The 57,281-nt window shown below is 64.8% G+C and carries 49 protein-coding genes and 1 other RNA gene (1 of these 50 running past the window's edge); 20 read left to right on the top strand and 30 right to left on the bottom strand.

What is annotated here, in order from left to right; genetic code table 11:
- Positions 1-88: 88 nt before the first annotated feature.
- Positions 89-1,039: a glycosyltransferase family 2 protein gene (locus HF854_RS03715; protein ID WP_168935092.1), complete on the top strand. Its 951-nt coding sequence runs from the start codon at positions 89-91 to the stop codon at positions 1,037-1,039.
- Positions 1,040-1,256: 217 nt separating this feature from the next.
- Here HF854_RS03715 and HF854_RS03720 read toward each other — a convergent pair whose 3' ends face one another.
- The 4 genes from HF854_RS03720 to HF854_RS03735 are packed head-to-tail and all read right to left on the bottom strand — an operon-like array spanning position 1,257 to position 5,176.
- Positions 1,257-1,940 (bottom strand): phosphate signaling complex PhoU family protein, encoded by a 684-nt coding sequence (locus tag HF854_RS03720; RefSeq protein WP_168935094.1) that lies wholly within the window; start codon positions 1,938-1,940, stop codon positions 1,257-1,259.
- Entirely contained in the window at positions 1,940-2,695 is a 756-nt protein-coding gene (pstB, locus tag HF854_RS03725) for a phosphate ABC transporter ATP-binding protein PstB (RefSeq protein ID WP_006009177.1), read from the bottom strand. The genes HF854_RS03720 and pstB overlap by 1 nt, the downstream gene beginning before the upstream one ends.
- 2 nt (positions 2,696-2,697) lie before the next feature.
- On the bottom strand, positions 2,698-4,491 hold the full coding sequence (locus HF854_RS03730; protein ID WP_240937653.1) for an ATP-binding protein: 1,794 nt from the start codon (positions 4,489-4,491) through the stop codon (positions 2,698-2,700).
- Between the two features lie 10 nt (positions 4,492-4,501).
- Positions 4,502-5,176: a response regulator gene (locus tag HF854_RS03735; protein ID WP_168935098.1), complete on the bottom strand. Its 675-nt coding sequence runs from the start codon at positions 5,174-5,176 to the stop codon at positions 4,502-4,504.
- Between the two features lie 220 nt (positions 5,177-5,396).
- Between HF854_RS03735 and HF854_RS03740 the strand changes: the two genes are divergently transcribed.
- The 3 genes from HF854_RS03740 to pstA all read left to right on the top strand — a co-directional run bounded on the left by HF854_RS03740 (position 5,397) and on the right by pstA (position 8,174).
- Entirely contained in the window at positions 5,397-6,212 is an 816-nt protein-coding gene (locus HF854_RS03740) for a PstS family phosphate ABC transporter substrate-binding protein (RefSeq protein ID WP_168935101.1), read from the top strand.
- Positions 6,213-6,399: 187 nt separating this feature from the next.
- Positions 6,400-7,287 (top strand): phosphate ABC transporter permease subunit PstC, encoded by an 888-nt coding sequence (gene pstC / locus HF854_RS03745; RefSeq protein WP_168935103.1) that lies wholly within the window; start codon positions 6,400-6,402, stop codon positions 7,285-7,287.
- Between the two features lie 11 nt (positions 7,288-7,298).
- Positions 7,299-8,174 carry a phosphate ABC transporter permease PstA gene (pstA, locus tag HF854_RS03750; RefSeq protein WP_430392464.1) on the top strand — a complete coding sequence of 292 codons (876 nt, stop codon included), beginning with the start codon at positions 7,299-7,301 and terminating at the stop codon, positions 8,172-8,174.
- A 363-nt stretch (positions 8,175-8,537) separates the two neighbouring features.
- Here pstA and cmk read toward each other — a convergent pair whose 3' ends face one another.
- The 14 genes from cmk to HF854_RS03820 form a co-directional block, all read right to left on the bottom strand.
- Positions 8,538-9,230 (bottom strand): (d)CMP kinase, encoded by a 693-nt coding sequence (cmk, locus tag HF854_RS03755; protein WP_168935105.1) that lies wholly within the window; start codon positions 9,228-9,230, stop codon positions 8,538-8,540.
- Positions 9,227-10,366 carry a histidinol-phosphate transaminase gene (hisC, locus tag HF854_RS03760; RefSeq protein ID WP_168935107.1) on the bottom strand — a complete coding sequence of 380 codons (1,140 nt, stop codon included), beginning with the start codon at positions 10,364-10,366 and terminating at the stop codon, positions 9,227-9,229. The genes cmk and hisC overlap by 4 nt, the downstream gene beginning before the upstream one ends.
- An 84-nt stretch (positions 10,367-10,450) precedes the next feature.
- A complete protein-coding gene (locus tag HF854_RS03765) occupies positions 10,451-10,894 on the bottom strand; it encodes a universal stress protein (RefSeq protein WP_168935108.1) in 444 nt (147 codons plus the stop codon).
- 200 nt (positions 10,895-11,094) lie between these two features.
- Entirely contained in the window at positions 11,095-11,574 is a 480-nt protein-coding gene (locus HF854_RS03770) for a pyridoxamine 5'-phosphate oxidase family protein (RefSeq protein WP_168935109.1), read from the bottom strand.
- A gap of 41 nt (positions 11,575-11,615) precedes the next feature.
- Positions 11,616-12,263, bottom strand: coding sequence for a flavodoxin family protein (locus tag HF854_RS03775; protein WP_240937655.1), 648 nt, complete (start codon positions 12,261-12,263; stop codon positions 11,616-11,618).
- A 146-nt stretch (positions 12,264-12,409) separates the two neighbouring features.
- Positions 12,410-13,120, bottom strand: coding sequence for a Crp/Fnr family transcriptional regulator (locus HF854_RS03780; RefSeq protein WP_168935111.1), 711 nt, complete (start codon positions 13,118-13,120; stop codon positions 12,410-12,412).
- A 129-nt stretch (positions 13,121-13,249) separates the two neighbouring features.
- The gene (hcp, locus tag HF854_RS03785; RefSeq protein WP_168935113.1) at positions 13,250-14,836 is read right to left on the bottom strand and encodes a hydroxylamine reductase; all 1,587 of its coding nucleotides are present in this window, start codon (positions 14,834-14,836) and stop codon (positions 13,250-13,252) included.
- Positions 14,837-14,990: 154 nt separating this feature from the next.
- Entirely contained in the window at positions 14,991-16,805 is a 1,815-nt protein-coding gene (locus HF854_RS03790; protein WP_168935115.1) for a DUF697 domain-containing protein, read from the bottom strand.
- Positions 16,806-17,102: 297 nt separating this feature from the next.
- Positions 17,103-18,200 carry a lytic murein transglycosylase gene (locus HF854_RS03795; RefSeq protein WP_168935117.1) on the bottom strand — a complete coding sequence of 366 codons (1,098 nt, stop codon included), beginning with the start codon at positions 18,198-18,200 and terminating at the stop codon, positions 17,103-17,105.
- 1 nt (position 18,201) lies between these two features.
- On the bottom strand, positions 18,202-18,891 hold the full coding sequence (locus tag HF854_RS03800) for a LexA family transcriptional regulator (protein ID WP_168935119.1): 690 nt from the start codon (positions 18,889-18,891) through the stop codon (positions 18,202-18,204).
- A gap of 7 nt (positions 18,892-18,898) precedes the next feature.
- A complete protein-coding gene (hflC, locus tag HF854_RS03805; RefSeq protein ID WP_168935121.1) occupies positions 18,899-19,747 on the bottom strand; it encodes a protease modulator HflC in 849 nt (282 codons plus the stop codon).
- Positions 19,747-20,904: an FtsH protease activity modulator HflK gene (gene hflK / locus HF854_RS03810; protein ID WP_168935123.1), complete on the bottom strand. Its 1,158-nt coding sequence runs from the start codon at positions 20,902-20,904 to the stop codon at positions 19,747-19,749. The genes hflC and hflK overlap by 1 nt, the downstream gene beginning before the upstream one ends.
- 355 nt (positions 20,905-21,259) lie before the next feature.
- A complete protein-coding gene (locus HF854_RS03815) occupies positions 21,260-22,924 on the bottom strand; it encodes a ribonuclease J (RefSeq protein WP_168935125.1) in 1,665 nt (554 codons plus the stop codon).
- A gap of 10 nt (positions 22,925-22,934) precedes the next feature.
- Positions 22,935-24,416 (bottom strand): TolC family protein, encoded by a 1,482-nt coding sequence (locus tag HF854_RS03820; protein WP_240937654.1) that lies wholly within the window; start codon positions 24,414-24,416, stop codon positions 22,935-22,937.
- 243 nt (positions 24,417-24,659) lie between these two features.
- On the opposite strand from HF854_RS03820, the gene HF854_RS03825 reads away from it, so the two are divergent.
- The 13 genes from HF854_RS03825 (at position 24,660) to ffs (ending at position 38,095) form a co-directional block, all read left to right on the top strand.
- The gene (locus tag HF854_RS03825) at positions 24,660-25,409 is read left to right on the top strand and encodes a sulfite exporter TauE/SafE family protein (RefSeq protein WP_168935127.1); all 750 of its coding nucleotides are present in this window, start codon (positions 24,660-24,662) and stop codon (positions 25,407-25,409) included.
- 47 nt (positions 25,410-25,456) lie between these two features.
- Positions 25,457-26,611 carry a sulfotransferase family protein gene (locus HF854_RS03830; RefSeq protein ID WP_168935129.1) on the top strand — a complete coding sequence of 385 codons (1,155 nt, stop codon included), beginning with the start codon at positions 25,457-25,459 and terminating at the stop codon, positions 26,609-26,611.
- A 97-nt stretch (positions 26,612-26,708) separates the two neighbouring features.
- Positions 26,709-28,187: an SLC13 family permease gene (locus HF854_RS03835; RefSeq protein WP_168935131.1), complete on the top strand. Its 1,479-nt coding sequence runs from the start codon at positions 26,709-26,711 to the stop codon at positions 28,185-28,187.
- Positions 28,188-28,540: 353 nt separating this feature from the next.
- Entirely contained in the window at positions 28,541-30,454 is a 1,914-nt protein-coding gene (locus HF854_RS03840; protein ID WP_168935133.1) for a sigma 54-interacting transcriptional regulator, read from the top strand.
- A 240-nt stretch (positions 30,455-30,694) separates the two neighbouring features.
- Positions 30,695-31,390 carry a MotA/TolQ/ExbB proton channel family protein gene (locus HF854_RS03845; protein ID WP_168935135.1) on the top strand — a complete coding sequence of 232 codons (696 nt, stop codon included), beginning with the start codon at positions 30,695-30,697 and terminating at the stop codon, positions 31,388-31,390.
- Position 31,391: 1 nt separating this feature from the next.
- Positions 31,392-31,847, top strand: coding sequence for an ExbD/TolR family protein (locus tag HF854_RS03850; protein ID WP_006009120.1), 456 nt, complete (start codon positions 31,392-31,394; stop codon positions 31,845-31,847).
- 6 nt (positions 31,848-31,853) lie between these two features.
- Entirely contained in the window at positions 31,854-32,849 is a 996-nt protein-coding gene (gene tolA / locus HF854_RS03855; protein ID WP_168935137.1) for a cell envelope integrity protein TolA, read from the top strand.
- A 165-nt stretch (positions 32,850-33,014) separates the two neighbouring features.
- A complete protein-coding gene (locus HF854_RS03860; protein WP_168935139.1) occupies positions 33,015-33,821 on the top strand; it encodes a TonB family protein in 807 nt (268 codons plus the stop codon).
- Between the two features lie 25 nt (positions 33,822-33,846).
- On the top strand, positions 33,847-35,160 hold the full coding sequence (locus HF854_RS03865) for a PD40 domain-containing protein (RefSeq protein ID WP_168935141.1): 1,314 nt from the start codon (positions 33,847-33,849) through the stop codon (positions 35,158-35,160).
- A gap of 214 nt (positions 35,161-35,374) precedes the next feature.
- A complete protein-coding gene (gene pal / locus HF854_RS03870) occupies positions 35,375-35,842 on the top strand; it encodes a peptidoglycan-associated lipoprotein Pal (RefSeq protein ID WP_006009112.1) in 468 nt (155 codons plus the stop codon).
- Positions 35,843-36,054: 212 nt separating this feature from the next.
- Positions 36,055-37,017, top strand: coding sequence for a D-2-hydroxyacid dehydrogenase (locus HF854_RS03875; RefSeq protein WP_168935143.1), 963 nt, complete (start codon positions 36,055-36,057; stop codon positions 37,015-37,017).
- Positions 37,018-37,180: 163 nt separating this feature from the next.
- A complete protein-coding gene (locus HF854_RS03880; RefSeq protein WP_168935145.1) occupies positions 37,181-37,978 on the top strand; it encodes an amidohydrolase family protein in 798 nt (265 codons plus the stop codon).
- Positions 37,979-38,009: 31 nt separating this feature from the next.
- An RNA gene (gene ffs / locus HF854_RS03885) (signal recognition particle sRNA small type) lies at positions 38,010-38,095 on the top strand.
- 602 nt (positions 38,096-38,697) lie between these two features.
- Here the strand turns inward: ffs and HF854_RS03890 are convergent.
- The 10 genes from HF854_RS03890 to HF854_RS03935 all read right to left on the bottom strand — a co-directional run bounded on the left by HF854_RS03890 (position 38,698) and on the right by HF854_RS03935 (position 47,919).
- Positions 38,698-40,077, bottom strand: a complete 1,380-nt coding sequence (locus HF854_RS03890) for a sigma-54-dependent transcriptional regulator (protein WP_072334933.1) — start codon at positions 40,075-40,077, stop codon at positions 38,698-38,700.
- A 176-nt stretch (positions 40,078-40,253) separates the two neighbouring features.
- The gene (locus HF854_RS03895) at positions 40,254-41,837 is read right to left on the bottom strand and encodes a sensor histidine kinase (RefSeq protein WP_168935146.1); all 1,584 of its coding nucleotides are present in this window, start codon (positions 41,835-41,837) and stop codon (positions 40,254-40,256) included.
- Positions 41,838-41,909: 72 nt separating this feature from the next.
- Positions 41,910-43,250 carry a glucose-6-phosphate isomerase gene (locus HF854_RS03900; protein WP_168935147.1) on the bottom strand — a complete coding sequence of 447 codons (1,341 nt, stop codon included), beginning with the start codon at positions 43,248-43,250 and terminating at the stop codon, positions 41,910-41,912.
- Positions 43,251-43,355: 105 nt separating this feature from the next.
- On the bottom strand, positions 43,356-43,709 hold the full coding sequence (locus tag HF854_RS03905; protein WP_168935149.1) for a hypothetical protein: 354 nt from the start codon (positions 43,707-43,709) through the stop codon (positions 43,356-43,358).
- 12 nt (positions 43,710-43,721) lie between these two features.
- The gene (locus HF854_RS03910; RefSeq protein WP_168935150.1) at positions 43,722-44,234 is read right to left on the bottom strand and encodes a YchJ family protein; all 513 of its coding nucleotides are present in this window, start codon (positions 44,232-44,234) and stop codon (positions 43,722-43,724) included.
- A 304-nt stretch (positions 44,235-44,538) separates the two neighbouring features.
- Entirely contained in the window at positions 44,539-45,381 is an 843-nt protein-coding gene (locus HF854_RS03915) for a hypothetical protein (protein WP_168935151.1), read from the bottom strand.
- 110 nt (positions 45,382-45,491) lie between these two features.
- Positions 45,492-45,806: a hypothetical protein gene (locus tag HF854_RS03920; protein WP_168935152.1), complete on the bottom strand. Its 315-nt coding sequence runs from the start codon at positions 45,804-45,806 to the stop codon at positions 45,492-45,494.
- Between the two features lie 131 nt (positions 45,807-45,937).
- Positions 45,938-46,528 carry a DUF4881 domain-containing protein gene (locus HF854_RS03925; RefSeq protein WP_168935153.1) on the bottom strand — a complete coding sequence of 197 codons (591 nt, stop codon included), beginning with the start codon at positions 46,526-46,528 and terminating at the stop codon, positions 45,938-45,940.
- An 11-nt stretch (positions 46,529-46,539) separates the two neighbouring features.
- Entirely contained in the window at positions 46,540-47,595 is a 1,056-nt protein-coding gene (locus tag HF854_RS03930; protein WP_168935154.1) for a sulfite exporter TauE/SafE family protein, read from the bottom strand.
- A gap of 18 nt (positions 47,596-47,613) precedes the next feature.
- Positions 47,614-47,919: a DVU0150 family protein gene (locus HF854_RS03935; protein ID WP_168935155.1), complete on the bottom strand. Its 306-nt coding sequence runs from the start codon at positions 47,917-47,919 to the stop codon at positions 47,614-47,616.
- Between the two features lie 230 nt (positions 47,920-48,149).
- Here HF854_RS03935 and HF854_RS03940 point away from each other — a divergent pair, with 230 nt between their 5' ends.
- The 3 genes from HF854_RS03940 to HF854_RS03950 all read left to right on the top strand — a co-directional run bounded on the left by HF854_RS03940 (position 48,150) and on the right by HF854_RS03950 (position 54,845).
- A complete protein-coding gene (locus HF854_RS03940) occupies positions 48,150-50,717 on the top strand; it encodes a sigma 54-interacting transcriptional regulator (protein WP_168935156.1) in 2,568 nt (855 codons plus the stop codon).
- Positions 50,718-50,869: 152 nt separating this feature from the next.
- Positions 50,870-53,440 carry a PEP/pyruvate-binding domain-containing protein gene (locus HF854_RS03945; RefSeq protein WP_168935157.1) on the top strand — a complete coding sequence of 857 codons (2,571 nt, stop codon included), beginning with the start codon at positions 50,870-50,872 and terminating at the stop codon, positions 53,438-53,440.
- A gap of 172 nt (positions 53,441-53,612) precedes the next feature.
- The gene (locus HF854_RS03950) at positions 53,613-54,845 is read left to right on the top strand and encodes an MFS transporter (RefSeq protein ID WP_168935158.1); all 1,233 of its coding nucleotides are present in this window, start codon (positions 53,613-53,615) and stop codon (positions 54,843-54,845) included.
- A gap of 249 nt (positions 54,846-55,094) precedes the next feature.
- On the opposite strand, the gene HF854_RS03955 is transcribed toward HF854_RS03950, so the two are convergent.
- Positions 55,095-55,769 carry a hypothetical protein gene (locus HF854_RS03955; protein ID WP_168935159.1) on the bottom strand — a complete coding sequence of 225 codons (675 nt, stop codon included), beginning with the start codon at positions 55,767-55,769 and terminating at the stop codon, positions 55,095-55,097.
- A 296-nt stretch (positions 55,770-56,065) separates the two neighbouring features.
- A protein-coding gene (locus tag HF854_RS03960) for a hypothetical protein (protein ID WP_168935160.1) crosses the window boundary here: on the bottom strand, positions 56,066-57,281 show its 3' portion. Its footprint extends 335 nt past the window's final position; the window shows 1,216 of its 1,551 coding nt (coding positions 336-1,551); its start codon lies off the right edge, out of view — the gene reads right to left on this strand; it ends in the stop codon at positions 56,066-56,068.

Here is a 57,281-nt window from a genome sequence, read left to right on the forward strand (position 1 = left end):
ACTCGCTACTGTTGTTACCTCGTCAATTTTATGGGACTACTTTACCTTGCTTTGGCCTGTATCCTTTGGAGAAAACTAGTATAGCAATATGTATGCCGGACATTCTCTTATTCTGGTCGTTCCCTGCTACAATGAAGAGGCTACGCTGCCGAGTACCCAGGATGCCCTGGCTGATCTCCTGAAGGAGTGCAAACAAAAAGGTCTTATCCAGGAAAGCAGCCTTATCCTGTATGTCAATGATGGCAGCCGTGATGCCACATGGGATATTATTGAGCGCCGTCATCAACAGGATGCTTGCTGCTGTGGCATCAGTTTTGCCGGTAATGCCGGCCATCAAAATGCTGTCTGGGCAGGGATGGAGACTGCCTACCGCCGGGGAGCAGATTGCATCATCAGCCTGGATGCTGACTTGCAGGATGATATTTCCGTCATCCCGCAAATGCTGGAGCACTATGGGCAAGGGTGTGATATTGTGTATGGTGTGCGCAATGACCGCAGCTCGGATACCGGCTTCAAACGGGGGACAGCCCATCTTTTCTATCGGATCATGGGCTGGATGGGCATCAGCATGATCCCTGACCATGCTGACTACCGCCTCGTGGCCCGCCCTGTTCTGGAGGCGCTCCAGCACTACCACGAGCAGGACCTTTTTTTGCGGGGGTTGTTCCCTACCATGGGCTTCCGCACAGCCCAGGTAGGGTACAAACGTCTAGCTCGTACGGCTGGCGAGACGAAATACCCATTATGCAAAATGCTGTCCTTCGCCTGGAAAGGCATTACCTCCTGCAGCGTGGCACCGCTGCGTCTTGCCGGTATCATGAGCCTGGGCTGCATGCTTATCGCCCTGAGTTACAGTTTGCTCTCCTTGTGGAAGTACGCATGCGGCGAGACCGTCCCTGGCTGGACATCCCTGATCATCATCGTTCTTTTCCTCGGTTCGGTCCAACTGCTGTGCCTGTCACTTATGGGAGAATATCTTGCAAAAATATTTACTGAGGTCCGCCACCGCCCCCGGTATATCATAGAAAAGGAGCTTTAGCTGTCCCTGGAGGCCCTCTTTTTCTTGGCTCTTCCTGGAGATGATCTATTCCCTCACCGGAACATTCCCCATTACATGTCCCTCTGCTGGGTTGCTGAGCTTCTGCAGCCCTTCTGCATTCAAAGCATGCCGGAAAACCTGCATTTTCGAGGCACCAAAAAAGCGGGGCAGTCACCTGCACCCGCTTTTACCGGAAAAACAAAGGAACGTGGATGTGTTACTTCTTTTCGCCGCTATGCTTGAGGCTCTGGCCGTGCTGCATGAAGTAGACCTGTTCGGCCAGATTGACGGAACGCCGCCAGATGCGGGTCAGGGCTCGCACCACCAGCAAGGTATGCATGACAAGCTGGGGATCGGGACGCTTGCCTTCTTCCTGACGCAGCAGCTCCAGCAGGCGCTGCACGATGCGCATCTCGTTCTGCAGGGCCTCGTCCTCGCAGTTGCGCAGGGCCAGGGCTTCCTCTCCGTTGCCTTCGCGGAAGCAGTCCATGGCGCGCATGAAGGCCTCGCGGGCACGCTGCATCATGCCGCAGACCTCGTCCGCTAGGATACGCCGCCCGGGCACGTCTTCCATGAGCACGGTCTGCTCGGCCACGGTCACGGCCTCGTCACCGATGCGCTCCAGATCCACCACCATGCGCAGGGCGGCCACCACGAAGCGCAGATCACCGGCCACGGGCTTGATGCGGGCCATGAGGCGCAGGCACAGCTCGTCGATCTCGTTTTCCAGGGCGTCGATGGCCGTATCACCGTCACAGACGGCGATGGCGCGCACGGCCTCGCCTTTTTCATAGGAACGCGCAGCCTCTTCCAAAGCGATGTCCACTTGCGCATACATGACCAGCAGGCGCGTGCGCAGCGTGGCCAGCATGTGCTGGGGCGTGTAATCCTGAAGAACCATTAACCGAACCTGCCTGTGATGTAGTCTTCCGTCTCTTTCTGGGACGGACGGGTGAATATGACGTCCGTGCTGTCGCTTTCCACCAGACGGCCCATGTAGAAGAAGGCCGTCCGGTCGGAGATGCGGGCCGCCTGCTGCATGCTGTGGGTCACGATGATGATGGTCAGGCCTTCCTTGAGCTCCACGATGCTCTCTTCCACCTTGCGGGTGGCGATGGGGTCCAGGGCGCTGGCGGGCTCGTCCATGAGCAGCACCTGCGGTTCCACGGCCAGGGCACGGGCGATGCACAGGCGCTGCTGCTGGCCGCCGGAAAGGCCCAGGGCCGAGGAGGAAAGGCGGTCCTCCACTTCGTTCCAGAGGGCGGCGCGGCGCAAGGCCAGCTCCACCTTCTCGGTGATGAGGTTCTCGTCCTTGACGCCGTTGACGCGCAGGCCGTAGGCCACGTTCTCGAAGATGCTCTTGGGGAAGGGGTTGGGCTTCTGGAAGACCATGCCCACCTTCTGCCGCAGGCGCACCACGTTGGTGCGGGGCTGGTTGACGTCCTCGCCGTCCAGCATGATGCGGCCTTCCACCCGGCAGCCGGGGATCAGGTCGTTCATGCGGTTGAGACAACGCAGGAAGGTGGATTTGCCGCAGCCGGAAGGGCCGATGAGGGCCGTGACGCCGCCGGCCTCGAAATCCAGGCTGACATCCTGCAGGGCGTGGGAAGCGCCGTAATAGACGTTGATCTTCTGCGCCGAAAGTGCTGTTGCCATAACTACTCCTGCACGGGCGTCCGGGGGGCGTCCGCGCGCCTCAAGGTAAAGATGATGGCCGTGCTGCCGTCTTCCGCCGGGCTTTCCGCCCAGATGCGGCCGCCGTGCCGTTCGATCACATGTTTGCAAATGGCCAGGCCCAGGCCCGTGGAATTCTGCCCGCGGTGGCGCTCCACCTGATAGAAGCGCTCGAAGATGCGCGGCAGATCGTCCGCCGGGATGAGCACGCCGTCGTCCACCACACGGATGACCACGTCGTCGCCTTCCACCCGGCCCGTGACGCGGATGGCCGTTTCTTCTTCGGCATAACGGCAGGCGTTCTCCAGCAGGTTGCGGAACACCAGCGTCAGCAGACGGTCGTCGGCCAGTACGGGGGGCAGTTTTTCCAGATGGCCTTCCAGACGCAGCTTGCGTTCCTGCAGGCGGGTCTGGCACAGGCTGCCCGCCTCATCGAGGGTGGCGGCGCATTCCGTGGGGCAGAGCTCCAGGGCGCCTCCCTGCCCTTCCAGACGGGCCAGCACCAGCAGATCCTCCAGCATGCGGGCCAGGGAACAGCTGTGACGGTAGATGATGGCTGCAAAGTGCTGCGCCTGTTCCGAGGAATCCATGCTGAGCAGGGTCTCGGCATAGCCCTGGATGGCGGTCAGCGGCGTACGCAGCTCATGGGAGACATTGGCCACGAAATCGCTGCGGATGCGCTCCAGCTGCATCAGGTCGCTGATGTCGCGGAAGACCAGCACCGCGCCCAGACGGGCATCGGCCAGTACGGGCAGGGAGATGAGCACCGAGAAGACCCGGCCGCCCAGATGCAGCTGCACCTGGCGCAGGGAACGGGGCACATCCAGATCCTCGTCACCGTTGCCGGAGGACGAGCGGGCCACCTGGGCGGAGCGCAGCATGGCATCCACGGCATCCTGCAGTTCGGGCGAGGGGATCACCTCGATGACCGGGCTGCCCGCCATGTCGGTCACCTGGGGGAAGAGGCGGGCAAAGGCACCGTTGCAGCGGCGGATGCGGCCCTGCGGCCCCAGCACCAGCACGCCGTCGCTCATGGTGTTGAGCACGCTCTCCAGCTGGGCGGTCTTGTCCGAGGCGATGCGCACCTGCTCGCCGATGCTGTCGGCCATGCGGTTCACGGCCTCGGCCAGGGGGGCGAACTCCGTGCCCGGCAGACGGCGCAGGCGGCGTTGCAGGCGGCCGCGGGAAATGGCCGAGACCACGTCCACCATCTGGCCCAGGGACCGCCGCATGGCGCCGGAGATGAAGGCGGCCAGCACCACGGCCAGCACCACGGCCAGCAGGATCATGGGCGCGAAGACGTGCAGGCGCTTCTGGATGAGCAGGTTGACGCTGTCCAGCGGCAGGGCCAGACGCAGGATGCGCCCGTCAGGCAGGTTGCGGGCCGCGTAGGCAAAATTCTTGTGCAAGGTGCCGCTGGCGCGCAGGGAGTAGCCCTGCCCCTCGCTGCGGGCCTGCACCACTTCGGGCCGGTCGCCGTGGTTGTCCATGCCTTCGGGCGAAACGCCGCCGGTCTCCGCCAGCACTTTGCCGTCGGCATCCAGCAGTGAAAGCCGCAGGTCGGGCAGGTCGAGCACCCGGGCCAGGACCTCCAGATCGTTTTCGCCACGCAGCAGCAGTTCGCCCGCCACGCGCGCCTCGCGCAGCAGACCGGTACGAGCTTCATCGAGCTGGCGCTCTTCCAGCCATTCGCGCGTCAGCCACAGGGAAAGCCCCGCAGCCACCGCGGCCACCAGCAGGATGGCCCAGAAGATCCGGGCCCTAAAAGAACGGAACATCCCCGTCATCTCAGCCTCTCAAACGGTAACCGACGCCGCGCACGGTCTCGAGCGCGGCGGCTTCTTCACCCAGTTTGGCCCGCAGACGCCGGACATGCGTGTCCACCGTACGGGCATAGCCTTCGAACGAATATCCCCAGACCGCGTTGAGCAGCTGTTCGCGGGTGCGCACGGCGCCCGCATGCCGCATGAGGTCTTCCAGCAGACGGAACTCCGTGGCCGTCAGGGCCACTTCCTGCCCGTCCAGGGTCACGCGGTGGGCCTCCACATCCAGCAGCAGGGCCCCGCGGCACAGGGCCGTGCCCATGCCGGGGCGGTTGCCGCGGCGCAGGATGGCCCGGATGCGCAGCACCAGTTCCCGGACGCTGAAGGGTTTGACCACATAATCATCGGCCCCCAGGGTCAGGCCCACAATGCGGTCCACTTCTTCGCCGCGGGCCGTGAGCATGAGCACGGGGATGGCCGCCGTGACCGGCTGGGCCTTGAGCCTGCGGCAGACATCGCAGCCGTCCATGCCGGGCAGCATGAGGTCCAGCACCACCAGGTCGGGCAGCTCGGAGGTCGCCATGTGCAGCCCCCCCAGCCCGTCGGCCGCTTCCAGTACCGCAAAGCCTTCGCGCTCAAGGTTGAAGCGCAGCAACTGGCGGATATCGTTTTCGTCTTCAATAACAAGTATGCGTTGCATGGAGTCTTCCTTTGCCTTGGAGAAGTAGTGCCTTTCCCATGCGCCAGCAATGCGCCTGAAAGGTTACAATTGTGTGACAGGCCCGTAAAAACCACGGTTTTCAAAGTGTCTCCACATCTTCGCCGAGGCGTCACATTTCTGTAACAATGCCTGAGGAAAAGGGAGGTGCTTCGGGATCGAGCCGAAGCAAAGACTTTTTTCCTTTTAAAGGAGCACTATCATGAATTTCGCCAAAACTCTGGTCCTTACCTGTGCCGCCCTGGGTCTGAGCGTGGCCGCCCACGCCCAGGATATCGTCGTCAACGGCTCCACCACCGTGCTGCCCGTCATGCAGAAGGCCGCCGAATCCTTCATGGCCGCCAACCCCGACATCAAGCTGGTGATCTCCGGCGGCGGTTCCGGCAACGGCATCAAGGCCCTGGGCGAAAAGCAGTGCGACGTGGCCATGAGCTCCCGCGACATCAAGGACAAGGAACGCGCCGCCGCTGAAAAGAAGGGCGTGAAGCCCGTGCGCATCGCCGTGGCCGTGGACGCCATCGTGCCCGTGGTCAACCCCGAGAACCTCGTGAAGGACCTGCCCCTGGAACAGCTGTCCTCCATCTACGCCGGCAAGGTGCGCAACTGGAAGGAACTGGGCGGCCAGGATGCCCCCATCGTGGTCATCTCCCGCGATACCTCTTCCGGTACCTTTGAATCCTGGCAGGAACTGGTCATGAAGAAGGAACGCGTCACCCCCGCCGCCCTGATGCAGGCCTCCAACGGCACCGTGGTGCAGGCCGTGGCCAAGAACAAGAACGCCATCGGCTACATCGGCCTGGGCTATCTTGACAAGAGCGTCAAGGGCCTGACCGTGAGCAAGGTGGCCGCCAGCGCCAAGACCGCTCTGGACGGCGAATGGCCCATCGCCCGCGAACTCTACATCTTCACCAACGGCGATCCCAAGGGCGGCGTGAAGAAGCTGGTGGACTACCTGCTGGCCGCCGACAAGGGCCAGAAGGACGTCCTGGCCGTGGGTTACGTTCCCCTGCAGCATTAAGCCCGCAGCACCGGGCAGACGCTCCCCCTCTCCTTCCGGGGGCCTCTGCCCGGTCCCCCGCAAGGGGAAAGGGCCCGTGCCGGTCTGAGGGATCATACCGGCGTACGTCCCCCTTTCCCCCGTTTTTCCGCTTTTTTCCCGCTTCCTCCAGCGGGCGCGTCCCGCAAGGAAACCTTCGGAGAAAACCATGTTCAGCTCTTCCCACGAGCGGGCCATCCGCATCTGCCTCACCGCCATCGCGGCCTCGTCCCTGCTGGCGCTGGCAGGTATCGTCATCTTCCTGTTCACCGAAGGCCTGCCCCTGTTCCGGCATGTGAGCCCGCTGGACTTTTTGCTGGGCGACCTCTGGTACCCCACGGAAGATCCCGGCCTGTTCGGCATTTTCCCGTTGCTGGTGGGTTCCGTGGCCGTCACCGTGCTCTCCTCGCTGCTGGCCGTGCCTCTGGGCGTCATGACGGCCGTGTACCTGGCCGAGATCGCCCCGCCCTTCGCCCGCCGCGTCATCAAGCCCTTCGTGGAACTGCTGGCGGCCCTGCCTTCGGTGGTGCTGGGCTTTCTGGGCATGGTGGTGCTGGCGCCCATCCTCCAGGACGTGCTGGGCGCCGCCACGGGCCTCAACCTGCTCAATGCCTCGCTGGTGCTGGCCATCATGAGCCTGCCCACCATCTGCTCCGTCTCCGAGGACGCCCTGCGCGCCGTGCCCCGCTCCCTGCGTGAGGCCTCCCTGGCGCTGGGCGCCACCCGCTGGGAGACCATCGTGCGCGTGGTGGTGCCCGCGGCCCTGTCCGGCATCGGCACGGCCATCATGCTGGGCATGTCCCGCGCCATGGGCGAGACCATGGTGGTGCTCATGGCGGCCGGCGGCGCGGCCATGCTGCCCCAGTCCCTGCTGGATCCCGTGCGGCCCATGCCCGCCTCCATCGCCGCCGAAATGGCTGAAGCCCCCTTCCGCAGCGACCATTATTACGCCCTGTTCGCCACAGGTATCGTCCTGTTCCTGATGACGCTGGCATTCAACATGATCGCTTCCCGCATCGCCGAAAAACACCGCCAGGTGGGCTCGGCCAGCCTTTAAGGAGCCCTTCCATGCCTCTTGCCACACCCGATCCGCGCCGCCGTCTTTTCGTCCAGGGCGCCATGCTCGGCACCCTGCGGCTGGTGGCCGCCTTCAACGTCATCCTGCTGGTGGCCATCTGCCTTTTCCTGCTGGTGCAGGGCCTGCCCGCCCTCAGCTGGGAATTCCTCTCCACGCCGCCCCGCGAGATGATGACCGCCGGCGGCATCCTGCCCTGTATCGTGGGCACGGCCATCCTGGCCCTGGGCTCCCTGATGCTGGCCTTCCCCCTGGGGGTGGCCACGGCCGTCTACCTGCATGAATACGCGGGCAACACTCCCTTCGCCCGCATGGTGCGCCTGGGGGTCAACAACCTGGCCGGGGTGCCCTCGGTGGTCTTCGGCCTGTTCGGGCTTTCGTTCTTCGTGACCTTCTGCGGCATGGGCGTCAGCATCCTGTCCGGCATCCTGACCCTGGCGGTGCTGACCCTGCCCGTGATCATCAGCACCGCCGAGGAGAGCCTGCGCTCCGTGCCCGACACCTACCGCCAGGCCTCCCTGGCCCTGGGCGCCGGCAAGGCCCAGACCATCACCCGCGTGGTCCTGCCCTGCGCCATGCCGGGCATGCTCACCGGCGCCATCCTGGGCGTGGCCCGCGCCGCCGGTGAAACGGCCGCCATCATGTTCACCGCCGCCGTCTTCTATACGCCCAAGAACCCGGACTCCATCTTCAGCTCAGTCATGGCCCTGCCCTATCACATGTACGTGCTGGCCACCGCCGGCACGGACATCGAGAAGACCCGCCCGCTCCAGTACGGCACGGGCCTGGTCCTCATCCTGCTGGTGCTGGGCATGAACCTGCTGGCCATCATCCTGCGCGACCACCTGCAGCGCCGCCACCACGCCTAGACGCCATCCGCCACAGGCTGATTTTTGGGGGACTTCCTGCTCCGGCAGAGAGGTCCCCTTTTCCGTTTCCCCCCTGCCACAACACACGTCTTCCGCAGGCCGCGGAGCCGCGCAGGGGGCCTTTCCCGGCACACCGCCTCACCAGATGCTCCGACGGCGATAAGAAAGATCGGAAGTCTGCCCAGCCTCCCCCGGTCCCTGCCGTGCGGCCCCCTCTTGCACCCCGGCCTGAGCGATCCCCATCCGGGAAGATGTCCTCTTCCGCCTCCCGCGTTCTCTCCGGTCACACCAAAAACGCAAACGGGCCGGAAGGGAGATCCCTTCCGGCCCGTCATCTTGCCATATGATGTTTACCGTCCCCGGCTACGGCAACAGGGTCACGCTGCCTTCATGCACGCTGATGCGATGCACCAGCACGCCCAGCACACCGGCGATGTCCAGTTCCGAGGTATCCACGATGACGGCATCGGCAGCGGGGCGCAGAGGCGCCACGGCCCGGTTGCGGTCCAGGGAGTCACGCTGGCGGATCTGCTCGGTCAGCGTCACCAGATCGGCTTCCCCCCCGCGGGCGGCCAGGTCGCGCAGACGGCGCAGGGCGCGCACTTCGGGCGATGCATCCAGGAAGAATTTGAAGCGGGCGTCAGGAAAGACCACCGTACCCATGTCACGGCCTTCCACCACCAGCGGCGTGGCTTCGCCCATGGCCCGCTGGGCCTCGCGCAGCACCTCGCGCACCACGGGCACCGTGGCGATGCGGGCGGCCAGCATGCCCACCTGCTCGGTGCGCACTTCGCCGCGGATGGGCACGCCGTTGCAGCACACCGTGGAGGCCCGTCCCTTGCCGGACAGGCTGAAGGTCCACTGGCGGCACTTTTCGCGCAATTCCTCTTCGGGCAGGGTCTCCGCACCGGGCCCCAGCTTGAGGGCCAGGCAACGGAACATGGCGCCGGTATCCAGATAGGCCACGTGCAGGCTTTCGGCCAGCTGCTGGGCCAGCGTGGTCTTGCCCACACCGGCGGGGCCGTCCAGGGTCACCACAGGCAGGGTCGTCTTCATCCCCGCACCTCCTGCATCCACTGTTTCATGGCCTCAAGGAAGGCCGTGTTCTCTTCGTCGCTGCCCACGCTCACGCGCAGGTGATCGGGCAGGCTGTAGCTTTTGAGCGGCCGGATGATGATACCGCGCTGCAGCAGGGCCTCAAAGCAGGCCGCCGCCGTACCGCAGCCTTCGGGCAGCTGCATCATGATGAAGTTGGCGGCGCTGGGCCACACCGTGCATCCCAGGGCGCGCAGGCCTTCGGTCAGGCGACGGCGACCGGCGCGCACGCATTCCAGCGTGGCGGCCCGGAAGGTGCTGTCCTGCAGCACGGCGATACCGGCTTCTTCGGCCAGGATGTTGACCGAGAACGGCAGGCGGGCCCGCCAGTAATACTGGGCCAGCTCGGCCGGCAGGATGCCGTAGCCCAGGCGCAGCCCGGCCAGACCGTAGCTTTTGGAGAAGGTGCGCATGATGGCCACGTTGTCCGGGATGTCACCGGAGGCCAGCAGGGAGAAGCGGGCCTCGTCCTCGGGGCTGTCGCCCGCAAAGTCCATGTAGGCCTCGTCCACCACCAGCAGGCAGTGGGGGAAGCGCTCGCCAAGGCGCTGCGCCAGGCGGCGCACGTCGGCCAGCGGCGGGCAGTAGCCGGAGGGATTGTCCGGCGTGGTCACGAAGACCAGACGGGTGTCATCGTCCACCAGGGCGAAGAGCGCGTCGAGATCGAAGCTGAAATCCGGGTTGAGGGGGTGGCGGCGCACTTCCACGCCGCAGACCTGCGCCTGGATGGGATAGATGCTGAAGCAGGGCTCGAAACAGACCACGGAATGCTTGCCCGGCACCAGGAGCATACGGATCAGCATGTCGATGATCTCGTCCGAGCCGTTGCCCACCACCACCTGATCGGGGCTGACGCCGTGCGTGCGGGCCAGGGCCGCCACCAGGCGGGGGTTGCCGCCCTGGGGATAGCGGAAGGCTGTCCCGGCGTGCAGGCCCAGGGCCTCCTTCACCAGGGGCGAAACGCCCAGGGGGTTCTCGTTGCTGGCCATTTTGACGACCTTGGACAGGCCGTATTTCTCCTGAATTTCGGCAATGGACATGCCGGGAACATAGGCGCTCAGGGCGGCTATTTCCGGGCGCACGGCGCAGGTGTACATACAGACTCCAGATGCAAAGAAAAAAGGGCCGCCGCAAGTGCGGCGGCCCGAGGAACCGTTGTCAGTTCCCGGTCCGGCCGGGACTTACTTGTTGGGGCGAACGGTCAGCACAGGCATGGACGCGTTCTTGACGACCTTTTCAGCCACGGAGCCGAAGAGGATGCGGTCGATGCCCTTGCGGCCGTGAGTACCCATGACGATGAGGTCGACGCCTTCGTCATTGGCACGGGCCAGGATCTCTTCAGCGGCGTAGCCGATGAGCACCTGGCCCTTGGCTTCCACGCCGGGGAAGTTCTCGGCCACGAAAGCGTCCATGGACTTTTCAGCGCCGGAGACAATCTCGCCCACGAAGTTTTCGATGGTGTTGGGCGGCACATGGAAGCCCACATACTGGCTCAGCGAGGGAGCCGTGTAGACGACGATGATGCTGGCCCCCAGGCCCTTGGCCAGCATGGTGGCGTACTCTGCCACGGCCGCGCTGTGTTCGGAAAGGTCAACCGCGCAAAGAATCTTCTTGATTTCCTTCATGGTACGCTCCATTACCGCCCAGACGGACAGAAGTAAAATGTTGAAAATCCGGTTCCATCAGGAAAGGGGGGATGGCCCTTTCCTCGTCGGCTCCAGAGCCGGCGCAGCCTTTTTTTCCCTTACAACCTTAATGTAAGGACTTTCCCCGCACAAGACAAGGCCTTTTCTCCAATTTGTGCCAAAAAGCACAAACTTTCTTCCTATTCCTTGTCCTTGCGGCGCGGCCCGTTCTTGTGGCGGCAGGTCAGGCTCTCCACATCGATGCGCAGGATATTCACGCGGGCCAGGGCGGCATCGGGCGTGGGGCGCGGGCAGCGCGCGTCAAAGCGCAGGCTGATGGCGTCCAGGGCACGGCGCTTCTCTTCCGTATCGGTCACTTCGCTCACCCGGCCGGTACCGCAAAGGCTGCGGAAGTGGGTGGTGGATTTTTCGCGGATGATGCACACGTCCACCGCCGTGGAAAAGCCCACCCGGCCATCCCGGCGCAACACGTCGATCTTGCGTCCTTCCAGGGCGCAATGGATGTAGATGCGCCCGTCCAGCCAGACATGGTTGAAGGGCAGCACATAGGGGAAATCCCCGGTCTGAAAAGCCACGAACAGCGATTCCGCCTTGTTGAGGATCTCGCCGGGCAGGGCCGGATCCTCGCTCAGTTCCACGCGGCTGACGATCTTTTCCATGATGTTCTCTCCTCCCCTTGCAGGATAACGGGCCCGCGGGCTCAGGACAAGCGTCCCGTCCCGGCGGACCAGGCAAAAAAGTGGCCGCCGTCCAGTTCTCCGGCGGCATCGGCCCCGGGCAGGGGCAGGCCCTGACGGCAGCGGTCCCAGCAGCGCACCAGCGCCTGACGGTCCGCCCCGTCGGGATGGCGGGCGGCCTCGGCCAGACGGGCCGCACGGGCAGGCGTCATGGGATGGTGGCCCGGTTTGCCCGCCAGCGCCACCAGACGCGGATTGACCCGCCCCTGGCAAAAAAAGCCGCCCAGCACCTCGTTGCCGTTGTCCTGCAACAGGCGGCGGGCCGCCGCAAGACACTGGCGGGAATGGTCCGAACCGGGGCGCGTGCCGTGGGTACCGAAAAAAAAGACGCGCTTGCCGCGTATGCCCTGCCACAGGCGCAGGCTGCGGCTGTCGGGCAGGCCCCGGCGCACCCAGAAACCCAGAAGCAGCGTCCCGGCATGGTCGAGCAGGGGCGGATGCCCCGTGGGGAATACGGGGGCCCCGGTGGCTCCGGCCAGGGCATCGGCCAGAAAACGCGTATTGCCGGTGATGCTGGAGCAAAGGATGCACGGCGGCAGGGAAAGCTGAGGGATGATGTCTGTCATGGCTGTCATGATGGTGTGGGCTGCCGCCCGCCGCCAGGCCAGCATCACGGTATCAGCGGAGCGCGGCGCACAGAGGCGGGAGCGACATGCAAAAAAATACGACCGGCGCCGGGGCCTGCCTGCGGCCATCATCCGGCCGCACGGTGACGGGCCTTGCAAGGCCGGAGCGGAAAAATACGTCCGAAAGCCCGTTAGTCCTGGGCCCGGCGTTCCAGGACCGCCATGTCCAGCAGCTCCACCCGCCGCCGCTCCAGGCGGATGGCGCCTTCCCGGGCCAGCTCGTTGAGTTCCCGGCTCAGGCTCTCGCGGCTCAGGCCCAGCAGACGGGCCATGAGCTCCCGGGTACCGGGCAGTTCCAGCTGACGGCGCCCTTCCTCCATGCGGGAGCGGTGCAGCAGCCATCCGGCCACCCGCCGGGAGACCGAAATCATCCCCTGCGAGCCGGCCACCTTGTTGACGAACAAACGCTGCCGCGCCGCCAGCACCTGCAAAAGCCAGCGGGCCAGCCGGGGATTCCCGTCCAGCAGCCTGTCCATGGTGGCCCGCTCCAGCCAGAGCAGGCGCCCCGGCCCCAGGGCCACGGCCGTAGCAGGCAGAGGGGCCTCGTAGAACAGGGCCCCCGGATCGGGGAAGGCCCCGCCGCGGGTCAGGTGCAGGACGTACTCCCTGCCCTGCGGGCCCATTTTGACCAGTTTCACCTCGCCGGACAAGACGAAGGGCACATGACGTATCTCGTCCCCTTCACGGAACAGGACATCGCCCGCCCGCATCTCGGCCAGACGGCCCGTGCCCAGCACAAGACCGGTCTCCCTCTCGTCCAGCCAGCGGCCCAGCGGGCTGTGGCGCAGGGCATCCCGCAGGCTCTGGGGATCGGGGGGGCGGTTCCCTTTTTTCTGGTCCATGCGCGACCTCCATGAAAGCTTTGCCCCCGCGGACACAGGGGCAGGAAAAAAAGCCGGACGGGAAAGCAGCCCCGCCGGCCAAAAACACAGGGGAAGACCGCGGTCACGGCCTTCCCCTGCAAAAGAATCTTAGCCCAGGATCGCCTTGAGGTCTTCGTCGGGCGTGGTCACGGGCATGATGTTCCACTGTTCCACCAGCACCTTGAGGATGTTGGGGGACACGAAGGCAGGCAGCGTGGGTCCGAGGCGGATGTTCTTCACGCCCAGGGCCAGCAGGGTCAGCAGGATGCTCACGGCCTTCTGCTCGTACCACGAAAGCACCAGCGACAGCGGCAGGTCATTGACGCCGCACTTCAGGGCATCGGCCAGGGCCAGGGCCACACGCACGGCGGCGTAGGCGTCGTTGCACTGGCCCACGTCCAGCAGGCGAGGGATGTCGCCCAGGCTGCCCAGCTCCTTGTCGAAGAAGCGGAACTTGCCGCAGGCCAGGGTCAGGATCAGGCAGTCGGCCGGGATCTTCTCCACCAGTTCGGTGTAGTAGTTGCGGCCGGGACGGGCGCCGTCGCAACCGCCCACCAAAAAGATGTGGCGCAGCTTGCCCTGGGCCACGGCATCCAGCACGGCGGGCGCGGCACCCAGCAGGGTCTCGCGGCCAAAGCCGGTCAGCACTTCCTTTCCGGGCACGTCTTCGGCGAAGCCGGGCAGTTCCAGAGCCTTCCGGATGACGGCCGAGAAGTCACGCCCCTTGCAATGGACCAGGCCGGGCCAGGACACGTTGCCGGAGGTGAAGACCTTGTCGGCGTAGTCTTTGGGGTCCTGGATGCAGTTGGTGGTGAAGAGCACCGCGCCGGGAAAGGCGGGCAGCTCCTTCTGCTGGTTCTGCCAGGCCGTGCCGTAATGCCCGGCCAGATGCGGGAAGGCATGCAGCAGCGGATAGGCGTGGGCGGGCAGCATCTCGCCGTGGGTGTACACGTTGATGCCCGTGTCGCGAGTCTGCTCCAGCAGGGCCAGCAGGTCGGGCAGGTCGTGGCCGGAGATGAGGATGGCCTTGCCCTTGCGCCGGCCCAGGGAGACGGGCGTGGGCACGGGCGTGCCGAACGTACCGGTATTGCCCGCTTCCAGCAGCTCCATGGCGCGCAGGTTGGCCTTGCCGCATTCCAGCACCAGCCCCAGCCAGCCGTTGAGGTCGTGGCTCTCGGGATCCAGTTCGGTGCCGGCACGCAGGCCGCGATACAGGAAGGCGGCCACGTCGGGATCACGCTGGCCCAGCTCGGCGGCATGGTCGGCATAGGCGGCCACGCCCTTGAGGCCGTAGAGCAGGATCTGCATGGCGGAGCGCACGTCCTCGTCGTCGGACAGGCGGTCGATGGCGGTTTCCCGCAGATCCAGGGCAGCCAGAGGCGTGGGGGCCGGGGCACCGGGCACACGGGCGGCCAGGGCCGTGGTGCGCTTCAGGCATTCTTCCTGCACGGCGCGCAGGGAGACGGGATCGAAATTCACATTGGTCAGGGTGGAGAACAGGGCCTTGAAAGCGAAGTCGTCGGTGGCGGTGTCCACGATGCCGGCGTCACGGGCCATCAGGGCCACGGCCGCCAGTTCGCGCAGCTGCCAGACCAGCTTGTCCTGCTGGATGGCCACGGCCTCGTTCTTGCCGCAGATGCCAAGGCGGGTACAGGCCTTGCCCTTGGAGGTCTGTTCACACTGGTTGCAAAACATGGGGGGCTCCTTGTGCTGAGGGGGATGGGTGTCTGTCCATGACACTAGAACACATCTCCCCGGCTACAACTGTGACCATCGTCACAAAACAAGGAATCTTTTCACAGATCCGCCGGACTGCCGGACGATGTGCGGGAGCTCCCGCCCCGTGCGCTCACTTCCAGAAGCGTTTCCAGCCGGAGGCGGGCTCCTCACGGCCGCTCTGCAAACTGCCGCCCAGCCCCAGCCGGTGATCCAGTTCCGCCAGCCACGCCGCGGCCGCCGCGCCGTGTTCCAGCTCCAGGGAGCGGTGGCAGGACAGCACGTCCTCCACTCTGCCCCGCCAGAACGACAGCTGCGGCTCCAGCAGGTCGAGGTCGGGATGCCTGTCCACCAGCGTACGCAGCCCGGCGCTCACACCTTCCGCATCGCACAGCCGGGCCAGCTGGCGACGGCGCTTCCAGCCCGGACGCCCCTGCGACCAGACCAGGGCCAGATGCAGGACGAAACGCTCGTCCGCCGTGGCCTCCCGCCGCCGGTTGCCGGGCAGTATGCCCCGCACGGCGCCCAGGACGGCAGTGGTGCCGCTGCTGACGGCTCCGGCCACGGCCTGTCCCGCACCGATAACGGCACCGGCACCAGAACTCACGGCCCCCACGACGGCCGTACCGCCGCGCGCCACGGCCTGCCCGGCAGTGGCAGCACCATCGCTTACTACACCGATGACCGCGCTGGTCCCGCTACTCACCATGTCCGCCACAGCCCCCGCTCCGCTGCCGACACTTTCCATAACCGCGCTGCCGCCGCGCAGCACGACTTTTTCCGCACTGGTGGCACAGTCGCCCACGGCATGGATGACGGCGCTGGTCCCGTTGCCCAAGGCATCCGCCACAGCACCGGCTCCCGTACTGACAGCCCCGGCCACGGCCTGCCCGGCACCAATGACGGCACCGGCACCAGAACTCACAGCCTCGGCCACGGCCGTACCGCCGCGCGCCACGCTCTGGGCGGCGCCCCGGGTCTTTTCCAGGGCGCTGTCGGCCACGGTGCCCACGGTCTCCGAGATCTTCTGCCCCATGGAGGCAGGCAAGTTCACCAGCTGCTTGCGGAAGGCCTCCACGATGGCCCCCACGGTCTCCCGGGAGATCTCCGCCAGCATGGTGCCCGCCTCCCGGACGCAGGCCTGCTGCCGGGCCTCTTCCCTGCCCAGGGCAGCAAAACGGAAGGCACTGCGCGTCACCACACCGGCCCGGATGGCCAGCAGGCAGTTGGCCGCCCCGTCGATGACGGCGGTCGTACACTGCTGCATCATGGGCCCCATGAGCGGCACGCTGGAGGCCGCCATGGCGGGCGTGACCGCGGGCAGCAGCTCGTTCATGCTCTCGGTGATGGTCCGGGGGATGTCCAGGGCCTCGATGGAAAAGGAAATGAACGTGGCCGAGGAGACCGTGCTGTAGACGCTCCACAGCTCCGCCGGGGTGGGACGCTGGTTGTAGATGCCGGAGACCCGCCAGACCATGCGAGCCAGCGAGACGAACATGATGAGCGCATCCAGACGGCCGTTCTGGGACAGGGCCGTGCCCAGGAACACCCGTTTGGCACTGTTGCGGATCTCTTCCCCGGCACGGGCGTCCAGCACGTCGAGGGCCTTTTCCAGAAAATGCTCATCCGTGGCGCGGAGGCCTGCGGCACGGACATGGGGATTCTTCTTCAGACGACGTTCCAGTTCACGGGCAAAGGCCTGACGTTCCGCCTCCGTGGGATCGTCACGCAAGACCAGGCGGGGCGCACGGGCAAACCAGGCCAGGCCCAGCCAGAGCACGGCGCCTGTCTCCAGCGCCAGCAGGGACACGAAGGCCAGCCAGCCCCAGCCGGGAGCCAGCACTTCCACCGTCTGGAAGGCCGTCAGGTCCAGCTGGACCAGCAACATCAGGATAACGAGCATGAAAAGGGCCGCAGCCGCTTTCAGCAAAGTCGAGATAAACGTCATGTCAGCTCCCTGTACGAAGGAAGGATGAGGGGCCCCGCCCGCGAAGAACAGTCACGAGAGCAGGCACGGGCCTGCCGGAGCGGCTCTGCCGCGCGACGGAACCGTTCACAACTCAACACGGGGCGCGTCAGCAGGATGTCAGGAACGGGGGATAGGGATCTGCGGAGCACCGAAGGCCCCGGAAAGGAGGAAGGAAGGCGCAGACGCGTGCACTCCCGGCAGGGCCGCCGGAACGATCCGTGGCCAGGGGCGCGACCTGTCAAAAAAGGACGGCAGGCGGACCTGCCGTCCCGTGACTCACTTCAGAGCGGCGACACGGTCAGCCAGAGCCATGATGGTGTTGGCGTAGACCGTGGAGTGGTTGTAGCGCATCAGCAGGGCATGCTGGCGCTCGCGGGAAAGCCCGGCCTTCCAGCCGTGCCGGGCAAGATAGTGGGAAAGGCTGGCCACGGCATCGGGCACGGTGAACAGGTCCACACGGCCGTCGCCGTCGCCGTCCGCACCGTAGGTGGCGATATTGGACGGCATGAACTGGCACAGGCCCACGGCGCCGTAGATGGAACCGGGCAGATGTTCCGGCGGCACGCGGTCGCGCAGCATGTGCTCCACCAGGGCCCTGGTCTCCTTGTAGGCCCAGTCCGCACGCTTGGGCATGGTCTCGGCGATCCAGTCCATGTGCCGCTCATGGTCGCGCAGCTGCGGCAGCCAGTCGCTGATGCTCTCCGGCGTCCGGCTCACGGCCATGCTGGCCAGGGTGTAGAAGGCGTTCTCCGAGGTATCGCCCAGCACCTTGCCGAGGCGGGTCTCCACAAACAACAGGGCCGCCGCGATGGACGAAGGCACGCCGTAACGCTGCTCCGCCTGGCGGAAGGTCTTGCTGTTGGCCGAGATGAACTGGCGGCACAAACGCGCGTTGGCGTCCGTGACCACGCCCTTGTAATACTGCGCCTGCGGCTTGTCCGAAGGCGGCGCGGGAAAGAACTTGCGATTGTACAGAGCCTTGATCTTGCGGCCCATGGGCGACTGGGTGGGCGTGGCAGGCAGGCCCGCCAGCAAGGCGTCCACCTTGGGCCCGGAGATGCCGTCGGCAGCCAGACGGCGCGACAAATCCTTCCAGGCAGAGGCCACGGCCGGAGAGGACGGGCGTACGGTCTTGGGCGCGGGGGACGCCACAGGCGTCACCACAGCCGGGGCCGCGGGAGAAGGCCCGAGGGAGCGTTCCTTGATGCCGTCATCGCTGCCGCCCGACGCGGACGGCGGCTCCAGGATCACGGTGCCGCTGGCCACTACGTCATCCACGGGTTCTTTGCCGCCGCAAGCGGCCAGCAGCAGACAACACAGGGCACACAGGACGAGACGCAGGGCTCTGCGTCCGCCCCTGGTGGAGATGCTCATGCTATACCTCCTGGAAAGTCCAGACCACACGCCCCAGCATACGGCGCTGCAACAGGGCGGCATCCAGGGATGTTTCGGGATAATCCGGGGACTGGGCCCTCAGAACATAGCCCTGCTGCGGGCCGTCCAGAAACACCTGGCGGACAACCACCCCTTCCAGCGGGGCGAACAGGGCGTAGGTCCTGCCGGAGACAGGGGCCAGATCCTCGACGTCTACCCCGATGTAGGCCCCTTCGCGCAGCAAAGGCTCCATGGCCTGGCCGCGCAGGCGCAGCACTTGCAGCGAGGGCCGCAAGAAGGCCTGCGGCAGGGGGACCCTGCCGGAAACAGACAGAGCGGGCCTGGGGACCTCGTCCGTATAGACACAGGCCATATCGTAGACGTCCACCACAGTAGACCGGGTGAAGTCGTCCCCGTAGCAGGCCACGGTCTCGGCCAGGGCCTGGGGGGCCTCCTGGGGACAGTAGCCTTTTTCCGTACGCAGATAGAGGGGGCCCACCCCGTACTTGAGCCAGTCGGGGTTGAGGCCGAAACGCTCGAAGAGCTTCATGTACCAGTCGCCCGGCACAGAATCACGGCGCTTGGCGTCCGAGATGCTGGACTGGCGGATATTGAGCAACTCCGCCAGCTCCACCTGGGTACGACAATTGGCGGCCAGCTTGATGCGTTCGTAGATTTCCGTAAAGCCCATGGTCCACCTACTTCTGCAAATCCAGCAAGGGCACCTGACTGCCCAGCACCATCTTGCTGTTCTCCTTAAAGGACTTGCGCAGGGCGTCGAGCCAGCGCTGATAGGAATAGAATTCCGGCGACTTGCCGTAGGCCGCGGCGTAGACGGCGGCCGCCTGGGCATCGCCCTGACCATAGAGCACCTGGGCCTCGCGGTTGGCCTCGGCAAGGATGAGGGCCTTCTGCCGGTCAGCATCGGAACGGATGCGCGTGGCCTCTTCCTGGCCTTCGGAACGGTACTGCTTGGCCTGGCGTTCACGCTCGGCCCGCATGCGGTCGAAGATGGAGCGCTGGTTTTCCGTGGGCAGGTCGGTGCGCTTGATGCGCACATCCAGCACCTCCACCCCGTAGGGCTTCATGAGGTCGGAGACCTTTTCCGTCACGCGGGTCATAATGGTGGCGCGCTCCTTGGAGACCACCTCGGTCAGGGTGTAGGCGCCCACCAGGGCCCGCAGCTGCGAATAGACCACGTCGTCCAGACGGGCCTGCGCACCGGGGATGGTACGCATGGTGCGGTAGAACTGTAGGGGATCACTGATGCGCCAGCGGGCGTAGTTGTCCAGCACGATGGTCTTTTTGTCCACGGTGAAGGCCTCGCGCGAGCTGGCGGCGTAATCGAGCACGCGGGCATCAAAATAAACGACCTTCTGGATGAAGGGCAGCTTGAAGTGCAGGCCGGGCCGGTAGATCTCGGGCAGGGGGTCACCCAGCTGGAGCACCAAGGCCTGCTGGGTCTGGTGCACGGTGAAGCAGCACTGGGTTACAAAAACGGCCAGTACCAGCAGCAACACACCGTAAAGAAGGGGATTCTTGGTCATTATTTCTTCTCCGAGGGCAGGACGCCGAAAGCGGGCGTACCCGGAAGAGGCATATGCGGCAGCACCTTGCCGGAGACGCCGCTGTCCAGCAGGGTCTTATCCTTGGAAGCGGCCAGGATCTCTTCCATGGCCTCATAATACAGGCGCTGGCGGGTCACGTCGGGAGCCTTTTCGTATTCCTGACGCAGGGCATCGAAACGGCGGGACTCACCTTCGGCCTGCTGTAGGCGCGCCACCCGGTAGGCCTCGGCCTTGTTGAGGATGGCCGCGGCCTCACCGCGAGCCTGCGGCAGCAGTGCGTTGCGGTAGGCCTCCGCCTCGTTGATGATGCGGCTCTTGTCTTCGCGGGCACTGGCCACGTCCTTGAAGGCATCGCTCACTTCCTGCGGCGGATGCACGTCCTGCATCTGTACGGCCAGCACCTGGATACCGGCCTCGTAGCGGTCCAGGACCTCCTGGAGCAGCACCGTGGCGTCGCTCTGGATCTTCAGCTTGCCGTCGGTGATGGCCGAATCGATGAGGCTGTTGCCGATGACCTCGCGCATGGCGGCCTCGGCGGCGTTACGCACCAGGTTGGTGGGGTCGCTGATGTTGAACAGGTACTTGACCGCGTCGCTGATCTTGTACTGCACGCTGAACTGGACGTTGACGATGTTCTCGTCACCGGTGAGCATGGAGGCTTCCTTGGGCACGCTGCGCAGCTCGCCCTGACGGAAGGTGGTGGCCTGCCCGGTGGAGCGGAAGCCCACCTCGCAGCGCAGCACCTGGGTCACCTGGGGCTTGTAGACGGTCTCGATGGGAGCGGGCAGCGCGTAATGGGGGCCGGGGCCTTCGGTGCGGTCGTACTTGCCGAAGCGCAGCACCACGCCCTCCTCGTCAGGGTTGACGATATAGATGCCCGACAAGAGCCACAGGCCCACCAGGCCCAGCACCAGCCAGATCACCATGCCGCCCGGCATCTTCATGCCGGAAAGCTTTTTCAGGGCATTCCTGCCGTCGAAGCCGTTACCGTCGCCCCCGTTGCCGGAAGGCGAACGCCGGGCGCGCCGGGGCTGTTCGTCCTGAGTGTCGTTATCATCACCGAAGAGCGGACGGGAGGGGCGCTGCCCCTGCTGCCGTTGCCGTTTTTCCTGCAATTTATCCCAATCCCAAGTCATGTGGAGGACATCCCTTTTGCTGAATGGGGTTAAAGAACGCCTTAGGACCGGCGATCACAGCCGGAGTGCCCGGCCCGTACGCCGTTGCCCGTGGCAGGAACCATCCTGCCGGAAGCCCGCTCATCCTGCGGGACATGCCTGACGAGCAAGATAAAGACTACAAATATTAAGTTGATACGTCACTGTGGTCAAGGCGAACGGTCTTTCCTGACGACCGGACACAAAATACGAGCATTATAGTAAGAAATACCTGTCCTCTGTCAACGTGCCCGCCTTTCCGCATCATGTAAAAAAAAGTAAAACAGGGCCGCGGCGGCACCACGACCCTGTTCATTCCTGTAAAGATACAAAAGAGTTACACCTCGCTGACGATGGGGACGACCACCGGATCCCGTTCCAGGACCCGGCGGAAAAAGCTTCGCAACGAGGCCCGGATGCCTTCCTGCAGACGGGTGAGCTGCCCGGGGCGGACGGATTCGATCTCGTCCAGCACCAGGCATTTGGCATCTTCCAGCACATGGCTGTAGTGCTGCTCGAACACGAAGCCCTTGGAGAACATCTCCGGCCCGTGCAGCACGCTGCCGGTCTCGGCATCCAGCACCAGCACCACGATGACCATGCCCTCGTCGCCGAGGATGCGGCGCTCGCGCAGCACGGCCGAGCCCACGTCGCCCACGCCCTTGCCGTCCACCAGCGTGCATTCCACCGGCACGGGCGGCTCCAGACGGATGCCGTCCGGCAGCAGGGTCAGGGGACAGCCGTCCTCCAGCAGGACCACGTTGTCGGGCTTGACGCCGCACTCGCGCGCCAGCTGCCCGTGCTTGAACAGATGGCGGTACTCCCCGTGCACGGGCACGAAATATTCAGGCCGCACCGCGCCCAGCAGTTCGCGCAACTCGTCACGGTGGGCGTGGCCCGAGGCATGGATGGCCCGCACGCTCTCGTACAGGACCGTGGCCCCCAGGCGATACATCTCGTTGATGAGGCGCGACACGGCCTTGACGTTGCCGGGGATCATGCGCGAGCTCATGACCACGGTGTCGCCCTTGCGGATGCTGAGCTGGCGGTGGCCGCCCAGCACCATGCGCGACAGCGCGGACAACGGTTCGCCCTGGGCGCCGGTCACCACCAGCACCAGCTGCTCGTCGGGCAGGTCGGGCACGCCGTTATGGGCGTTGAAAAAGCTGGGCGGCAGCTTGGCGATGCCCAGATCGCGGGCCATCTCGATATTGTTGGCCAGGGACTTGCCGCTGATGACCACGGTGCGCCCGCGCTCGCGCGCCAGGTCGAAGACTTCCTGGATGCGCTGGATGTGGCTGGAGAACAGCGTCACCACGATGCGGCCCGGGGCCTCGTCGAAGACCTTGCCCAGGGACTCCATGACGGCCCGTTCGGTGAGGGAACGGCCGTCGCGCTCCACATTGGTGGAATCGGAGAACAGCAGGCGCGCGCCCTCCGGCCCGGCGAAGTCGCGAAAGGTCGCCAGATCCGTGCCGCTGCCGGCCAGGGGCTGGGGATCGATCTTGAAGTCCCCGCTGTGGACGATGCGGCCCACGGGCGTCTCCACGCCCAGGCCGAAACCTTCGGGGATGGAATGGCACACGGGGAAGAAATGGAAGGTCATGTCGCCCAGGGCCACCTGGTCACCGGGCTCCACCGGGCACAGCTCCACCCAGTCCAGCAGCTCGTGCTCCCTGAGCTTGTGCTCCACCAGGGCCAGGGTGAAATAGGAGCCGTAGATGCGCGTGCCGCGCAGCTGGGGCACCAGCCACGGCAGGGCGCCGATGTGGTCTTCGTGGCCGTGGGTCAGGACGATGCCCAGCAATTTGTCGCGCACGGCGCTCACCGCACCGAAATGCGGGATGACCACGTCCACGCCCAAATGGAAATCATCCGGGAACATCAGGCCGCAGTCCACCATGACCACGCCTGCGGAAGTCTCCCACAGCTGGCAGTTGAGACCGATCTCCCCCAGACCACCCAGGGGGGTCACTGTCAAAAATTGTTCAGAATCACTCATACGGGACCGTCTATTTTCTTCTGGCGGCGCCACCTTCCCGCAGCAGGTCGGGATGATATTCGCCCATGGCTACATAGATCTGGGAAAGGGCCGTCAGGTAGTCGGCCTTGGCACCGGTCAAAGAGGACTGGGCCGAAGTGAGGTTGGCCGAAGCGTCCAGTACGTCGAAGTTGGTGCCCACATGTTCGTGGTAACGGGCCAGGGCCACGTTATAGGCCTCCGTGGCCTGCGCAACGCTGTTCTGGGCCACGGCGATGCGCTTGCGGGCCTCCTGCACGGCCAGATACTTGGACTTGATGTCGTAGCCCACTTCCAGCTTGAGGTTCTCCTGCTCGTAACGCATCTTGGTCACCTGCCAGCCGGCCTGCTTGTCGGCATAGTAGGTGGTGCCCCATTCGAACACGTTCCAGGTGGCCTGCGCCCCCACTTCCCAGTTGGTGACGTGTGAGCCGTTCTCGCCGGAACGCTGCATGCCGGGCGTATTGCCGCTCTGCGTCATGCTGTAATAGCCCTCGATCTGGGGATAGTAGTCGCTCTGCACTTCCTTCTGGCTCTTGCGGGCGATCTCCACGGCCTTCTGGGCCACATACAGGTCGGGACGCTGGCGGTAGGCCAGCTCCAGACACTGCTCCAGCGTATAGCGGAAGCCCACTTCCTTGAGCGTACCGGTATAGGTATTGACGGCCGTGGCGTCGAAGCCCAGCAGGGTATTGAGCCTGGCCAGGGCGGTGGCCTGGGTGTTCTCGGCCTCGATGAGCAGGCTCTCGGCCTCGCTCACGTCCACCTCGGCCTGGAGCACGTCCAGACGGGGGCTCAGGCCCACTTCGAAATAGGCCTGGGCGATGCGCAGCTGTTCGCGCAGGCGGGTCAGGCTGTCGCGCATGCTGCGGGTGTTCTCACCGGCTTTCAGGTATTCCAGGAACGCCGTCTGCACCTGCTCGGTCATGTCCAGCTCGGCCTTGCGCAGCGAGGCCTTGTCGCTGTCGGCCTGCAGGGCGGCCTTCTGGTAGGTGGAGAGCAGGCGGAAGCCCTGGAAGATGGGCTGGGTCACTTCGACGCCCCAGCTGTAGACGCCCATCTTGGGGTTCTTGGTGCCCATGGTGGCGGAAGGATCGCGCTTGCTCTCGGTCTTGGTGGCGGAATAGCTCACCCCCAGACGCGGCCCGAAGGCACCGCGCGCGGATTTTCGCCCTTCTTCGGAGGAACGGCTCTCGGCTTCCTGCGCCCCCAGGCCGGGGTTGAAGCGCAGGGCATGCTCCACGGCATCGGACATGCCGATGCTCTTGCCCGCCACGGGCCTGTCCGCCGTCTCGGCCGAGCGCTGGCCGGTATAGACGGGCTGCCGGGCAACGGCATCCTGCCGGCCGGCGGACGCGGCAAAAGAAGTCTGGGAAGACCCCAGCAGGACCACGCACAAGACCGCCGTGCCCAGATGCCGGACACAGCGCCCCCGGAAGGAAGAAAAGCTTTCCATCAACATAGGGCGCAGCATACACCCTCACCCGCGGGCTTGCAATGCGCTTTCTATGTTCCCCGGGGGCTGGAGCGAGCCTTGTGCCTTTCACATCGATATGTATCAGATATCGAAAGTTTCATCTCTATTTTGCAAAAAACGCATCATGTCACAATTGACATGTTTTTAAATAAAATAAAATAAAAACAATATATTATAAAAAATTTTATCCTTGGCACGCTGTTTGCTTAACTTGTGAACAACATCACATCGGAGCAAATCATGATCATCCTTCTTCTCATCGTCGCCCTGATCGTCGGCGGGCTTATTGGAACTGTCGGCGTGGGTGGCATCCTGCTGATCCCCGCCCTGAGCGCCTTCGGTGGCCTGACCACCCATGCGGCCATGGCCACGTCCCTGTTCAGCTTCATCTTTACCGGCATCTTGGGGACCTGGCTGTACTGCAAGCACGGCAGCATCAACTGGGGCATCACCATCCCGGTCTGTATCGGCGGCCTTATAGGCGGTTATCCCGGTGCCCTGGCCAATGCCATCGCCCCGGCCTGGATCCTCAATCTCATCCTGGGGTGCATCATCATCTTTGCGGGCATCTATGCCCTGTTCCCTGCCAAGGGCGGCACCATCACCTACCGTCCCGGTGACGGACGGCAGCGTCTGCAGCTGCTTCTCATCGGCGCTACCGTAGGCTTTGGCTCGGGCCTGACAGGTGTTGGCGGCCCCGTGCTTTCCGTGCCCCTCATGGTCATCCTGGGCTTTACGCCCCTCACGTCCATCGCCACCAGCCAGGTCATCCAGATCACGGCTGCCACTTCCGGTTCCATCAGTAACTTCGCCAACGGTTTCGTCGACCTGCACATGGCCCTTCTGGTCACGGTCGCCGAACTTGTCGGCGTCGTGGCCGGCGCCAAGCTGGCCCACAGCGTCTCGTCCGGCGTCCTGAAAAAAATGGTTTCAGTCGTCTGCATCATCGTAGGTGCCTTCATTTTCGTCCGTGCGCTTCTGCAGGCCTGATCGAAAACATCCCCAACATTCCCCAAATCCCCAACAAGGAGACCCCCATGCCTCTCAACCTCCAGGAACGTCCCATCTTCATGATCGGTGCCGAACGCTCCGGCACCACCTTGGTCATGGCCCTGCTGGGCTGCCACTCCCGCATCGCCGTCCCGGAAGTGGTCTGGTACTATCCCCGCTTCTATCCCTACCTGCACACCTACGGCGACCTGTCTGTCGAAGCCAACTTCCGCACCCTGGCCCAGGAGATGGTCTTTGGCCTCAAGACGCCTTTCTGGGGCATGAAGGTCAATCCCCGCACCATCGTGGACGAAGTCATCGAGCTGGCACCCGAACGCAGCTTTGCCGGTCTGTATGCGGGCATGCATCTGCGCTTCGCCCAGTATGTAAACAAACCCCGCTGGGGCGAGAAGACGCCGCACAACCTCTACTTCGTGGGCCCCATGCACCACGACTTCCCCAACGCCCAGTTCATCTACATCACCCGCGATGGCCGCGACGCCAGCGTGGACTACATGGAATCCTCCTTCGGCCCCACTAACATCTATTGCGCCGCCCAGTCCTGGAAACGTTGCTGGAACGCCGTCAAGGAATGGCGCGAGCCCCTGCGTGAAAAGGGCCTGTGGCTGGATGTGCGCTATGAAGAACTGGTGCGCGAGCCGGAAAAGGTCATGCGCGGCGTCTGCGAATTCCTGGGTGAAGACTTTGAAGAAGGCATGTTCGAGTTCTACAAGACCGACATGTGCAAGGCCCGCGGGGCTTCCCGCGACCACGCTCCCCTGGGCAAGCCCATCAGCGACAAGTACGTGGGTATCCACAAGGACCTGCTCTCCCTGCGCGACCAGCGCATCTTCGCCGCCGTAGCCGGCAAGGAACTGGAAGAGGCCGGCTACACCAATACGGTGGAGCCCGAAATGCCCAGCGAACGCATGATCGAAAAATACCTCGAATTCGACGGCCGCATCCGTGCCGCCACCCTGGATGGCTTTGAAGGACATATCGTATATGAAAGCTACAATGACTGGCTCATCGACCAGCGTGAAGAACGCCGCAAGAAGGGCCTGTGGGATCTCGCCACGGCGCCCAAGGTCTTCCCTGCCGGTGATCCTGACGAAGAATACATCATCGGTCAGCGTGCGGCCGACAAGTGGAAGAAGCATTTCTCCATCAAGCGTCGCTATGTTGGTGATGTCGTCCTTTAACAGATCCGACCACCTGTAGTCTGCCCGAATCCCCGCGGGCGGCATGATATCGAGGGGCGGGCCGCAAGGCCCGCCCGGAAAAGGACTGGAGCCCGTCATGTCTGAATCGTCGTCTTCTTCCCGTCTGCTGTACCTCCTAGGAGGGCCGGCCCTGTTGCTGCTTGCCTTGGCCATGCCCATTTTCGGCCCCATCGAATCCCGCTTCGGCTTCGGCATCCTGTTCTGGATGGTCTTCTGGTGGATCACCTGCGTCGTTGACATCAAACTGACCTGCCTGGTGCCCATCTTTGTGGCCTGCGTGTACAGCTACATGCCGCTGGGCAAGGTACTGCAGGCCTATGTGCATCGTGAAGCCGTCCTCATCGTCGGCGCCACTGCCATCACCTGCGCCTGGGTACGCTGGGGCTTTGCCCGCCGTCTGGCCCTGAACTTCCTCATGCGCGTCAACGGCAGCGTGCGTGCCCAGACCGCCGGCTGGTTCCTCCTGTGCGGCGTCACGTCCTTCGTGGTGGGCAACACCACGGTGGCCGCCATGTTCGCGCCCGTGGCCGTGGCTTCGCTGATGTACTCCGGCTTCAATACCAATGAGCAGCGCTGGCATTCCAAGGCCGCGTCGAACATCCTCATCGCTGTGGCCTGGGGCGCCAGCGTGGGCGGCATGGCCACCCCGCTGGGCGGCGGCCAGTCCGTGGTGACCTATGGCCTGCTCAACAAGTACCTGGGGCACGACATCTATTTCATCGACTGGACCCTGCGCATGGTGCCCGTCTCCCTGCTGGTCATCGCCGGTGTGGGCCTTATGATGTACTTCATGCACACGGATATGGAGCGCTTCAGCGGCAGCAAGGAGTTTTACCGGCAGGAGCTGGAAAAGCTCGGCCCCATGACCTATGAGGAAAAGGTCTCCCTCTACGGTTTCGCCCTGGCCATCCTCCTGGCCGTCCTTCAGCCCCTGTACGCTCCGTACACCAAGGGGCCCCAATGGGCCTGGCTCAAGCCGACCCAGCTGTTCTGCATCATCCCGCTGCTCATGCTGTTCTGGCCCGCCCGCAACGCCAAGGATGAGACCATCCTGTCCGTCAAGGCCCTGCGCGAGCATTTCCCCATCACCATCCTCTTCATGTGGCCCGCCTCTGTGGCCCTGAGCAAGATCTTGGCCACCACGGGCGCCGGTACGGTGTTCGGGAGCTGGATCACGCCCCTGGTCGGCATCAATGACACCCTGTCCATCGTGGCCTGGAGCGTGGCCTCCAACGCCCTGTCCCAGGTGACCAGCGATACCGCGGCCGCCGGTGTCATGGTGCCCCTGGCCATCGAATCCATGGCCAACTGGCGCGGGCTGGCCTTTGGGGCCGTGCCCTGGGTCTGGGTGACGGGCTCGGCCATCAGCTGGTCGTACGCAGTGGCTTCCGCCACCGGTGCCCAAGGCATCGTGGCCGGTTATGGCGCCAACCTCCGCACCATGTTCGTCTGGGGCATGATCGCGGCGCTCATCTCCGTGCTGCTGACGATCCTCTACTTCTGGTTCACCGTCGTGGTCCTCGGTCTGGACTTCTACATCATGCCGCCGGTGTAGCGACCATGTTTCCCGCCATGTCCGGCCTGTTCCCTCGCTTCCGGGCCCGGCATGGCGGCAGATATTCGGCAAGGCGGCCGTGCCGCCCTTCCGATCCCGCCCGCGGCGGGGTACACCACACCTCCCCCCGCCGCTCCGGGGCTGTCGTACCGAGCGACAGTCCCGGACCTGCATTGACAGCCGCGACATCCCAAGACAATTTTATGGATAAAGATGAGAAAACTAGCTAATGCATAGACGATACTGAAAGATGTCGTCCGTCGCCTGTCTTTGCGGGCCCCCTGCCTCTTGAAGCCGTATGCCCGGTGTCATTCCGACGGCCCGCACCATATCCCATCGGAGCAGGAGACATTATGTTGTCTACTTCCTTTTCCTTCGCCTTCGTTTCGAACTCCGCTGTGGTGGCAGAAAAGGTCCAGACCTATGCCCAGGAGCATGGGTGGCCGCTGGAAGAAGTCCGTCTGGCTACCATGGAAGAGGCGCTGCCCGTGGCCAAACAATTGTTCGACCAGGGTGTGGATGTGATCCTGGGCGGCGGCGGAACCGGGAAGCTCCTGCGCCGTCATCTGAACGAACCCGTCGTCACCATCTCCCGGAGCCATATGTCCATCTTGCAGGCCCTGATGGAAGCCCGCGAATATACGGACAATGTGGCCGTGACATGCTATAACGCCACCCCCCCCTGGTCGGAACTGTTCTCCCGCCTGCTGCACATCCGCCTGCAGCCTATCCGTTTCACCAACTCCCGGGAACTGACCCTGGGCATCACCCAGGCCATCGCCCAGGGCGCCGGCTGCGTCGTGGGGGGCGGCGTCTGCGTCTCCATCGCGCAGGCCCACCACTGCCCGGGCATCGTGGTCTGTCCGGGCAACGAGGCCCTGGAACGGGCCTTCGAGGAAGCGTCCAACATCGCCCAGGCCCGCCGCCGTGACCGCGAACACGCGGCCTGGCTCCAGGACGTGGTCGATGCCCTCCATGAAGGCGTCATAGGCATAGATCCCACAGGCAAGCTGGCCATCAGCAATCCCGTGGCCCGGCAGGCCCTGGGACAAAAGCGCCTCCAGGACGGATGGGCACTGCAGCACCTTGGCCTTACCGAAAGCCTGGAAACGGGCAGGCCCACGGAAGGTACCCTGAAAGGGGAGAACGGCCAGGATCTTGTTTTCACCAGCAGCGCCGTAGTGGTCGACGGAGTCCAGAAAGGGGCCCTGAGCGTCCTGACGCCCGACGTGGTCCTCACGGACCTGCAGCGGCGGCTCAAGCACTCCCGTCAGGCAGGCTTGCGGGCCAGGTTCACGCTGAACGACCTGCTGGGCGAAAGCCCTTCCATGCGGACCCTGCGGGTACACGCGCAGCGTTTCGCCGACTCAGACGCAGGGATCTACATCCACGGGGAAAGCGGGACAGGCAAGGAACTGCTGGCCCACGCCATCCACAACGCCAGTCCCAGGCGCCACGCGGCCTTCGTGGCCGTCAACTGCGGTGCCCTGCCGGAAAGCCTGCTGGAAAGCGAACTGTTCGGCTATGCCGAAGGGGCGTTCACCGGCGCCCGCCGCGGCGGCAAGCAGGGCCTGTTCGAACTGGCACAGGACGGCACCATCTTCCTGGACGAGATCGCGGACATCAGCGCCGCCGTACAGGTCAGGCTCCTGCGCGTCCTGGAAAGCGGCGAGATCTTCCGCCTTGGCGGGGACAGGCCCGTGACCGTCAACGCGCGAGTGGTCTGCTCATCCTGGAAAGACCTCGTGTGCGAGGTCAGGGAGGGACGCTTCCGTGCCGACCTTTACTACCGCCTGACGCTGCTGCGCCTGGAGATGCCGCCCCTGCGCGAGCGCCTCCAGGACATGACCCTGCTGGTCCGGCATATCCTGCGCCGCATGGGCATGATCCACAAGAAAATGACCCCGGAAGCCATCGAGCTCCTTTGCAGCTATCCCTGGCCCGGCAACGTGCGCGAACTGGATGCGCTGCTGCGCCGCTACTGCCTGATGTCCACCAGCGATGCCTGCCAGATCCCCCTGCTGCGGGAACTCCTGCTCGACATGCGCCAGACCCAGGGCATCCTGGCAGCCCCCCCCAGGACGACCGAGGCCCATAAGGAGCAGGATCTGCCCGAGAGCGGCAGCTTGCGCCAGCGCCTGCGGCTGATGGAAAAAAAGATCATCCGCCAGGAACTGGCCCGCCAGCAGTACAGCAAAAAAAGCACGGCCAAATCCCTGGGCATCAGCCTCAATACCCTCTGGCGCAAGATGTACGCTGCCGACTAAGGCAGTGAAAAGTCTTCGCGCCCGGGCGGCCTTCCGGCGCCGTCACAGAAAAAACGCTTGAAAAAAGGCGGCGAACGTTGCATTCTCCGGGCGGTTCAAAGCCGCGTACAGCCGTTGCCTTCCGGGCCCCCGGATGGCAGGGGCTCTTTGGCGTTTTCTTTTTTCCGCTGCATACGTGCTGTGTCCGGCAGGGCACAGGATCCAACCAGGCACACCATTTTCCATCTCCAGGAGTGATACATGGAGTTCAGTTTCTTTTCGATGATCAGCCAGGCCAGTCTCGTGGCCAAGATCGTGCTGTGCATCCTGGTGCTCATGTCCGTGGGCAGCTGGGGCATGATGATCCAGAAAACCCTGGCCCTCAATGCCGCCTACCGCAAGGCCCTGCAGGGCACCGACCTGTTCGAGAAGGCCCCCAGCCTGCGTGAGGCCGTGCTCTCCCTGGGCTCCGACCGTGCGTCCCCGCTCTATTTCGTGGCCCATCAGGGCGTGATGGAGTTCAACCGCTCCAAGGAAGCCGGCAACAGCAGCGAGATCGTGGTGGACAACGTGCGCCGCTCCCTGCGCCAGGGCGTGGCCAGCGAGATGGCCCGTCTGGAGCGCTCCCTCTCCCTGCTGGCCACCGCCGCCAACACGGCCCCCTTCATCGGCCTGTTCGGTACGGTGTGGGGCATCATGCACTCCTTCCACTCCATCGGCATGCTCAAGTCCGCCTCCCTGGCCACGGTGGCCCCCGGCATCTCCGAAGCCCTGGTGGCCACGGCCATCGGTCTGGGCGTGGCCGTGCCCGCCACCATCGGTTTCAACATCTTTATGGGCAAGCTCTCGCAGGTGGACACCCTGCTGGTGAACTTTGCCGGCGTGTTCCTCAACCGCGTGCAGCGCGAACTCAATGCCCACCGCTCCGTGCAGCGCACGGGCGCCACGGAGATGTAAGATGGGCGCCAGCGTGGGCGGCAACAACCGCTTTGTCTCCGAGATCAACGTGACGCCTTTCGTGGACGTCATGCTCGTGCTGCTGATCATCTTCATGGTGGCCACTCCCATGATGAGCCAGGGGCTGGAAGTGGACCTGCCCCAGACCAAACAGGTGGAAGTGCTGCCGACCGAAAACGACAACATGATGCTGACCGTCCGCCACGACGGCAAGATCTTCCTGGACGAATACGAGGTCCAGACCATGGACGATCTGGAAGGTTACCTCCAGACCCTGGTCAAGGAAAAGAACAAGACCCTTTTCCTGCGTGCCGACAAGGAAGTCCCCTACGGCGTGGTGGTGGATGTCATGGGCCGCATCAAGGCCGTGGGCATCGAAAAGCTCGGCGTGGTGGCCGATTCCTCCGAGAGCCTGTCGCCCGCTGCCGCCGCGGCAGCCGCCAAAGGCGGGAAGTAGTCAGCGATGAACTGGGCCTCGTATCTTCTTTCCCTCTGCCTGCATCTGGCGGTCTTCCTGCTGATCATGTTCTGGCCCAGCTCGCCTCCGGTGAACCTGGAGACGCCGCCGGTGATGATCAGCCTGGTGGACGGCGCTCCGGGCGGCAACCGCACGCCCTCGAGCATCCTGGGCAAGATGGGCAAGCCCACGGACGGCCCCAAGGACGTCTCGCCCCCGGCCAAGAAGGCCGACGCGGCCGCGCCCGAACGGCCGGAGGTCAAGGCCGACCCCACGGCGGACAAAGCCCGTCCGGTGGAGGCCAAGCCCGAACCCAAGGTCGAGCGCAAGCCTGATCCCAAGCATGAGGTCAAGCCCAAGCCCGAACCCAAGGACGCCACTCCCGTGGCCGAGAAAAAAGACAAGAAAAAGAAAGAGGACAAGAAAAAGGACGACGACAAGAAGCCCGAAAAGCCCAAGAAGGACGACAAAAAGAAGGACGATAAAAAGTCCACGCCCAAGGACGACAAGAAGACCGACAAAAAGGCCGACAAACCGTCCAAGGGCGACCCCGTGGCCGCAGCCATGAACCAGGCCCGCCGCGAAGCCACGTCCCGCGTCGAATCCGGGGACAAGGGCAGCAGCGTGGAACAGGCCCTGGCCCAGGCCCGCCGCAATGCCGGCGGCGATGGCGGCGGCGGTGGCGGCGAAGGCGACGGCCCCGGCGGCGGTGGCCTCAACGACGTCTACATGGGTCAGGTCATGCTTGCCGTGCGTCCCAACTGGAGCTTCACTTCCGCCACGCGCCTGAACCTGGTCTGCGTGGTCCGGGTCAAGGTCAACCTGCAGGGCGAAGTGGAAAAAGTCGACGTGACGCAAAGCTCCGGCAACGCGCAGTACGACTCCTCGGCGGCCAACGCCATCTGGCGCACCAGCCGGGCGGGGGCGTTCCCGCCGCCGCCGTCGGAACAGTACACCGAGCTGGACCTTGTCTTCACCCTCAATGAACTCATGGGCCGCTAACCGGTCCGTCAAGGCGGTCGTGCCCGGTGGTGCGGCCGCCTTGCTGTCTCGAGATCCCGCTGTTTTTGGAGAAGGCCCCATCCTTCCCCAAAGATGCGCCATTCTAGAACGGCATTGCTGCATAAAAGCCGCATCGGCATGCACATATGCCTTCGTGGAGGTCACATGAAACGAATCCTTTCCCGCCCGACGGCCCTCCTGGGCCTGCTGCCGGTGCTCATGCTGTGCCTGGCGCCCCTGCACGCACGGGCCGCAGGCGCCGCTGCGGCGGACGTGGCCAACGGCTACGCCGGTGAGGCCATGGAAAAGATCCTGGCCAACTGGGCCGCCCCGGCCGACCGCGGCAAGGTGCGCATCGTGGTGCGCGTGGACGCGGAAGGCAAGGTGGAGCGCTGCGGCTATCTGGAAAAATCCGCCAGCCAGGCCCTCAATGATTCCGTGTGCAGCGCGGTCATGAAGACCGCCGACCTAGGCAAGCCCCCCTACGGCATGAGCCAGGACGTCTACCTGACCTTCTGGCAGGGCAACATGGCCGACCTTTCCGGCATCAGCCGCCGCAAAGCCGCCGCAAAGCCCGCCGCGGGCACGGCCGCACCTGCCGCCGCTGCCCCCGCGCCGGAGGCCAAGAGCGAGCCCGTCACGCTGGACACCAAGCCCGCCACCCTGACCACGCCGCTGAAGGCCCAGGACGCTTACGGCCCCAAGCACGCGGCCTATTTCCGCAAGCTGGTCATGGAGCTGCGCAACGCCACCTTCATCCCCGCGGAACTGGCCAAGGGCACCTATTATGCCACGGTGCGCCTGGAGACGGACGCCTCGGGAAAGATCCTCAATTACAGCATCCTGCAAAGCAGCGGCAGCGAGCTGCTTGACAGATACGTCCGGCAGGGCATACGCCGGGCAGGAAAGGTCAGCCCCCCGCCCGCGGCTGTGGGCAGATTTGTGAACGTCACCCTAACTCTGGTGCGCTAGACACCACCACAAGGACCATTACGCCATGAAACGTCTTGCCATCCTTTTGGCCCTGGCCGTCACGCTGTCCCTGGGCAGCGCCGCCCAGGCCGCCATGCGTGTCGATATCTACGGCCCCGGCCAGAATATCGTGAACCTTGCCCTGGCAGCCCCCCTCACCGGCCCCCAGAAGCAGGCCAACGGCATGGGCGCCAAACTGCAGAAACTGGTGGAAGAGAACCTCAGCTTCCTGCCCTTCATGCGCCTGACGCCCGCCTCCTCCGTGCTGGGCGGTACCCTGCTGCCCGGCTACGAGCCCCCGAGCCTGGACTTCAAGCGCTTCCAGCTGGCCGGTTCGGACATCGTGGTCACCACCTACTGGCCCAACGGCGACAGCGGCACCAGCTCCGTGCAGATCCGCGCCTTTGAGACCAACACCGGCGGCCGCCTGTTCGGCAAGGAATACCCCCAGGTGCGCGCCAGCGACCTGCCCGAAGTGGCCGACCGCTTCTGTGCCGACCTGCTCGAAGTGCTGACTGGCAGCGGCGCCTTCTTCCGCTCCACCCTGGCCTTCGTCAAGAAGTCCGGCCGCCTGTCCGCCAACGTGTGGCTGGTCAAGCCCACGGGCCGCGACCTGCGCCAGATCACCAACATCAAGGGCGAAGCCATGTCCCCGGCCTGGTCCCCGGACGGCCGCTTCATCGTCTTCACCCATATCGACGAAAAGTCCCACTCCCTGGGCGTGTGGGACCGCAAAAAGGGCAGCGTGCAGCGCGTGCGCTTCCCCGGCAACGTGGTCATCGGGCCTTCGTTCACGCCTGACAACAAGGTGGCCGTGGCCCTTTCCAACGGCCGCTACCCCGTCATCTTCCTGCTGAACCACGGCTTCCAGAAGGAACGCATCCTCGAAGGCGGCAACTCCATCAACGTGTCGCCCACCTTCGACAGGACCGGCACCAAGATGGTCTTCACCTCCTCGCGCCTGGGCGGTCCCCAGATCTTCATGAAGGACCTGAGCTCCGGCAGCATCACCCGCGTCAGCAAGAACGGCGGCTACAATACCGAAGCCAACCTCTCGCCTGACGGCACCCTGGTGACCTACAGCCGCATGACCGAATACGGCCACCGCATCTTCGTGCAGGACATGGTCACCGGCCTGGAACGCCAGATCACCTTCGGCCCCGGCAGCGACGAGCAGCCCTCCTTCTGCGGCGACAGCTACTTCATCGCCTTCGCCTCCAGCCGCGGCGGCTCCCGCGGCATCTATCTGACCACCCGTCATGGCGGCGATGCCAAGAAGGTGCCCACCGGTGGCGGTGCGGCCTCCTTCCCCCGCTGGGGCATGCCTGACGGCAAGTAGTTTTTGGCAGATTTTGTAAAATCCGGAGGTCCTGCCCGGTTTTTTCGGAAAAACCGGGCAGATTTCTGGAAAAAATAGGGGAATCCCCCCTATCCTGACTTGACAAAACTTGGTTCACATATACCATCCGTTCTGCGGATGGGATACCGCCATCCGCTGTGTACAGAAAGGAAAGGTACCTTTTTGGAGTTAGAGCTGTTCAGGAGGACACACAATGAAACGCTACGCTCTTATCCTTGCTCTGGTTATGGCCCTCGCCGCCGGTTTCGGCTGCGCCAAGAAGACCCAGGACGCCACCGGCGATGTCGATGACATGAGCCCCGAAATGCGTGCTGCCATCCAGCAGATCACTGACGGTCGCGTGCTGTTTGCTTTCGACAAGTTCGACATTCAGCCCCAGTACAAAGACATGCTGACCGCCAAGGCTGAACTGATGAAGAAGTACCCCAGCATCCGCGTGCGCATCGAAGGTAACTGCGACGAACGCGGTACCCAGGAATACAACCTGGCCCTGGGCGAACGCCGCGCCCGCGCCGCTTATGACTACATGGTTCGCCTGGGCGTGAACCCCGGCCAGCTGGAAATGATCAGCTACGGCAAGGAAAAGCCCGTGGTGCAGGGTTCCGGCGAAAGCGTGTGGGCCCAGAACCGCCGCGACGACTTCTGCGTGATCGCTCACTAGTCGTCAGCCATCCGGCTTTTAAGGGTCGCCCTTCGGGGCGACCCTTTTTTTTCGCCCCCCGTCCAAGGGCCGCCCCTTGCGGGGGTGTACGCCTAAGGCTACACTGCTCCCGAAAAAGCGGCGACAGCCCCTTTTTCTTCCCCTGCCTGTCCGGGCAACAGGCCATGCAGACACTGCCTGCCCGTTTTGCAGTGCGCGCAGCAAGGATCAAAATGAAGATAGTTGTGCTTGACGGCGACGTCATCAACCCCGGCGACATCAGCTGGGCGCCCCTGGAAAAACTGGGCGAGGTGGCCATCTACGGCGATACGCCCGAAGACCTGATCGTGGAACGGGCCGCCGGCGCGGAAGTGCTGATCACCAACAAGGTCCCCCTGCGGTCGGGCACGCTGTCCCGCCTGCCCGACCTGCGCATGGTGGCCGTCCTGGCCACAGGTTACGACATCATCGATACTGCCGACGCCGCCGCACACGGCATCCCTGTCTGCAACGTGGTGGCCTATGGCGTGGACGACGTGGCCCAGCACGCCTGGGCCCTGCTGCTGGAGCTGTGCCGCCGTACCGGCGAGCATACGGCCAGCGTCTGCGCCGGTGAATGGAAAGACACCTGGTGCTACTGGAAGACCACGCCCGTCTGCCTGCGCGGGCGGACGCTGGGCGTCATCGGCTTCGGTTCCATCGGCCGCCGTGTGGGCGAGCTGGGGCACGCCTTCGGCATGTCCGTCCTGGCCAACTGCCGCACCCCCCGCAACCCTCCGTCCTACAGCCCATTCGCCTTCGCCTCCACGGACCAGATCTTCCAGCAGGCCGACGTCATCTCCCTGCACTGCCCGCTGACCGATGCCACCCGGGCCCTCATCAACGCCAAGGCCCTGGCCCGCATGAAGCCCGGCGCCATCCTCATCAACACGGCCCGCGGCCCTCTGCTGGATGAGGCCGCCGTGGCCGAGGCCCTGCACAGCGGCAAACTGGGCGGCCTGGGCGTGGACGTGCTGGCCAAGGAGCCCCCGGCGGCGGACACTCCCCTGCTGCACACGCCCAACACCCTCATCACGCCCCACATGGCCTGGGCCACGGCCCGTTCGCGGCAGAACATCATCAACCTCACGGCCGAGAACATCCTCCGCTGGCAGCAGGGCACCCCGGTCAACGTGGTCAACGGCGTGAAGGAATAACCAACGAACCAACACCGGAAGGCGCGGGCGCGGCCAGTGCTGCGCCTCCGGTCACGGAACGGCAAAAGTACCAGCCTCCCTGTCCTTTCCCCACCGGCCCTTTCCCCGAAAGGAAGCGGCAGGGGCTCAGGGACGCATCTTCCACAAGACATCCGAGCCCATCATGTTTTTCGACATCCACACCCACGCCTTCCATCCCAAGATCGCCCACAAGGCCGTGGACCATCTCAACACGGTCTATCACCTGGACTGTCGCGGTGACGGCACCATCGAACACCTTCTAGAGCGTGAGAAGGCCGCCGGCATCGACAGATGCATCGTCCTCTGTGCGGCCACGGCCCCCGCGCAGGTCATCCCGGCCAACAACTACGCCATGAAGCTGCAGCGGGAACATGAGGAAGTCATCGGCTTCGGCACCCTGCACCCGGCCTATGTGGACTGGGAAGACGAACTGGAACGCATGAAGGCGGGCGGCCTGCGCGGCATCAAGCTCCATCCCGATTTCCAGGGTTTCGCGCTCAACGACCGCCGCCTGCTGCCCATCTTCGAGAGCGCCCAGGACGACTTCGTCTTCGAGATCCATATCGGCAGCGACGATCCCCTGGACAAGGCCCCTTCCAGCCCCTTCATGCTGGCCGACCTCATGCGCTCCTTCCCGCGCCTGCGGGTCATCGGTGCCCACTTCGGCGGCTATCAGATGTGGGATTACAGCCTGGAGGCCCTGGGCGACTTTGAGAACCTCTGGATAGACACCTCCAGCACCACGCCCTATGTGACGCCCTCGCTCCTGCAGCGGCTGCTGGCCCGTCACTCCCCGGACAGGCTGCTGTTCGGCACGGACTGGCCGCTCTATGATCCCGCCCACGAGCTAGAGCGTCTGCGTACCATGAGCGGCCTGAGCGAGGACGCCATAGAACGCATCCTCAGCAATGCGGGCCGCCTGCTGGGGATCGGGGCTTGACAGCAGCCCCCTTTTACGGCTAGCTTGCCTTCAAGCCGGACGGCGGCAGCACTGCCAACCCCGTCAGGTTCGAAAGAAAGCAGCGGTAACAGCCGCTGCCGGGTGTCCGGCCCACAAAAGCCGCGAGCGTGGAAACGTTCGCGGCTTTTTGCGTTTGCAGCAAGCGATTTGGCAAGGCGCTTTTTGGGGGAAGGGAGCCCCCTCATCTCTGCTGTCGATGCCCGTAAAGCTCCTTCGTCGCTAACGGGCACGGCCCTTCGGGCCGCCATTCGGTCGCTACTCGCGCGAGAGGGCCCCCTCCCCCCCATCCCCTTCCCGGCGCGCTTTATAGGAACGCCGGCGCCGGTGCGTCACGAGATACGGCGTGGTGGCCTCTACCGAGCGGCATCAGGCCCGAAGCGCCACGTCAGGCTCCCGCCCTCTCCAGGCCCCGGTCCCCTGCCCTGGCACACGCTTCAAGCCGCCCGCCAATTCACGGGAACAGCCTCCCAAGAGCCCGCACGAAGGGAAACAGCCTGTCCTCACAAAATACCACCCCGAACGGCCTCCCCCAAAAACAAAAAGGCCCTGCCGGAGGACCGGCAAGGCCAGCAAGATCTTCATGTCACGACAGCCGTCGGGGACCTGAATAAAAGGTTTTGGAAAGGTGGGGGGATCGGGGGGAGGGAAACCTTTTCCCCGAAAAGGTTTCCCCCCCCCCGCAAACATCCTTCCCCACCCTAATGCCCGGTGATGGCGTATTTCTTGAGCTTGTACTGCAAAAGGCTCTTGGAGATGCCCAGCAGCTCGGCGGCCTTGACCTGCACCAGATCGGCGCGTACCAGCGCGCGGCGAATGAGGGCGGCCTCGATCTTCTCCAGGGTATCGGCCAGGTCCAGCTGTACGGGCAACAGGTCCACGGCGCTCTTGAACTGCGAATCCTCGTCCCGGATCTCGGCGGGCAGGTTGTCCACGTCGATGACCGTACCGGGCACCAGCACCATGCAGGACTCCACCACGTTCTCCAGCTGGCGGATATTGCCGGGCCACTCGTAGCCGCTCAGGTAGTTGAGGGCCTCGGTGGTGAACTTTTTGGCCGGCATGTCGTTCTCGCGCGCCACCTTGTCCATGAAGTGGGCCACCAGCAGCGGGATGTCCTCCCGGCGCTCGCGCAAGGCCGGCAGAGGGATCTGCACCACATTCAGGCGGTAGTAGAGGTCATCGCGGAAGGTGCCCTTCTCCACCATGGCGGCCAGATCCTTGTTGGTGGCGGCCACCACGCGGATGTCCACCTCGATCTCCTCACCGCCGCCCACGCGCTCGAAACGGCGCTCCTGCAGCACACGCAGCAGCTTGACCTGCAGATCGGGCGTCAGTTCGGCGATCTCATCCAAAAAGAGCGTACCGCCGTCGGCCTGCTCGAAACGGCCGCGCCGCATGGCCACGGCACCGGTGAAGGAGCCTTTTTCATGGCCGAAGAGCTCGCTCTCCAGCACGCCGGGGTTGAGGGCCATGCAGTTGACCGAGACGAAGGGCTTTTCCTTGCGCGGGCTGGCGTAATGGATGGCGCGGGCCACCAGTTCCTTGCCCGTGCCCGACTCGCCGGTGATGAGCACCGTGGAGCGGCTGGGCGCGGCACGGTCCACCATGACCAGCACATCGCGGATGGCGCGGCTGCGGCCCACGATCTGGTGCACGCTGTAGCGCTCTTCCATGGCTTCCTGCAGCAGGCGGTACTGCCGGTGGGCGCGGGCCAGCTCCGTGGCGTTGTGGATGGAGAGCAGCAGCTCGTCGTTGGAGAACGGCTTGGTGATGTAGTCGAAGGCCCCGTATTTCATGGCCTCCACGGCGCTTTCGATGGAGCCGAAGGCCGTCATGATGAGCACCGGGATGTAGGGCCAGCTCTTCTTCACATGCTGGAGCACCTCACGCCCGGAGACCTTGGGCATCTTCATGTCCGTCACCACCACGTCCACCTCGCTCTCGGCCAGGAAGGCCAGGGCCGTCTCGGGGTCGCTGATGGCGGTGACGGTGTAGCCCTCATCCTCAAGCAGGGTCTGCAACACCAGCAGGTAGTTTTTTTCGTCGTCGATGACCAGAATATGCGATTTGTCACTCATGGTGTTTCTCCCGGTACAGGCGTGAGGCGGCTCCGATCAGGCCCAGGACCGTATTGCCCGCAAAAAACTGATTTTCTGCCAGCAGCCCCGCCGATGAAGGACGCTGCGGCCAGCCTGCGACATCGTTCCTGCCCAGGCTGCCCGCAGGCGGGAGGCGGCCTGGCGTGCGGGCACGTCTAGCTCTCTTTGCCGGGCTCCGGCGTCCCGTTTTCTCTGTCGTCGGCGGGCCGGGCTGCGGCTTCCCCGCTTTCCGCGGGGGCGGACTGGGCTTCCGCGGCAGCAGCGGGGATCTCAGGCTCTTCAGGCTTTTCCGGCTCCGCCGCAGGCAGCAGGATGCGCACCAGGGCCCCGCCTTCGGGGCCGTTGGCCAGCCGGATCTCGCCGCCATGGCTGTTGATGATGGAACTGACGATGGGCAGGCCCAGGCCCGTACCGCCGTCCTTGGTGGTGAAGAAGGGATCCAGCACGCTGTCCAGCAGGGCCGGATCGAAACCCGGTCCCGAGTCCAGGGCCTCCAGCACCACGCGCCCGTCGTCGCTCCGGCGGCTGCTGATGCGGATGATGCCCGGCCCGTCCATGGCCTGCTGGCCGTTGACCAGGATGTTGTAGATGGCCCGGTAGAGCAGGTCCTTGTCACCGCGCACCCACAGACCGGGCGAGGTGGCCCGCTCGATGGCCACCCCCACACGGCCCAGCTCACCTTCCAGGAAGGCCAGCACCTGGCTCAGCACAAGATCCAGATCCACCAGATCCTGCCGCGGCTGGCGGGGACGGGCATAGTCCAGAAAATCGTTGACCGTCTGCGACAGACGGACGGACTCGTCATAGATGGCCTGCAGGATGCGCGAGGTCCCGGCATCGGCCTTGCCCATACGGCGTTGCAGCAGCTCCGCGCTGGAGCGGATGATGCCCAGCGGGTTGCGTATCTCGTGGGCGATGCTGGCGATGACGCGGCCCATGCTGACCAGCTTCTCGTTGCTGTGCAGCTCGTTCTCCAGCTGGCGGTTCTTGGCCATGCGGTCGGCCAGGACGCGTTCCGCCCGCTGGATGAGCATCAGGAGCAAGGCGAACATGATGACCGACGACAGCAGGCAGGTCACCACCACCACGCCCTGGAAAAGCAAGATCTGCTCGTAATCGCTGGTGATGTCCTGCGTCAGCTCCAGCGCCCCCATGATGGGCGGCTCCGCCCCCGGCTGGAGGGGTTCTCCGCGCAGGGGATAGAGGGTCCGCAGGACGAAGGTCCCCGACGGCAGGGGCAGGTGGAAGATGGCCCGCCAGTCCGGGATATTGGAGATCAGCTCCGGCTTGGGCACGCCGCCGCGCAGGGTGCTGTCCAGGCTTTCCGGGCCCACGCCCATGCGGCCCAGCTCTTCCTTGCTGGTGGAATAGGCCACCACCCGCGTGAAGTCATAGATGCGCAGGCGTTCCATGGGCAGCCCGTGGACCACGGACTGCACCACCTGATCCAGCCTGTCGTACTGGCTGGGCTGGCGCAGGGCGATGCGCCCGTGGGCCAGCAGCGTGGGCAGGGCGAAACGCCGGTAGATCTGGTGGTTGAGGTTCTCGGCCAGCAGGCGGGAGAAGTTCTCCTGCCGTGTCAGCAGGGCCTCGCGCGCCGAATTGGCGATGAAGAACGACAGCACCAGACTGGTGGCCATGATGACCAGCAACGAGAGCCAGGACAGCGTGCGGGCATAGCTCAGCGGCAGATCCTGCTCTGCCGTCGCTCCCGCTGCGGCGGTACCACCTTTGAACATGCGATGCTCCAGTCTGCCGCCCACGGCCCGCAACAGGGCAGGCCGGAGGCGCGGCAGGGAAAAACGGGCTCCCTAGAAGCTCTCGGGCTCCTGCGCCACAGCCAGAAATTCGGCCAGGTCGGCAGCCTCCCGGGGATAACCGGACGCCCCCAGACGGGTGTTGGCCAGCCGCTTGCCCAGTTCCACCGCGGGCTGGTCCAGCGGATTGATGCCCATGAGCCAGCCGGTGAAGACCGTGGCCGCTTCCAGCAGCAGCATCATGCTACCCGCGGCGCGGGGCGTGCATTCGCCCATCTCCATGTGCAGCAGGGGCACGCCGCTCTTGCACAGGGCCATGCGCGTGCCCAGGCCTTCGGCTTCCAGCAGGGCCCCGAAGGGCTTGCCGCGCAGCCAGCTCCAGTGGTCAGGCAGGTCCCGGCCGAAATGCCGCCCCTGCTCCAGTCCCTTGGCGGTCACGAAGATGCAGCCCTTGTCACGCTGCCCGTCCAGGAACATCTGGTTGACGGAATGCTGGTCCGTGACCCCGGTGGCGGGCACGGGCATGATGCCCTTGCCGTCCTTGCCCAGGCTCTCGGCCCAAAGCTGGGCGAACCAGGGGCCATAGGTGGCCCATTGCGGCACATAGCAGAAAAACACCAGCTGGCTGTAGCCGTGGCTCTCCAGGGCGTTGGCCCAGCAGGCCAGATGGAAGGCGGGATGCCCGGCAAGGCAGGACGGATCCTGGGCCAGCGGACGGGCCACAGCGGCCGCCCCGTCCAGCAGGGCCTGCCAGTCGATACCCAAAAAGGCGGCGGGCAGCAGGCCCACGGCCGAAAGGGCCGAATAGCGGCCGCCCAGATTGTCCGGCACTTCCAGCGAATCCAGAGCGTAGCGGGAGGCCTCCTCGCGCAGGAAACCCTGGTGCAGGTCCGTGACCACGATCATGTGCTCGTGCCAGCGCTCGCCCAGGGCCTTGCGCAGCCAGTCCCGGCAAAGGAAGTACTGGGCAAGGGTCTCGATGGTGCCGCCGGACTTGCTGATGCAGACCACCGTAGTCTCGTGGGGCGGCAGCTTGGCCAGCCAGCTCTCGAAGGTGGCGGCGCAGACGTTGTCCGCGATCCAGAGGCAGGGGCCGTCATGGCAGGGACCGTCCTGCCCGGGCGCAAAGGCGCGCTGCAGGGCGCGGGCCCCCAGTGCGGAGCCGCCGATGCCCAGCACCAGCATATGGCGCCGCGCACGGACCCGGGGCAGCAGGGGCGGCAGTTCCCGCTCCAGGCGTTCCCGGTACGGCATGGTCAGGAAAGGCAGCGAGCCTTGCGCGCATTCCGTCTCCAGACGGCGCGACAGCTCCGGCGCACGCGCGGCGAAAACGGCGGCAGCGTCCCGCTGCAGACGACCGGTATAGGCGCGGGACCATTCAAGCGTATGCATCATGGTGTCCTCCCCCTGGATGGGGCGTCTTCCGCAAGGGAAGCCAAAAGGACCGGCAGGGCCGGAAAGAGGCCCGGAGCGGCACCACGATGATACCGCTCCGTGAGATCAAAACAGTTTCAGGGGCTTGGGGGCAAAAAAGCGCCGCCGCACCTCTTTGTAGGTCTGCGGTCGCACGCCGAAACGGTAGCGCCATAGCACGCAGTCCTCACGGGCGGCACACTGGCGCACGTCGGCACGGCTGCCGGCGCACATCATGCACTGCCCGCGGATGACGCGCAGGGCACGGCGCGGCGCATCCGGGCCATGCCATTCCGGACGGCTGTCCGCCTCGATGGCGGCCATGCGCCAGCCCCACAGGGGGCAGTCCTCATCCGCGCACTGACGCACGGAACGGGAGGAATTGCCCTGACATTCAAGACAAAATTGCCGGATGGCGGCAACAGGGCCAGGATTGGCCATGGATCCCCCCGCCTAGGCCGATTCCCGGCCGCAGCACTTCTTGTACTTTTTGCCGCTGCCGCAGGGACAGGGATCGTTACGGCCCACCTTGGGCTCGGGACGACGGTAAGCCTTGGGGCGACGGGCCACGCCGTCCACATAGTACAGCTTGCCGTCCTTGCGCTGGAAAAAGCTGCGTTCGCCGATCTGGCGCACGGAACCTTCCAGTTCGTAGTAGGCATAAAATTCGGCCGTATCGAAGAGCTCGCCGTTCTCGCCTTCGGGCTGGTCCTTTTCACAGGGGCCCATGTCCAGACGCAGCCAGTGGACGTCACGGGTCTGCTCTTCCAGCATCTGGGCGGTCAGATCTTCGCGATAGGCGGGATGGGTGGTCTCCACCAGATAATCGAATTTGCCGAGGCAATAGGCGCTGAAGCGCGAGCGCACCATGGTGTCGGCATCACCGGGCCAGGCCTTGCCTTCCAGGTAGGGACCACAACATTCGTCCAGAGGGCGGCCACTGCCGCAGGGACACAGTTCAGACATCTTGCAGTTACATCCTTGTTATGACAGCTGCCATGGCAGAGCCACGGCGCTTTGCAAGTGTAGCCCATGGCCGCCCCGGCGGCAAGCAGGACAGGCGGGGGACGGCGGAACGGGGCGCGTTGCGGGGCATGACGCTGTTCCCGCCCCGGCGGCCCCTCTTCCGGGAGACAGCCGGACACCGGCCCCCCTTCCCTTCCGGGACGGGACATGCCGAAAAGCCCGGCGCGCGGCCGGAGCTCCACAGACGATGAAAAAGGGCCTCCCTGCCGGGAAGCCCTCCATGCGATCTTTTTGGGCAAAAGACTCAGTTGCGCGGTGCGGACAGACGCACGTAGCAGCTTTCCGGGATTTCGCCGTCGGGCAGTTCCCCGGCAGCCATCCGCAATTCCATGCAGGTGGCGGCCTTTTTCTCCAGCCTGGCCCGGCCCAGCAGTTGCCCACCGGCATCCACCACCTCGCACAGGGCCCCTTCGGCGGGGCCTTCCTTCTTGGAGCCCGAGCACCAGAGCATCAGGCTGCCGTCCTTCCGGGCCTCCGTGCGGAACACTTCGCTGAACCCGGCGTACCAGAGCAGCCTGACGATGCGCCGCCCGGACAGGAAGGAGAGCAGGCCCGGCACGACGCCGATACAGGCCAGGATGCCGGACAGCCAGAAGGGATTGAAGCCCAGCAGGGACACGGTCAGGGAGTAGGCCCCCTGACGCAGGCTGGCGGCGTCGCTCCAGACGGTGACCTCATAGCGCTGCGTGGCGCTGGCCGGTGTGCCGCGCACCCGGACGCTCAGGGCATAGGTGCCGGGAGTGGCCCCCTGCTCCGCCACGATCTCGCCGCGCCACATGCCGTTGCCGAACCAGTAGCTGGCAAAAAAGCCGTCCAGACGGAAGCTCAGCGGCGCGCCTTCCGGGGTCACGGAGACCAGCAGGTCGCTGTCGCGCGGCTTGTCGATGCCGATGGGGCCGGAAAGCATGGTCCCCTGCCCGGCAACGATGTCCAGATGGTAGGACCCGGCACGCATGAGGGCCTGCAGACCGTCCACAAGAACGAGGACAGCCAGCCCCAGCACAAGAGCGGCCAGCAGACCTGTGCGGCGCTGGCGTTCTTTGAGGGCTGGCAGTGCCTGCCAGAAGGAATTGGAGGAATCGCTCATACGGGCAGTCTAGAGGAAGAGCGGCCTTCCGGCAAGCCCGCCGCCTCCGCTTCGGGCCCCGGCCCAAAGCGGCGGGGACGGAGGGCAGCGGGCTTTTCCGGAGGCGAATGTCAGCGAACGATCCCCAGGTGGTGCTGGGGCTGTTCCAGGACCCGCCAGTAGACCAGACTGGCGCCCTGCCGGGGCAGTTCGATGTAGGTGGCGCCTTCATCGGCGTAGACCTGGCGGATCTTGCGGATCAGGGCGAACGCCCCCATCCAGACAGGAATGGAGATGCCAAAGAACCAGAGGCAGAACGTGCTCATGGAGGACATGGGCAAACGGGAGGCCATGTACATGCCCAGGAAGACAGCGCCTATCATCACCACATTGGCAACAATGCGGACGATGCTGGAATACAGGGAACGCTTGTAGCTGCTGGTCATGACGGGCTCCTTGGCGGGAAGAAGGTCTGTTATCAAAAGACTGCCGGGAAAGGCTTTTCACGGCAGTCTCGTCTAGCAGGAGGGGGTGGGGGGCGGAGGGCCGCCCCCCGGGTTGTGGATGCTGCTGTTGTTTACTTCTTGAAGATGTTGGTGCGGGTGATGTTCATGAACCGCAGGGCCTGATGCTTGGCATTTTCCTTGTAGTACATGCGGACTTCGTCACCGGCTTCCCAGGTGGCCGGGGGCAGGTCGATCTTGTCAGCGGGGATGGTGAAGGTCACCAGGGCCTGCAGGCGGGCCGAGTATTCGGTCACAGACATCTTGTCCTTGTCGATGATGGGGAAGGTCTTGCCGTGCACCTTGGGATGGGTGCGCTTGATGCCCTTCTCAACATCGGTGAACTGCACGTTCAGGACTTCCAGAGCCTTGGTCTCGGGGTTGAAGATGGTGACGGTGGACTTTTCCAGGTCGAACATCACGCGGCCGCCGGGAACGGGCAGGGGACCGATTTCAGACGGATCGGCAGGCAGGGTGTACTCATGGACGCCGCCGGAGTAGTGGGGGTTGCGCTGGTCATGATTGACGTCCAGCACCACCAGAAGAGTTTTGGTTTCCGGATTGAAGGCCACGCAGCGGCCCTGTTCCACCTGGCCAAATTCGCACGCGGTCAGACCGAGGCTGAGAGCCAGTACCAGAGTCAGAATTACGTTACGCATTCTCATGTGCTGCCTCCTTACGCCTGGCGCTTCTTGGCGGCCAGTTCAGCCTTGGCGCCCTGAACCATACGGACGGTGATGTAGAGGGAGATGGCGCTCACGAAGCCCAGAACCACCACGGTAGCCACGCCGTTGATGAAGCCGGCATAGGCGGGGAAGTAGGGCTGGATGAGCTTCAGGACCACGGAAGCGAGGCAGCCGATGACGGCGCAGCCGAAGGCGATACGGATGCCGTAACCCTTGATGTACTTGGTGGCAACAGCACCGATCTGGGCACCGATGGCGGCACCGACCAGCATGATGAGGGCGGCCACGAGTTCAGTACGCCCCTTGAAGGTGAAGGAAGCGGCGCCGTACAGGCCGGAGATGGCCACTTCGAAGAGGTCCGTACCCACGGCCACGTGGGTGGGGCAACCGACCAGGTACACCAGGGCGGGCATGCGGATCAGACCGCCGCCGATGCCGAGGATACCGGCCAGCCAGCCAGTGAACAGGGAGACCGCGATGGGCAGCCAGGCGGAGCAGTAGATACCGGCGCCGTGGAAGTGCACCATGGGGGGAATGCGGATGGCGTGCAGCTTGGAGGCCCAGTCGATACCGGTGGCGGTAGCGGAGAGCTCTTCACCGCGGGCGGCGGCTTCGCGTTCCTTCTTCTTGCGCAGGGCCACGTCATGGAAGACCATCCAGGCCATGCAGATCAGCAGCACGACGTACAGCCAGCGCACGACCTTGTCGACGGAACCCAGGCGTTCCAGCCACATCAGCATCTGGGCGCCCAGTTCCACGCCCACGATGGTACCGACCAGCATGGTCAGGCCGAGCTTGTAGTCAACGTTGCCGAACTTGCCGTGCCGCAGGGTCGAGATCAGGGATTTGCCGGCCATGTGGGCAACGTCCGTGCCCACGGCGAAGGCCATGGGGAAGCCGAGGATGTTCAGACCGGGGGTAACCATCCAGGCACCGCCCATACCAAAGAAACCACCGATGATGCCGACGCCGAGACCCAGAATGATCAGACCGGGCCAGAAAATCGTCACGCCGGAGATGGGCATCAAAACATACAACCAATCCATGTTTTCCTCCCTTCCGGCCTAGTGTTCAGCCAGCTCGCGGTGCTTGAGGTCGATACCGATGTGCGACATCACAACGTCGGCCAGGAAGCCGAAGATGCAGCCGACCGTCGGGATGATGATGATGGTCAGGATGGTGAAGTACAGATGACTGTCATTGTACATCTGCGCCCACCACAGCATGATACCGTCCAGGCGGCGGGTATCGGCCACGATGACCACGTTTGCCGCCGCCTTCTTGGCTGCCAGGGCCAGGGAAGGCATCATGACCAGCAGCATGACGAAGCTGCCCGCAATAGCTGTCCAGAGCTTGCGCATCATTTTCATGTTCTCCTCCGGGTCTTGGGGTTGTTACATCCAGATCCTGCGTCCCACGGCAGGACCATTCGTCCCAAACTTCACATGCTCGTTTTAAGCAACACCCGTGCCAATTTCGCTAAAAAACCCGGGAATCCTTGATTACCAACACTGCCAAGCGTTTTTCCTCTTGCGCAAACTGCGCATTGCGGATAGATTTTCAGGAAAGTTGCACGTTTTTTGCGTTATCGGGAGGACGTATGCGCATCTGGACCAGACCCGTCCTGGGAAATTCGCTGGAAACCACCCGGTTCTTCGTCAACCGCAGCATGACAAGCCGGGTGCTTTTGCTCGGTTTACCGCTTTTGACGCTGGTTTTATTACTTGTTTTCCTCGCAACGGGACGCAGTATCGAAGCCATGGTCAATCGCGCAATAGCCCGCAATGCCCAGTTGCATGCCCAGGCCATGAGCCTTTCGCTTGAGCAAATTCTCACAGAGACCCGAAACCAGCTCCTCATCCTGGCCGCGGGTTCCATGGAGCCCAAGGACATGGTACGGCGTCTCCAGTTCCGCGTGCGTGCCGAGGGCCTGCGCTATCGCGAGGTGGCCTTCATGGGCACGGATCCCTCCCAGCGCTATCTGCTGCTCAGCTACGGGGGCGAGATCATCTCCATCCCTCCCGATATCGCCTCCGCCACCGTGGGCAACCCCTTCACCAGCCTGAGCGCGGCCCAGCGGCCCGGCCATGTGCAGGTCAGCCAGCCCCTGGAAGTGGTCTATTCCATGGTCCCGCTCAACGATTCCGTGCAAAGCATCCCCCTTTACGTCATCCGCTTCTCCACGCCCATCTACGACAGCCAGGGCGTCTTTCAGGGCATGCTCATCCTTTCTCTGGACCTGACCGTCCTGCGCGACGCCATCAGCATGTTCTCGTCGTCGTCCGCTCCCCTGCGCACCGCCGACGACGAGACCCGCATCCGCAGCATCTTTTTCGACAACCAGGGCTGGATGCTCTTCCAGTCCGAGAATCTGGAGGCGGACGATGCCAGCGGCCGCCTCAACAGCGACTCGCTGCGCGCCGGCTTCCAGGGCGAGTTCGGCCGCGCCGGCTTCAGCACCGCCTTCCGGCCAGGCTCCAACCACGTCAATTACTGGTCCATGGTCTCCAACGTCCAGAGCGGGCATTCCGGCCAGATCTTCCTGGACAACGGCGATGCCTGGGGCCATGGGGACAACGCCGTGGAAGGCGTCAGCTTCGCGCCCGTCACCTTTACCGCCAACCCGGACAGCCCGCACACCATCGTAGGCGGCCTGGCCGTGCTGGACACCAGCTTCACCGCCACCCGCACCGGCATCCAGATCATCGGCATCTACGGCATCTGCCTGCTGGCCGGCATCTGCCTGCTGGGCCTGGGCCTGGCCTGGCTGGCACGCGGCACCACCAAGCGCCTGCGCCGCCTGTCCAATGAAGTGAACATGCGCATCGACAGCCACAGCTCCAACCCGCTGGTGCTGCCGCCCATGCCCCGGGAGCTCGAACAGCTCAAGGATGCCATCAACGCCCTGCTCCACCGCCTGCGCCGCAGCGAGGAGGAACAGCTCAACCAGCAGCTCATGCAGGACGCCCGCTGGGCCCGCGAACCAGCCGAGAACATGCCGGAGCTGGACGACATCCCCGAAAACGGCCTTGTGGGCACCTCCGCCGCCATGCAGGACCTGCGCGCCAACTTCCTCAAGGCCGCGCCCACCATGGCCGACGTCCTCGTCATCGGCGAGACGGGCACCGGCAAGGAGCTTGTCTCGGCGGCCATCCACCAGGCCAGCCCCCGGGCCAACGGCCCCTTCATCACCATCAACTGCGGTGCCCTGGACGAGAACCTGCTCATGGATACCCTGTTCGGCCACGTCAAGGGCGCCTTCACCGAGGCGCGCCAGCCCCGCAAGGGCGCCTTCCTCACGGCCGAGGGCGGCACCCTGATGCTGGACGAGATCGGCAACGCGGCCCCCAAGGTCCAGCAGGCCCTGCTGCGGGCGCTCTCCACCCGCATGATCCGCCCGCTGGGCAGCGACGAGGACGTGCCTTTCGATACCCGCATCATCGCCGCCACCAACGCGGAGCTGTTGCAGGACGCCCAGGAAGGTTCCTTCCGCGAGGACCTCTATTACCGTCTGGCCGTCATCACCATCCGCACGCCCCCCCTGCGCCGCCGCAAGTCCGACCTGCCCCTGCTGGCCGTCTTTTTCCTGACCCGGGCCGCGGAATCCCAGGGCCTGCCCACGCCGCGCCTCAGCCGCGGCGCCCTGCGCAAGCTCCAGGAATACCACTGGCCGGGCAACGTGCGCGAGCTGCAGAACTGCCTGACCCGGGCCCTGGCTTTTTGCGAAAATGGCCTCATTTTTGCAGAAAACATCCAGTTGGGACCGGATACCCTTCCCGGAGACATTGCGCGACCGGAACGCGGCAAGCTCTCCTGCCCGCCCGCACGGGCCGACAGCAGGCAGCCCCACGGCGAGGCTGCGGAAACGGCAGAAAGTCCTGTTGCCCAGCCCGTTCCGGCCGAAAGCGAGGATCAGGGCGCGATGCCCGCTGCGGAAGATGCCCAGCCGCGCCTCAATGCCCGTCTTGCCCGTCTGCTGCCCCAGATAGTGGAGCTCGGCAGCATCAGCCGGCAGGAATATCAGGACATGGCAGGCAAGGACATCTCCATGCGTACCGCCCAGTACGACCTGCAGATCCTGGTCCGTCTGGGCCTTGTCCGCAGGGAAGGGCGCGGCCCGGCCCAACGCTATATAGTGTTGCCGGCAGCACGCGGGTTCCGCGCCTGAGGCAGCCCTTCCGTGGCATGACGGCACGGCGGTAGGCCGCCTGCCGGATGCCGGACGGTCTGCCCCGGGCGGCCGCGGCCTCCAGGAACAGGCCGGGCGTACCTGCGCCGTCTGCCTTCCATGCCCTGCCGGGGGAAGCAAAAGGAAGTTCCATGACCACGACCATCAAGACTCTCAAACGCCTGTTTGGCCTGGAGCCGCGCATCAGCCGCGAGCAGGCCATGGCCGCTTTTGGCCGTCGCTACGCCTCCTTCAACGAGCTGCTCCAGTCCAATGCGGACCTGGCCGCCATCCTGGCCAAGCTGGACGTGGCCCAGCGCGGCGACAAGCATCTGGAGACCCATCAGGTACGGCGCATCGCCCGCAAGGCGGTCTTCCACTGCGAACGCATGGCGGCCTGCCTCAACGACATGTCGCGCAACCGCTACAAGGATCTGGAAAAAAGCGTGGCTGCCATCGGGCGGCACATCGAGAACGAGCTGGAGAAGCATACCCGCGGCGACGTCAATGCGCTCATCCTGCCCCTGACGGAAGTGGACGCCAGCATGGGCTACAGCGTGGGCGGCAAGAACGCCAACCTGGGCGAACTGAGCAACATGCTGGACATGCCCGTTCCCCCCGGCTTCGCGGTCACCATCCAGGCCAGCAGCCTGGCCCTGCTGCGTCCCAGCGGCCTGTTCAAGAAGATCCATTCCACCTTGTGCAAGGTGGACGCCGACGTGCCTCACAGCCTGCAGGACGCTGCCCGTACCGTGCAGAACCTGATCCTGGAAGCCCCTCTGCCCGAAGAAGTGGAAAAAGCCCTGCTCGACGGCTGGGACGAAGCTTTCGGCAAGGACAGCCAGGTACAGGCCGCCCTGCGCTCCAGTGCCGTGGACGAGGACGGGGTGCAGTCCTTTGCCGGCCAGTACCTGAGCATCCTCGGCGTCACGCGCGAGAGCCTGCCCACGGCCTTCAAGCGCGTGCTGGCCAGTCTGTTCTCGCCCCGTGCCCTGGCCTACCGCGCCCGCAACGGCTATCCGCTGGACGCCACCAGCATGGGCATGTGCTGTCTCAAGATGGTGCAGGCCAAGGCGGCCGGCGTGGCCTTCTCCCGGCATCCCGTGGACCTGCGCTCCAACTGCGTCATGATCCAGGGCACCTGGGGCCTGGGCGAGATGGTGGTGGACGGCACGGCCACCCCGGACAACTGGCTGGTCTCGCGCGCCAACCTGCGCATCCAGCAGGAGACCATCGCCCACAAGGAGGTCCGCCTCGTGCTGGCTCCCGGACGCCACGGCGTGGAGAGCAAGGAAGAGGACGTGCCCGAAAGCCTGCGCAACGTGCCCAGCCTGTCGCATGAGCAGGCGCAGCAGCTGGCCTCCATGGCGCTGGAACTGGAACGCCACTACCAGTACCCGCAGGACGTGGAATGGGCCGTGGACGAAGACGACCAGATCATCCTGCTCCAGACCCGGCCCATGGGTCTGGACGCCTCGGTCAGCGAAGTGACGGCCCCGGCGCTCTCGCACCTGCGTCCCCTGCTCAGCGGCGGCGAAGTGGCGGCCAAGGGCGTGGGCTGCGGCCCCGTCATCCATGTGCATCCTTCGCATGACCTCACCCACTTCCCCGAAGGCGCGGTCATGCTCCTGCAGCACACCTCGCCCGACGCCATGGTGGCCATGCAGCGGGCCTCGGCCATCATCGCCGAGACGGGCAGCCTTACCGGTCACATGGCGTCTGTCTGCCGTGAATTCGGCATGCCCACGGTCATCAACCTGCCCGGTGCCACCAGTTTGCTGGAAGAAGGCGAGGTCGTCACCGTGGATGCCATCGGCGGGCGCGTGTTCAAGGGCGAGATCCCCGAGCTGCTGGCCCTGCGCCTGCAACCCCGCCGTCCCGCCGCGGATACCCAGGCCCTGATCCTGCTGCGCCGCATCGCCAGCTACATCATGCCCCTGCATCTGGTGGACCCGCATTCGGAGCTCTTCAGCCCGGCCAACTGCACCTCGCTGCACGACGTCATGCGTTATGCCCATGAAAAAAGCTACAGCGAGATGTTCCTCATCTCCGACAGCGTCACCGAGGGCAGCATGGGCGCGGCCAGCCAGCTGGTCTGTCCGGTGCCGCTGGACCTGTACGTCATCGACCTCGGCGGCGGCCTCAAGAATCCCGAGTCCCGCCGCGTCACGCCCGAGGACGTCATCAGCGAGCCCTTCGCCGAAGTGCTGTCCGGCATGCTCAATCCTGCCGTCCAGGCCCGTGGGCCCCGCCCCATCAACATGCGCGGCTTCCTGTCCGTCATGAGCCAGAACATGAGCGGCGGCAACCAGCAGGGCGGCCAGCGTTTCGGCGACCGCAGCTACGCCATCGTCTCGGACCGTTACGTGAACTTCTCCTCGCGCGTGGGCTACCACTACGCCATCCTGGACAGCTGGTGCGGCGAGACCCTGAGCAAGAACTACATCCGCTTCGAATTCGCCGGCGGTGCGGCCGGCAGCGTGCAGCGCGAACGGCGCGTGCGCTGCATCGGGGTCATCCTGACGGAGCTGGGCTTTACTGTAGAAATAGTAGGCGACCGTATCCGCGCCCGCTACCAGAAGTACCCCCGGCTGGATGTCCTCTCGCGCCTGGACCAGCTGGGCCGCCTGCTCATCATGACCCGCCAGATGGACATGCTCATGACCTCCGATGCGGCCGTACACGGCTATGCCATGAAATTCCTCAACGGCGAATATCACTGATCCCCGGCGGAGGATCGTATTCTGTCACGGAAGCCCCTCCCCTGCGGAGGGGCTTTCCTGTTCCTCTCTTTCGGCAGAGTAGCCACTTTTTTGTGCGGATCGGGTTGCGGACGCAACCAAATAGCCTTAGATTGTCTCGTCTCCCTCTCCCTTTTCAGCAAGGCGGTCTCCCATGCTCCCTACGCTGCCCGAAAACGAAAAAAAACAGACCCTCTTCAGTCGCGACTTCATCCTGCTTTTCTGCATGGCCATGTGCAACAACAGCTATATGGCCGTCTTCTACTGTTTCGAACAATGGCTGGAAGGCTTGCAGGTCAGCCCCAACTGGCGCGGCATCCTGCTCTCGGCCCTGTTCGCCATGGTCCTGCTCTGGCGGCCCCTGGCCAGCATCGTGCTGCTCTCGCGCAGCAAGCTGCCTGCCCTGCTGGTCACCATCTGCCTTTCCAGCTGCATCATGCTGGCCTATCCCTTCATCCACGGGCCCGACAGCATCTGGCTGATCCTGGGCCTGCGCATCGCCCAGGGCATCTCGCTGGCGGTCTACTCCAGCTGTGTGGTGGCCGTGCTGGTCAGTTGCATCCCCAAGGGCCAGAGCGCCCGGGGCTTCGCCATCTTCTCCCTGACCACCCTGCTGCCCTATTCCATCATCCCGGCCGTAGGCGAACAGATCCTGCCCCTGCTGGGCGGTGAGCCCCGTTTGTTCGCCCTCATGGCCGTGCTGGCCATCCCCGCACTGTGCATGCTCGTGCCCCTGGCCCCCAAGCTGCGCAAGCCCGAGATCTCCGCCGATACGGCCAAGAACCAGATGACGCCGCGCGCCATCCTCTATTCCATGACCCACTCCGGCCTGGGCTGCATCTATCTGGCCTGCCTTTCCTTCAGCATCATGACGGCCCTGGCCATCTACTTCATGAAGGGCCTGTGCGTGACCACCGGCGCCACCCCGGCCATGTTCTTCATGGGCTACACCACCACCATCATCCTGGTGCGTTTGTTCGGCGGCCATGTGCTGGATACCCTGCCCCGCTACCGTATCGTGCCCCTCTGCGCCGTGGCCCTGGCCATCAGCATGACCGGTCTGGCCTGGGGCCCCCTCTGGGCCTTCCTGCCCCTGACAATCCTGTACGGCATCAGCCTGGGCCTGCTCTATCCTTTGCTGGCGGCCACCATCTACGACCGCTCCACGGACGCCACGCGCTCCATCAACTCCAACGTGATGATGCTCACCTTCGATGCCAGCGGCATGCTGGGCCCCCTGCTGGGCGGCGCCGTGATCCATGCCGGTTTCGGCTACCGGGGCGTCTTCATGGCGGCGGCCTTCATGGTGCTGTGCAGCGGCGGCTTCATGGTCCTCGACCGCCTGCGTCTGGCCCTTTGGGACCGCAGGGAACAGCGGAAGCACTGATCCCCCGCCGCCCCGCCTGCCTGCCGGAAGGGAGGCTTGCCAGTGCGTTTTCCCGCCAAAACGCAGAAAACCACCCGATAGAACGGGTGGTTTTCTATTTTGCCTTTAAAAAAGGGAGGGAGGCCAGTCCCCGGCGGGCCGTCCGGGATGGAGCACGGGCTTGCCCTGCGCCGCAGGACGGGCTCTGTCCCGCTTGCGCCTCGCGGGCGCCGCTGCCTTCCAGACCGGGACCGACGCCGCCCGAAGCGCCTAGCTTTCCAGCGCCTGGGCCTCCTTGCCCAGAATGACGAACAGCTGGCGCAGGTTCTCCACGGCCACCACGCGCGGGTTGCCCCCGGCATCGCTCACCCGCGCACGCACGGCATAGCTGTTGCCGTTGCCGTGGTCACGCAGCACGAAGGGCACGATCCAGTCCTTGCCCTGGCGCACGGGCGTGCCCACATTGCGGATCTCCTTGCGGCCCATGGACACGGACTCGAACAGGGGCGCCACCCAGCCTTCCGTCCGGTAGTCCTGCACGCTCTTTCCGGCAAAGGCACCGGAAGCGATGCCATTGTGCACGAAGGCCCGGGCTTCGGAGACCAGCAGCTTGCGCACGCCCAGGCCGTTGTCCTCGGCCATGGCGGCCCCGGAGAACATCAGGGCCAGCATGGGCGGCAGCAAGGAAGAGTTCTCCGGCTTGGCGGCCTCCTTCATGAACAGGTCCACGGCCTCATTGAGGATGGCATCCATATCCACGAGCTGCTCGAAGCAGGCCGCATCCGCATTGTCCACGGCCCCGCCCGCCTCCACCACGCAGGCCCGGGCCGCATCGGACGAAAGGGCGCGGGCCCCGGCAGGCCAAAGGCACAGGCAGCACAAAAGCAGCGCACAGCACAGGATGCTGCCGCGGCAAAACATGTCATTGATGACTACAGCGCGCATGGCACGCCTCCTTGCGGGCACGGGCCCGCCGTTAGAACCGGGACATCCCGGCGGACCGGGAGGGGCCGCCAAGGCTCCCTTGCCCGGCGTGTGAAAAAGGGGAGCCGCCCGAAGGCACTCCCCCTCTTTGCCTTGAAATGTGAGAATCGTGAAACTGCCGGAACTCCGGCCGGATCCGGCCTGCCGCGAAAGGACATCCTTCCCGCATGGCCGTATGACCGGAGACGGCTGCCATACCGCCCTGCCTCCGCCCTTTCCGTTCCCCTGCTTGCGGGAACGGGCCGGACGTCGTCTCCCTAACGGGACGGGGCCGGTGCGGGCAGTACGGGACCGCCGGCCGAAGCGCCTCCCGTTGCCGGGGGCTGGGCCGCAGGCATGGGCACGGACGCGGGCGCCGCAGGTGTTTGCGGGGCCGCGAGGGCCGGAGGCGTGACCGTCCCGCCGACGGCAGGCCCCTGCGCGGGCAGGGCCGCCGGAGCAGTCCCTTGCGGAGCGACCGCCGGTGCCGCTACCGGAACAGCCGGGGCAACAGGCGCGCTCCCGCCGGCCGCAGCCGGAAGTGCCGGAGCTGCCGCCGGACGGGGCCGGGCCTGCTTGGGGCCGGGCCGCAGGGGAACATCATTGACGGCAGGGGCCGCAGGCTGTTCCGCCGCCGCCTTGCCGCTGGCGATCCGGGTGCAACGGCCCGCCATGTCACGCAACGCGGCGGAACCGGCGCGGACGGTGGCCAGAGCCTTGCTGTCCTGCTGCAGGCGGCGGCCCACCCACTGGGCCACGAACAGCAGGCTGTCGTCATCCAGGGCGGCACCGGCATGACGGCGGATGTCGCCCACCAGAGCATGCTGGGCCGCCGTGCGGGCATCCATGGCCTGACGGTAACGGCCCGTGATGTCGTCCACCCGCAGCTGCGCCGTGGCGATGGCGGCGGCATCGTTGCGCTGCCGGGCCTCGTCCAGCTCGAACACCGTGCCGGCCATGCGACCGTAGATGTCCAGCGATTCCTGCAACAGGCGCTCGCTCTCGGCCAGCCGTGCGCTCAGGTCCGGTACGGCGGCCACGCCGTCCAGGGCAGCGGCCCAGGCGTTCAGACGCCCGGCAAGGGCCATGTGCAGCTGCCGCTTTTGCAGGTCGCTCCAGTTGCGTTCCGTGCACTGGCGGTCAAGGCTGTCCAGGAAGCGGTCGGCATAGATGGTGTACAGGCTGCGCAGCATGTCGGGATGGAAGGCATAGCGCAGCACCGCGGCACGGCTGCCGCCGGCCAGGCCCGTCAGCTTGACGCCATAGCGCTGGTTGAGGGACGGCAGGCTCAGATCGAGACCGCTGCCCTGGAAGCGCTCCAGCACATGTCCGGCAAGGTCATCCACGAAAGCGGGCTGCACACGGCTGTCCGCAGGATACTGGCGCTTTTGGGCTTCCTGCCCTGCGGGGACGGGCGCGACGGCCCCGGGCGACACGAAGTCCGTCCTGACCAGGGCACTGACCGTCCCCTGCACCGTGGGACCGGCCAGCGTG

It is taken from the genome of Desulfovibrio piger (assembly GCF_012843875.1).
Taxonomy (GTDB): domain Bacteria; phylum Desulfobacterota; class Desulfovibrionia; order Desulfovibrionales; family Desulfovibrionaceae; genus Desulfovibrio.

Coding starts and splice junctions, on each gene's coding strand:
- HF854_RS03865 (WP_168935141.1), top strand. CDS start 33,847: ATGAAACGTCTTGCCATCCTTTTGGCCCTGGCCGTCACGCTGTCCCTG.
- HF854_RS03790 (WP_168935115.1), bottom strand. CDS start 16,805: ATGACGTTTATCTCGACTTTGCTGAAAGCGGCTGCGGCCCTTTTCATG.
- HF854_RS03720 (WP_168935094.1), bottom strand. CDS start 1,940: ATGGTTCTTCAGGATTACACGCCCCAGCACATGCTGGCCACGCTGCGC.
- HF854_RS03840 (WP_168935133.1), top strand. CDS start 28,541: ATGTTGTCTACTTCCTTTTCCTTCGCCTTCGTTTCGAACTCCGCTGTG.
- HF854_RS03830 (WP_168935129.1), top strand. CDS start 25,457: ATGCCTCTCAACCTCCAGGAACGTCCCATCTTCATGATCGGTGCCGAA.
- HF854_RS03780 (WP_168935111.1), bottom strand. CDS start 13,120: ATGGACCAGAAAAAAGGGAACCGCCCCCCCGATCCCCAGAGCCTGCGG.
- hisC (WP_168935107.1), bottom strand. CDS start 10,366: ATGTACACCTGCGCCGTGCGCCCGGAAATAGCCGCCCTGAGCGCCTAT.
- HF854_RS03945 (WP_168935157.1), top strand. CDS start 50,870: ATGACCACGACCATCAAGACTCTCAAACGCCTGTTTGGCCTGGAGCCG.
- hcp (WP_168935113.1), bottom strand. CDS start 14,836: ATGTTTTGCAACCAGTGTGAACAGACCTCCAAGGGCAAGGCCTGTACC.
- HF854_RS03835 (WP_168935131.1), top strand. CDS start 26,709: ATGTCTGAATCGTCGTCTTCTTCCCGTCTGCTGTACCTCCTAGGAGGG.
- HF854_RS03770 (WP_168935109.1), bottom strand. CDS start 11,574: ATGGAAAAGATCGTCAGCCGCGTGGAACTGAGCGAGGATCCGGCCCTG.
- HF854_RS03950 (WP_168935158.1), top strand. CDS start 53,613: ATGCTCCCTACGCTGCCCGAAAACGAAAAAAAACAGACCCTCTTCAGT.
- HF854_RS03930 (WP_168935154.1), bottom strand. CDS start 47,595: ATGGATTGGTTGTATGTTTTGATGCCCATCTCCGGCGTGACGATTTTC.
- HF854_RS03850 (WP_006009120.1), top strand. CDS start 31,392: ATGGGCGCCAGCGTGGGCGGCAACAACCGCTTTGTCTCCGAGATCAAC.
- pal (WP_006009112.1), top strand. CDS start 35,375: ATGAAACGCTACGCTCTTATCCTTGCTCTGGTTATGGCCCTCGCCGCC.
- pstB (WP_006009177.1), bottom strand. CDS start 2,695: ATGGCAACAGCACTTTCGGCGCAGAAGATCAACGTCTATTACGGCGCT.
- HF854_RS03765 (WP_168935108.1), bottom strand. CDS start 10,894: ATGAAGGAAATCAAGAAGATTCTTTGCGCGGTTGACCTTTCCGAACAC.
- HF854_RS03940 (WP_168935156.1), top strand. CDS start 48,150: ATGCGCATCTGGACCAGACCCGTCCTGGGAAATTCGCTGGAAACCACC.
- HF854_RS03775 (WP_240937655.1), bottom strand. CDS start 12,263: ATGCTGGCCTGGCGGCGGGCGGCAGCCCACACCATCATGACAGCCATG.
- pstA (WP_430392464.1), top strand. CDS start 7,299: ATGCCTCTTGCCACACCCGATCCGCGCCGCCGTCTTTTCGTCCAGGGC.
- HF854_RS03915 (WP_168935151.1), bottom strand. CDS start 45,381: ATGAGCGATTCCTCCAATTCCTTCTGGCAGGCACTGCCAGCCCTCAAA.
- HF854_RS03800 (WP_168935119.1), bottom strand. CDS start 18,891: ATGGGCTTTACGGAAATCTACGAACGCATCAAGCTGGCCGCCAATTGT.
- HF854_RS03795 (WP_168935117.1), bottom strand. CDS start 18,200: ATGAGCATCTCCACCAGGGGCGGACGCAGAGCCCTGCGTCTCGTCCTG.
- HF854_RS03935 (WP_168935155.1), bottom strand. CDS start 47,919: ATGAAAATGATGCGCAAGCTCTGGACAGCTATTGCGGGCAGCTTCGTC.
- HF854_RS03900 (WP_168935147.1), bottom strand. CDS start 43,250: ATGATGCATACGCTTGAATGGTCCCGCGCCTATACCGGTCGTCTGCAG.
- cmk (WP_168935105.1), bottom strand. CDS start 9,230: ATGAAGACGACCCTGCCTGTGGTGACCCTGGACGGCCCCGCCGGTGTG.
- HF854_RS03955 (WP_168935159.1), bottom strand. CDS start 55,769: ATGCGCGCTGTAGTCATCAATGACATGTTTTGCCGCGGCAGCATCCTG.
- pstC (WP_168935103.1), top strand. CDS start 6,400: ATGTTCAGCTCTTCCCACGAGCGGGCCATCCGCATCTGCCTCACCGCC.
- HF854_RS03880 (WP_168935145.1), top strand. CDS start 37,181: ATGTTTTTCGACATCCACACCCACGCCTTCCATCCCAAGATCGCCCAC.
- HF854_RS03925 (WP_168935153.1), bottom strand. CDS start 46,528: ATGAGAATGCGTAACGTAATTCTGACTCTGGTACTGGCTCTCAGCCTC.
- HF854_RS03735 (WP_168935098.1), bottom strand. CDS start 5,176: ATGCAACGCATACTTGTTATTGAAGACGAAAACGATATCCGCCAGTTG.
- HF854_RS03715 (WP_168935092.1), top strand. CDS start 89: ATGTATGCCGGACATTCTCTTATTCTGGTCGTTCCCTGCTACAATGAA.
- HF854_RS03820 (WP_240937654.1), bottom strand. CDS start 24,416: ATGCTGCGCCCTATGTTGATGGAAAGCTTTTCTTCCTTCCGGGGGCGC.
- HF854_RS03860 (WP_168935139.1), top strand. CDS start 33,015: ATGAAACGAATCCTTTCCCGCCCGACGGCCCTCCTGGGCCTGCTGCCG.
- hflK (WP_168935123.1), bottom strand. CDS start 20,904: ATGACTTGGGATTGGGATAAATTGCAGGAAAAACGGCAACGGCAGCAG.
- HF854_RS03890 (WP_072334933.1), bottom strand. CDS start 40,077: ATGAGTGACAAATCGCATATTCTGGTCATCGACGACGAAAAAAACTAC.
- HF854_RS03905 (WP_168935149.1), bottom strand. CDS start 43,709: ATGGCCAATCCTGGCCCTGTTGCCGCCATCCGGCAATTTTGTCTTGAA.
- tolA (WP_168935137.1), top strand. CDS start 31,854: ATGAACTGGGCCTCGTATCTTCTTTCCCTCTGCCTGCATCTGGCGGTC.
- HF854_RS03740 (WP_168935101.1), top strand. CDS start 5,397: ATGAATTTCGCCAAAACTCTGGTCCTTACCTGTGCCGCCCTGGGTCTG.
- HF854_RS03910 (WP_168935150.1), bottom strand. CDS start 44,234: ATGTCTGAACTGTGTCCCTGCGGCAGTGGCCGCCCTCTGGACGAATGT.
- HF854_RS03895 (WP_168935146.1), bottom strand. CDS start 41,837: ATGTTCAAAGGTGGTACCGCCGCAGCGGGAGCGACGGCAGAGCAGGAT.
- HF854_RS03875 (WP_168935143.1), top strand. CDS start 36,055: ATGAAGATAGTTGTGCTTGACGGCGACGTCATCAACCCCGGCGACATC.
- HF854_RS03920 (WP_168935152.1), bottom strand. CDS start 45,806: ATGACCAGCAGCTACAAGCGTTCCCTGTATTCCAGCATCGTCCGCATT.
- HF854_RS03845 (WP_168935135.1), top strand. CDS start 30,695: ATGGAGTTCAGTTTCTTTTCGATGATCAGCCAGGCCAGTCTCGTGGCC.
- HF854_RS03825 (WP_168935127.1), top strand. CDS start 24,660: ATGATCATCCTTCTTCTCATCGTCGCCCTGATCGTCGGCGGGCTTATT.
- HF854_RS03730 (WP_240937653.1), bottom strand. CDS start 4,491: ATGTTCCGTTCTTTTAGGGCCCGGATCTTCTGGGCCATCCTGCTGGTG.
- HF854_RS03815 (WP_168935125.1), bottom strand. CDS start 22,924: ATGAGTGATTCTGAACAATTTTTGACAGTGACCCCCCTGGGTGGTCTG.
- hflC (WP_168935121.1), bottom strand. CDS start 19,747: ATGACCAAGAATCCCCTTCTTTACGGTGTGTTGCTGCTGGTACTGGCC.